This is a genomic window from Fredinandcohnia onubensis (genome assembly GCF_002734215.1).
Taxonomy (GTDB): domain Bacteria; phylum Bacillota; class Bacilli; order Bacillales; family Bacillaceae_L; genus Ferdinandcohnia; species Ferdinandcohnia onubensis.
On the sequence record NZ_NSEB01000010.1, the window covers coordinates 57,672 to 115,342 of the forward strand.

A 57,671-nucleotide genomic window follows, 5' to 3' on the forward strand; every position below is an offset into this window, starting at 1 on the left:
TTCCACATGTATCAAAATTTTCGCAGGAACAAATATGCTGCTAGACCTTATGGTAATTCTTGGCCATATTATGGGCAACCTACTTATCAGCAATTTTACGGAGGAGGGTACCAATCGAATTGGAATCAATACAATCCTCCAACTTATATGCACTATAACATGAATAGTTACCCTGGTTATTCCCCATATGGATATCAGACTCCATATTCAAATCCTTATCCGAACCCTAACTCAATTGGTTCGGGTCAAATGAAAGCAAAAGGGGCGGGGGGCATCCTTAATCAATTTAAGAAAAAGGATGGGTCCTATGATATCAACAAAATGATGGACACAGCAGGGCAAATGGTAGGGGCAGTAAACCAAGTAAATTCGATTGTGAAAGGCTTAACGAAAACGTTTAAAGTGTAGCTCCGAACAAATAAAAGAAAGCTGTCACATATTCAGCTTTCTTTTTACATAGGTTTATTTAGGTTTTTTCTGTTCATTGTACTGCTTTGCCAAAAGCTGTAATGCTTCATTATAGGATAATCCAGAATTTGCATTCAATCGTTTTACTTCTTCGACATTTGTATTCGAATACTGCTTCGTATTAAATCCGTTTGCCATATTATCCACCTTTTCTAAAGCAATTCATATACTTCATTAAGTTGATGAACACGTGTAAAATCTTTTTCGTCCATTGCATAATTAATTTCTTCAGGTAAAACTTTGTTTAGAAATTCGATTTCTTCCTCATCTAAATCTCTTACAAGTGCTTCTTCCGAAGCGTATTGGTTGTTTATGATTTTTGTCAGAATAGCACGGCTTGTCTTATTCTCATCACCATAATTTGAAATTGATTCTATTAAATAGCCTAGCGTTTTATCCACGATTGATCACCATTTCATCATTATTTGAACATTCTCTATTAGGATTCGTTGAAAAAAGAGGTAAATTCCTCTCTATTATCTGATTCAGATTCTTTATAATACGGGTTTTCCTCAGTTGCATTTTTAGGGTCAAGATTCGTTTTAATCACAAGCATCGGTTCATCACTGGCATCTGCAATGATTCGGTCATTTAATTCCTTAAAATCGGGTAAATTTTGGTTGCCTGCCTTTTTGTCCATAATTACACCTCCTAGCCATATCATGCTAATCTTCGAAAGAAAGTATGTAAAAAAGAGCATGTAATTTCACATGCTCTCATCAATAGAGATTTTACGTTTTCTTGGTTTAGGTATCCGAATTTTTAAGACACCATTTATATAAGATGCTTTAATGTGGTTTGTGTGTATGGGGTATGGTAACGAAATGGTCCGGCTGGCTTTGTTGAAAGAATTCTTTTTTACATAATAATGTTTTTTTTCATTGGTTTCTTCCACTTCTTCAACATGGTTAACGGTGATCGTAATATACCTTTCTGAGTACTCGATATCAATTTGTTCTTTTTTGACTCCTGGTAAGTCTGCTGAAACAATTAGCTCTGTGTCTGTTTCATACATATCAATGGGAATAGTTGAGAATGGGAATGGTTTTTCGAAGAATTCGTCTATTGTATCTAATAGTCGTTTGACAGGTTGCTGGGTAAAGAACTCATTCATTGATTTCATAAGTGGACCGAATGCATCATTTTCATCTTTTGGGTTTGGTTTATCTGACCTTTCATCTTTCATTCTTTTTCTCCTCCTTAGACGTATTATCTATTGTCACTATATTCATTTCATATCAAAATGTTTTTATTTTGGCATGAAAAAAGAACTGAGTGCAAATAATCTCAGTTCTTTTAATCATTAAATAAATAGTTCTTCCTCTAGGCTTTCAAAATCAACCATGATGTTCCCTTTTTCATCAACTTCCACTATATCTTTTTTCTTTAATTTCGTTAAAGTTCTACTGACTGTTTCACGAGTGGTTCCGATCATATTCGCTAAATCCTTATTTGTGAATTGGGTTGTAATCATGATTTTGCCATCAGGCATCTTTTGGCCATCTGTATTACAAAGGCGCATGATTAATTTAATGATTTGTTCGTAGGTATTATTTAAAATTTGAGCTTCTAATCGATTTTGAAGGTCTACTATTTTCTCACCCATCACCCTAAACAGCTTGATGCTAACTTGCGGCTGCTGTAATAATACGTTTTCAAAATGAGAAATTGAAATAACGACAGCCTTTGTATTCTCTATTACCAAAGCATAAGCAGGATAGTTTCCTTTTCTGAAAAAACCAACATGTGGAAACATATCTCCATCCTTTTGGACAGTCACAATTTGTTCTTTTCCATTCACATCATTTTTATATATTTTTACTTTTCCTTGGTAAATAAAATAAACATTCTCTAAAGGGTCGTCCTGCATAAAAACATGGGAGCCCTTTTTATACTGACGGTATTGGGCAATGTTCACGATTTCATTTAATTCATTACTTGTTAGTTCTTTAAAAAGTGGTACGGTTTGTAACACCTCAGTTATCTCGATCCGATTCATTTGTATCACTCCAAGCCTCTACTGTTCCTTTAAGTGTACCAAACTACTAGATTACAGGTAAAGCACTAGCAATTTATTTATCGGCTTAAAAGGTCATTGTATTAAAGTATGAAAGGAAAACTAGTACTTATCACTTAAAATGAAAAGAAATTTATACCTAGTGTCATATTTTGATGATTTTTTTTATAGATTTAATGTAGAAATCATATGATTTCAAAAAAATAGTATAGGGGGTCAATTTTTTGAAAAGGAAGCTTTCAGTTGGATTAATATTATTGCTTTCTATCTTTTTAGCTTTATCTGGTTGCTTTAGTGGTGAAACGACGACAAATGAACCAGAAAAGCCATCAACTCCTAGTGAGGAAGGTAAAGAAAACGAACAGGAATCATCGGGACCAAAGATCCTTCGCCTAAATAATAATGAGGAGCCTGGTTCATTGCATCCAGGTACTGCTCAAGGAACTCATGATTCATGGATTCTTGAGCATGCATTTGAAGGGTTGACAAAGAAAACGCCAGAAGGTGAAATTGTAGCCGGTATGGCAGAATCCTGGGAACCAAGTGAAGATGGGTTAACTTGGACTTTCAAACTTAGAAGAGATGCAAAATGGTCAAATGGTGACCCTGTTACTGCTCATGATTTTGAATATGCGTGGAAATATGCTTTAAACCCAGAAACAGCGTCTACATATGCATATCAACTCTATTATTTAGAGGGTGGAGAAGCATATAACTCAGCAGAAGATGGTGCTGATTTAGCGGCGCTTGAAGCTGCAGTTGGTGTAAAAGCAGTTGACGATACGACGTTAGAAGTAAAGCTTGCACAACCAACACCATATTTCTTAGACTTAACCTCGTTCTATACGTATTATCCGATTAATAAAGCTGTTCAGGAAGCAAATCCAAACTGGTACCAGGAAGCAGAATCCTATGTTTCAAATGGTGCATTTAAATTAACAGAGTGGAAGCATAAAGAAAGCATGAAGCTTGCGAAAAACGAAAATTATTATGAAAAAGATAAAATCAATTTAGATGAGGTTCATTTCGTCATTATTGATGATGAAAACACGTCATGGCAAATGTATCAATCAGGCGAATTGGATCTAGTCTACCCACTTCCACAGGATGTAATTGGTCAGTTAAAGGCTGAAAATAATCCTGAATTCGAAATCGGTTCTGACCTTGCTGTATATTATTACAACCTAAATACAGAGAAAAAGCCGTTTACGAATGCAAAGATTAGAAAAGCTTTATCTATGGCGGTTGATCGTGAAACAATTGTTGAGCACGTTGCTCAAGGTGGTCAATCACCTGCATATTCGGTAGTGCCACCAGGAATTCCTGATGTTTCAGGGGATTTCCAAGAGAATACAGGTAAGCTATTTGAAGCAAATATTGAAGAGGCGAAAAAGTTAATGGAAGAGGGGTTAGCTGAAGAAGGGCTAGATAAGTTCCCGGCGGTAATATTAACTTACAACACGTCTGAAGGGCATAAGATGATAGCTGAAGCTGTTCAAGAAATGTGGCGTAAAAATCTTGGTGTAGAGATTACATTAGAGAATGTTGAATTCCAGGTTAAGCTTGACCGTGAAAAAGCAGGAGACTATGAAATTTCTAGAGCGGGTTGGGTTGGTGACTATGTAGACCCAATGACATTTATGGATCTTTGGGTGACAGATGGACCATATAATGACGCAAACTGGAGTAATTCTGAGTATGACAAGTTTGTCAATCTTGCGAAAACAACGATGGATCAAGAAGAACGGATGAAGGCAATGCATGATGCTGAAAAAATCCTAATGGATGAAATGCCGATTATCCCAATTTATTTCTATACAAAGCCATTTACTGTGAAGCCACATGTAACTGGTATCTATACACCAATTAATAGTTATCCTCAGTTCATCTATGCGGATATTAAAAACTAGGTAACAGGTAAAATCGAGGTATGCTAGAAATGTAGCATACCCCGATTTTTCTATAGTAGAAGAAGCTCTACTTAAAACGCTAGCAATCAAGGTTTTAGAGGGGGATAACATGCTTAAGTATATTGGAAAACGAATTGTCCTAGCGGTTGTAACCCTTTGGGTGATTGTCACACTAACTTTTATTCTCATGCACAGTATTCCAGGAAATCCATTTGCCCAAGAGGGAACCATGCCTGAGGCAGTCTATAATAATCTACAAAGCTATTATAATTTGGACAAACCTTTACATGTTCAATATGGTCTTTATTTACTTTCTATTTTGCAGTTTGATTTCGGACCTTCTTATAAATCTTCAACCTTAACAGTGAATGACTTAATCGTGAACGGCTTCCCAGTTTCATTACATTTAGGAACGCAGGCCTTGCTAATTGCGATTCCACTTGGCTTGCTTTTCGGAATCATTGCTGCCCTATATCGGAATAGGTGGCCTGATTACTCCTCTATGATTCTCGCAATCATTGGAATTTCTGTACCAAACTTTATTCTTGCAACCTTTCTCATCAATTATTTGGCGGTTGAATTAAGATGGTTCCCTGTTGCAACCTGGAAATCATGGTCACATACCGTTTTGCCGTCCCTGTCACTTGCGATGATGCCAATGGCCTTTATTGCACGGTTAATGAGGTCAAGCATGCTCGAAGTAATGAGTCAGGACTTTATTTTAACAGCTAAAGCAAAAGGGCTTAAAAAAGGGTCGATCATTTTAAAGCATGCGATTCGAAATGCGATTTTGCCAGTCGTTACAATTGTTGGAATCTTGATTGCCAATATTGTAACTGGAAGTTTTATTATTGAAAAAATATTTGGTATCCCGGGCATGGGAGAAATGTTTGTAACGAGTATTTTTAATCGAGATTACCCTGTTATTCTTGGCTCGACGATTTTTTATTCAGCCATCCTAATTCTTTTCATTCTGATTGTTGACATTGCCTATACGTGGATTGATCCGAGAATTAAGGTAACGGGGGAGAGTAAATGAAAAATCAACCAAATCTAACGGAAGATATGTTTACACCAGTTGAACAGAAATATGCGGAAGCAGAGAAAATCGCAAGGCCCAGTATTTCCTATTGGCGAGATGTTTGGAATCGTCTAAAGGAAAATAAATTAGCGATGATAGGGCTCATAATCATTATCATCATCGGAGTCATGGCCATCATCGGCCCCCATTTAAACGGATATACGTATTATGAGCAGGATTTTACCAAAAAGAACCTACGTCCGAATGCTGAGCATTGGTTCGGAACAGATGCATCTGGACGTGATTTGTTTACACGAGCATGGTATGGCGCGCGAATATCTTTATTTATCGGACTAATGGCTGCTCTAATTGATTTTGTAGCGGGGATTATTTACGGAGGTATCTCAGGTATTCGCGGTGGCAGAGTCGATAATATGATGATGAGAATCGCGGAAGTGCTTTATGCCATTCCCTACCTCCTAATGGTTATTTTAGTCATGATTGTCCTTGAAAGAGGCTTATGGGCAATTATTATTGCAATGTCCATAACGGGTTGGATACCAATGGCAAGGCTGGTCCGTGGGCAGGTGCTTCAACTCAAGGAATATGAATATGTCCAGGCAGCAAATGCGATGGGAGCAAAAACCTCTTGGATATTAAGAAGACATATGATTCCAAATACGATGGGGCCAATATTAGTAAATGTGACATTGACCGTCCCAACTGCAATATTTGCTGAAGCAACACTTAGCTTTTTAGGACTTGGGATTCCTGCTCCGAAGGCTAGTTGGGGTACGATGGCGAATGATGCATTAGGTAGTATTTTAATCGGGAATTTCTATCAATTATTTTTCCCAGCTTTTCTCATCTCACTGACAATGTTCGCGTTTAATGTGTTCGGAGATGGATTAAGAGATGCACTCGATCCAAAATTGCGGAAATAGATTATCTGCATTGATTAGAAGAGGGGGAAAGTAGATGGAAAACATACTAGAAATCAATGATTTGCATGTTTCGTTTGATACAAGTGCAGGGAAAGTAAAGGCAGTTAGAGGAGTTTCATTTTCAGTAGAAAAAGGGGAAGCAATTGCCATTGTTGGTGAATCGGGCTGTGGTAAAAGTGTGACAGCTAAATCAATCATGAAGCTTCTTCCAAGCCCACAAGCAAAAATCGAAAAGGGCTCTATTCTTTTAAATGGAGATAATTTAGTGCGAAAATCAGAAAAAGCAATGGAGAAAATTAGAGGAAATGAAGTAGGGATGATTTTTCAGGATCCTATGACATCGTTAAACCCTACGACTAGGATTGGGGTTCAAATTGCGGAGGGTATCATTCGTCATAGAAAGGTTTCAAAAAAGGAAGCACTTGAGTATGCCGTAAACATGCTTGAGGTGGTGGGCATTCCTCAACCTGAAAAGCGCATTCATCAATATCCACATGAATTTTCAGGTGGGATGAGACAGCGGGTGATGATTGCCATTGCCCTTGCCTGTCAGCCCAAACTTCTAATTGCTGATGAACCTACAACTGCATTGGATGTGACCATACAAGCACAAATTTTAAGGCTAATGAAGAAATTGCAAGAGCAAACCAATACTTCGATTATTTTAATTACCCATGACCTTGGTGTTGTAGCGGAAATGTGCAGTAAGGTCGTTGTGATGTATGCAGGGGAAATTGTTGAAACAGGTAGTGTCGAGGAAATCTTTTCAAATCCGACTCATCCGTATACGAAAGGATTGTTAAAATCAGTACCTCGTCTTGATATGGATAAGCATGAAAAACTATCGACCATAACTGGAACGCCTCCAGATTTACTCGACCCACCAAAGGGCTGCTCATTCTATCCAAGGTGTGAAATGGCAATGAAAGTTTGTGCTGAACATAAACCAGCTTTTGAAGGCGTTAGCCGAACACAGTACAGCTCATGCTGGTTAAATCATCCAATGGCTAAAAATCGTCTAAATCACGTTTAGGGGGGAGGTAAGAAAGTGGTTGAGAAATCAAACGCATTACTTGAAATAAAAAATGTAAAGAAATACTTTTCAATCCACAAGAAGCCGTTAAAGGCAGTTAATGATTTGAATTTAATCATAAATAAAGGGGAAACAGTTGGACTAGTAGGGGAAAGTGGCTGTGGAAAATCAACAGCAGGAAAAACGATTATTCGTTTATTTGAACCAACAGCAGGTGAAGTCCTGTTTGAAGGGAAAAACATTTATCAGTTTAATTCAAGACAAATGAAGGAGTTTCGCAAAGATGTTCAAATTATTTTTCAGGACCCCTATGCATCCTTAAATCCAAGAATGAAAATTGAGGATATTATTGCGGAACCACTTGATATCCACGGTCTTGCTAAAGGTAAAAAAAGAAAAGAACGTGTGAAGGAACTTTTAGAATTGGTAGGTCTTCGTCCAGAGCATGTTAATCGATTTCCCCATGAGTTTAGCGGGGGACAAAGACAGCGAATTGGAATTGCCAGGGCCCTGGCTCTAAATCCCAAATTTATTGTGTGTGATGAACCAATTTCAGCATTAGATGTATCAATTCAGGCGCAAATAGTTAATCTGTTAAAGAGTTTACAGGAAAAAATGGATTTAACCTATTTATTTATTGCCCATGATTTATCTATGGTCAAATATATTTCAGATCGTATTCTTGTGATGTATTTAGGAAATATGGTTGAGTTTACGGATAGTGAGTCGCTTTATGACGAACCACTCCATCCATACACAAAAGCTTTGTTATCCGCTGTGCCAATTCCTGATCCGGTAGTGAAACGTGAACGAATTGTGCTCGAAGGAGAAGTACCCAGTCCATTATCTCCACCATCTGGTTGTGTGTTTCGAACAAGATGTCAATATGCAATGGAAAGATGTTCAACTGAAGTTCCACAGTGGAAGGAAGTTAAGCCATCTCATTTCACAGCCTGTCATCTTTATGATTAATACGTACGTTTTACAAATATAGGTAGAAAGTGGTATAATATTTACTAACTAAGTTAAATTAATAGTAATGCTTATTATAAGGAGTTTCTCAAGGAAGCTTCGCGTTAACAAAAAGCCCTAAAGCCAAAGTTAGCCGTAGTGGCGCTATCCAGTTTATAAGCGCACAAAGAACACTTTTTATAATAAGTTTTTTTATTTTAACAATACTTTGCAATAAGTTTCGTGCCAACCAAAACAAAGGAGATGATTTGAATGGCTTTTGGAAGAAGACCAGTCGAAGAAATTGTTACTGAGGAAACAAAGGTGTGGGAATGCACAGCTGAGGAATGTAATGGATGGGTACGAGATAATTTTAAGAGCACACAAGAGCCAACTTGTCCATTATGTGGAGCTGAGATGGAGACAAATACAAGATTATTACAGGTTGTCAACAACCATAATAAAAGCTTTTTAGCATAAAAATTTTATCTGTTTCCTCCACCAAAAAATAGAAAATAATTTTTTAGTTATAAAATGTTTTTTCTATGGACATAATAATTCATGCATTACCTTGCAACAACTTTAGTTGCATTACATAGGAGGAAACAATAATGGCACAAGGAAAAGTAAAATGGTTTAACAGTGAAAAAGGCTTTGGATTTATCGAAGTTGAAGGTGGAGACGATGTATTCGTACATTTTTCAGCAATCCAAGGTGACGGGTTCAAAACGTTAGAAGAAGGTCAAGATGTTACGTTCGATATCGAAGAAGGTAGCCGTGGACCACAAGCTGCTAATGTTCAAAAAGCATAATGAACCAATTATAAACCGTTCAAAACAGATTCTTTTATAGAATCTGTTTTTTTTGTTGTTAAGAATCCACTAAAATTGAAAAAACCCCTAACTAATGTTAGGGGAGAAAATTAATTTGTAGCGGCTTTAACTGGTTTTGCAGTTTCAGACCCATAAACGGCCTTGCTGCTAACATCTACTCGTTTAATAAACATGGCTAAGATTAAAGCAACTATATTAATACCCAACGCTACTAGGAAGGAATAATTAATTCCTGCAAGTAAAGCTTGTTGACCTATTAGAGCTTGAGTGCTTTCAGTTAATGTGGTTGGATCCACATTAGCTATGAGACTCTCGCCTTCTGATTTGGCCACGCTATTCATTATAGTTACCAATACGGCTGTACCAATTGAACCAGATACTTGTTGTGCTGTATTATTGATAGCTGTTCCATGTGGATAAAAACGTGCAGGCAATTGATTCAATCCATTTGTCATAATCGGCATCATGACCATTGACATTCCAAACATACGAAGAGTGTATGTTGTGATGATATAAGCGTATGAAGAATCAATTTGCAGTTGTGATAATAAATAGGTTGATACTGCTGTAACTACTAACCCACATATGGAAAGAAGACGTGGGCCGAACTTGTCAAATAATTTTCCTGTAATCGGGGACATAATACCCATAACAATTGCTCCGGGTAACATCATTAAACCAGATTCAAATGGAGAAATTCCACGAACACTTTGTACATATGCCGGTGTTAAAATCATTCCAGAGAACATCGCTACCGCGTTTACCATGGAGATGATTGAAGCTAGTGCGAACATTGGATATTTATATGCTCGTAAATCAAGAATGGGTTCATCTATTTTTAGTTGGCGTAAGATAAAGATAATAAGTGCTATCCCACCAATAACTAATGATGTAACAACAAGAGTATCGCTCCATCCGTCACTGCTTGCAGAGCTGAATCCATATAATAAGCCCCCAAAACCAATTGTCGAAAGAATAACCGAAAGATGGTCAATTGTAGCATTTTTGTTTACTTCCATCACATTTTTGGATTTCCAAACTGCAAGTACTAAGCTGATGACTGCAAGAGGTAAAATCATTTCAAACAGTACTCGCCAATCGTAGTGTTCTACAATATATCCTGATAATGTAGGTCCGATTGCAGGTGCAGTTATCATAACCAATCCAAAAACGCCCATTGCCGTACCGCGCTTTTCTACTGGAAAACTAACAAGCATGATGTTCATTAATAATGGTCCCATAACTGAAGATCCTGCTGCTTGAACCATTCGACCAGAAAGTAATACTCCAAAATTTGGTGCAAATGCTGCCATAGCCGTACCAAGTGCAAAAATGATCATTGATGTAATAAATAAGCTACGGTTTGAAAAACGTGTGATTAAATATGCTGAAGCAGGAATTAATACACCGCTAACCAACATATATCCAGTTGCAAGCCATTGTACAGTAGAATAATTTTCGATTTTTAAATCAATCATAATGGATGGTAATGCAACATTTAATAATGAATTATTTAAAAAAGAAACAAACGCCCCAATAAATAATACAGCTAACATTAAATAAGGTGGTTTTTTTTGTTGTAAAGTAGACTCCATTCATCTTCCCCTCGATTCGTTCGTAAAATATTTACTTGATGATTTTATACCATCAGTTCAATTTGTGCAATATATTTATACTTAAGGTATAATATGCTAGTAGTAGTAAATAAAATGTTTACTTGGAATATACAGGAAACGGTTGGAGGATGTATGAATAAACGTAGGAGAAAAGTGGCTGACGTGGCTTTGAAATTATTTGTAGAGAAAGGATTTCAACAAACCTCGATACAAGATATCATTGAACAAGCCAATATTTCAAAAGGTACATTTTATAATTATTTCTCGAATAAAAATGACTGTATTGCAGAAATATTAGAAGGGTTGCGTTACGACGCTAGCCAAATTCGTATGGAATTACAGGTTGGCAAAGATGAAACGGACCGCTTTGTTTTAGTTGAACAAATTTCAATCCTAACCAAATTAAATAGAGAGCGTAACCTTAATACTATTTTTGAGGCGATTTTAAATTCAAATGAAGTAGAACTCAAAAAACTTGTGATGCATCACCGGATTCATGAATTGGAATGGCTAGCTGGCCGATTTGTTGATGTATATGGGGATGAAATAAGGCCATATGCGTTTGAACTTTCGATTCTTTTTTATGGGATGATGCATTATATCTCATTTACAATGAAGATTACGAATAGTACACAACCAATGCACAAGACGGTTGAGGTGCTGTTAACTTATTTGGAGGCAATCATCCCGATTATGGTCAAAAATGGTAGTACTTTGCTTGATTCGTCGTCTCTTCATTTTTTACAAGCGAGAATTGATCGAAAGGTACTAAACCTACAGGAACTTTTGGATTTAGCAAAGAATATAGAGAAGGACGCAACTTTTACAACAGACCAGCGAGATTTATATGATACGATTGTGTCAGAATTACAGCGGGAGCGGATTCGAAAAAGTGTGCTTCAGCCATTGATAAAACCATTTCAATTGTCTTTCGTACAAACGGAAATTGAACATGAAGTAAATACTTTTACAAATTTTCTTTGGTATTACTTAAGGATGCATTAATAAAAAACACAAAGGGGTGTTCGAGATTACAAAAAATAAAATGGGCTGGAATTTTGACAATAGTTATGTACGTTTACCAAAGGATTTGTATTCAAAAACAGATCCTACTCCTGTAAATGAACAAGAACTAGTGATCTTAAACAAGTATTTAGCCGACTTCCTTGGGTTAGATGTAGAGGCTTTGCAGAAAGATGGGGTTGAGGTCTTTGCTGGGAATAAGATTCCCGAGGGGGCTGAACCTATTGCGCAAAGCTATGCTGGTCATCAATTTGGTCATTTTACAATGCTTGGAGATGGCCGTGCTGTGTTGCTCGGTGAACAGATGACTCCAGATGGGAAACGATTTGATATTCAGTTAAAAGGTGCAGGTCGTACACCTTATTCACGCGGTGGTGATGGTCGTGCTGCAATTGGTCCAATGCTTCGTGAATATATTATAAGTGAAGCGATGCATGGATTAGGGATTCCCACTACCCGAAGCTTAGCAGTAGTTACGACAGGAGAACCGGTTTATCGAGAGACAGTTCTACCTGGTGCGATTCTTACACGCGTGGCCTCGAGCCATATTCGTGTTGGTACGTTTCAATTTATTGCAGGACTTGGGAAAATCGAAGAACTCAGATTGTTAGCAGATTATACGATAGAACGACATTATCCTGAGATTAAAGATGAGGAAAACCGGTATCTTGCTTTACTACGCGAGATGATTAATCGCCAAGCTGCTTTGATTTCAAAATGGCAATTGGTCGGTTTTATTCATGGGGTTATGAACACTGATAATATGACGATAAGTGGGGAAAGCATCGATTATGGACCATGTGCATTTATGGATACCTATGATCCAGCCACTGTTTTTAGTTCAATCGACACGGGCGGTCGTTATGCCTATGGTAAACAACCATATATCGGTGGTTGGAATTTAGCCAGATTTGCAGAAAGCTTATTGCCTATATTAGATGAAAATGAAGAAAAGGCACTTCAATTAGCGCAGGATGAAATGTCAAAATACATCGGGATTTATGAAGAAAATTGGTTGAACGGGATGAGAGCAAAGCTTGGCCTGTTCAATGAAGAAGCCGAAGATAAGGGTCTTATTGAAAATCTATTGGAACTGATGAATTCAAACCAACTAGATTACACGAATACATTTGTAGCGTTAACCTTCGATAAACTTGATAGCATTGAGATATGTAACACAGAGAAATTTAAAAGCTGGCAACAAAAGTGGGAGGAAAGACAATCTAGACAAGGTAAATCAGAGGCTGAGATAAAAGAATTAATGAAAACATCGAATCCAGCTGTCATACCACGAAACTACCGTGTTGAAGAAGCGTTGGAAGCAGCTGCAGAAGGTGATTATCATGTCATGGGTAAACTGTTAAAGGCATTAAAAAATCCATTTGCGCACTCCCCGGACCAAGCTGAATACGCAAAACCACCTGAGCAAACAAACAGGCCATATCAAACATTTTGTGGAACTTGATATAAAAAGCACCCCTATTTAGGTGTGCTTTTTTGTATGCTTAAATATACCAGTAGGAATGACTTCAAAAACGAACGTTTATTCTGTACAATAGGAGATAGGAATCCTGAGGTGATTGATTATGAAGTTTCGTAAAAATATCCATGAAATAATCGATATAATAAAAGAACACCCGCAATACGCGAAAAATATTGTACACTGGCATACCATTGAGGCTACATCCGCTAAAACAATGGACATGCCCAGATCCATAGATAATAGATTACGAGAAGCATTGGACAAAAGAGGGATACAGCAGCTATATACCCATCAACATTCTGCCTTTGAAACAACACGAAGAGGTGAAAATTTTGTCGCCGTAACTCCAACAGCATCAGGGAAAACACTTTGCTATAATCTTCCCGTATTACAAACGATTGTTGAAAACGATCAGGCACGTGCACTTTATTTATTTCCTACTAAAGCTTTAGCACAGGATCAAAAAAGCGAATTAAATGAAATCATTGAGGAAATGGGAGTTGCAATTAATAGTTATACATATGATGGTGACACACCGGCAAACATCCGCCAAAAAGTAAGAAAAGCCGGTCATATTGTCATCACAAATCCGGATATGCTACATTCTGCGATTCTCCCACATCACACAAAATGGGTTTCATTATTTGAAAACCTGAAATATGTCGTTATTGATGAACTACATACATACCGTGGAGTTTTCGGAAGCCATGTTGCTAATGTAATCAGACGGTTAAAGAGGATCTGTGAATTTTACGGTAGCAGTCCAATTTTTATGTGTACTTCAGCGACTATTGCCAATCCAAAAGAACTCGCGGAAGATTTGACTGGTACCCAGATGGTGTTAATAGAAAACAATGGTGCCCCAACAGGAAGAAAGCATTTTGTTTTTTACAACCCACCAATTGTCAATAAGCCACTCAATATCCGGAGAAGTGCGACACTTGAGGTACGAAAATTAGCCAGTGAATTCTTACAAAATAAAATACAAACCATTGTTTTTGCGCGAAGTAGGGTGAGGGTAGAAATCATCCTTACGTATTTACAAGAACTTGTAAAACATAAACTCGGACCCAAGGCCATACGTGGTTATCGTGGTGGCTACTTGCCGAAGCAACGGCGTGAAATTGAACAAGGTCTTCGTAATGGAGATATCTACGGAGTAATCAGTACAAATGCGCTCGAATTAGGTGTGGATATTGGACAGCTTCAAGTTTGTATTATGACAGGCTACCCTGGAACAATCGCAAGTGCGTGGCAACAAGCTGGTCGTGCGGGGCGTCGACAAGGAGAAGCCGTGATTTTTATGGTGGCTAGCTCCAATCCACTAGACCAATACATGATTCAAAACCCAGAATACTTTTTTAGTAGAAATCCTGAAACAGCCCGAATTAATCCTAATAATCTTGTTATTTTAATTGACCATATTAAGTGCGCTGCCTATGAATTGCCGTTTAAAGCAGGCGAAACATTCGGTGAACTTGATCTGGAAGATATCCTAGAGTTTTTAACCGAAGAAAGAGTTCTTCATCAGAATGGTGAGAAATGGTATTGGATGAACGATTCATTTCCGGCCCACAATATTAGCCTTCGTTCTGCTTCTCAAGAGAATGTTGTCATTATTGATCAAACGGATATTGCTGCTGTCAAGGTCATTGGTGAAATGGACCGGTTTAGTGCAATGACATTACTTCATGATGAAGCGATTTATTTACATCAAGGTATTCAATATCAAGTTGAAAAGCTGGATTGGGAAGAAAAGAAAGCATTTGTAAGAGAAGTAGATGTTGATTATTTTACAGATGCCAACCTAGCTGTAAGTCTTCGCGTTCTTGAGGTTGATAAGGAACGCTCAGAGGAATCTGTAGAAATCGGCTATGGGGATGTTTCTGTCCAGGCTATGGCGACGATTTTTAAGAAAATAAAATTTGAAACGCATGAAAATATCGGTTCTGGACCTATTCATTTACCCGAAGAGGAACTGCATACGTCTTCAGCTTGGATTAGCTTGAAAAAATCAGAGCTTGAGGGGATAAGTGATCAAAGGATCGAAGAAGGATTAGTTGGTCTCGCCAATGTCTTAAGACATGTTGCCCCATTAATGACCATGTGTGACCCATCAGACTTACATGTTGTTCCTCAGGTGAAAGCTGTTCACAATGAGCAGCCAACAATCTTTTTATATGACAGATATCCAGGCGGAATTGGCTTGAGTGAAAAAGTTTATGAGGTGATGGAAAACCTCCTCAATGAATCTGAAGAATTAATTGGTAGATGTTCTTGTGAATCAGGCTGTCCTTCTTGTATTGGTACGGATGTGCTAAATGAACGAGCAAAAGGTGATGCACTTACATTAATTACAAAGTTAAAACAAGGTTCAAAATATTAAAAGGGGACACCGTTATGTCGATTAAAGGGAAATTAAATCGATTAAAAAATCATATTGTGAAAGAAGAAGAGGTAAAGCAAAAGCCAGTAGAGCCGTCTGTTCATTTGGAGGAAATTCCTTATTTAGATAAGTGGAAAGAGTTTGGAGCGGAACCTTTTTATTTTGATGGTACCTATTGTATGGTTCGTAAAGTAGAGTATCCACTAGATTTTCAGCATGGCTTGTATTCTTTTTCTAAATTAAATGATGTAATTGAGTTGTGGAATAATTCTGTATTGAACCATCCTTTGTCTGCAAAAGGACATCAAGTTTCTGATTTGTTTTTCTTTGACACTGAAACAACGGGATTAGGCGGGGGGACTGGGAACACTATCTTTTTATTAGGACACGCAAGAGTTCAAGAAGATCGCGTTGTTCTCACGCAACACTTTTTACCTAATCCCGGTAGCGAGGTTGCTCTTTACCAAAGTTTTCTTTCAAGTGTTGACTACACAACCCTTGTGACTTATAACGGAAAATCATTCGATTGGCCACAGGTGAAAACAAGGCATACATTAATTCGAGATGCGCTACCTAAACTTCCAGAATTTGGGCATTTCGATTTATACCATGCCGCAAGAAGATTATGGAAGAACAAACTCGATTCTGTAAGACTTTCAAATGTTGAAAAAGAAATTCTAGAAATCCAGCGTGATGGGGACGTACCGGGTTACTTAGCACCGATTCTTTATTTTGATTTTGTCGAAAATCAGGTGCCAGATGGGATTTTTGGCGTGATGCGCCATAATGAAATCGATATTCTATCGCTGCTAACCCTTTATATTCACTTATCAGGTGCTGTTATTCTTGACGAAAAGAATAAATATACGACTGATAAATACGAAATTGCGAGATGGTTAGAGGCACTTGGGGAAACCTCAAAGGCTCAGGAACTATATAAGCAGGTTGTTGATGTGGACTCAGAAAAAGAAATGAAGGCAAAGCTTGCATTAGCGTTTTTATCTAAGAAGGATAAAAAGCATGAGGAAGCAATAAAGTTATTTGGTGAGGTACATGAAAATGGGGCAGACCATGATGCTGTTCTAGCAAGTGTGGAGTTGGCGAAATATTATGAACACTTCACAAAGGACTATAATATCGCATTGGGTATTGCAAAGAGTGGATATGTGAAATGGAAAGAAATCAAGGATCCAGGCAATAAGACAAAAAATGAAAAGATCGAAAGTGAGTTTCAAAAACGACTTGCAAGAATAAGCAGGAAACTTCAAAAAAGTTAGAAAATATTACCCAGGCAAGCGCAAATTTAGTGGTTTTTCGCACTTTGTTTGTCGATTTTATGAAGATTTGTAAACTTCCTTCATTTGTCATTGTAGAACTTTGTAATACCATGTAAAATAGTGTTTTGTGTAAAGGAAATATTATTTTAGATGGAGAGAGAAATGTATGTATAAGAAAATTTTATTTCTGTACTTTTTTGTACTTGTAATAACTGTAATCGTATTAACTGGAATAAAAGAAGGCTCCTATGCCTTTTTCTAAACTTTTACAATAAAATAGGTGTTTAAAAACGAGGATGAAGAGGACCGAGATTTTCAAGGCGGTGCAGCTTTGAGCACCGGAGTGAGGCAACTGCTTGAGATTCTCCTTAGCAGCCTTGTGCTGAGGAATTTTACTTCCTGAAAAAGCTAGTAGACGCAAGCACATATACTAGGTATTCGCACTATATTTTTTATGTCTTACACAGAAAATCGATGCGTCATATTCACCGCATTTTTTAAACTTCTTATAAAAATAGGTGTTTTGATTAGTACATGACTACCTATTCCTTCATAGGCTATTAATGTAAGACAGATGAAGGAAAGGAGATAAATAAAATGTATTGTCCAACAAACGTAATGCAACCTATTGTTCACCCAACTAAATGTTGTGTCCAACATCACTGCTGTAAAACAATTGTTCCACATATTCATCCTTCACATACGCAACATGTAAATCATCATATGTATCAACATATGCATTATTACCCACACACAGAATCTGTTGCGAATGAGGTAACGAATCAACACTTTAATTGTGGACCGAGACCACCAAGACCATTTATGGGAAGATAATTCAATAATAAAACGTAATCTAAAAATGTAACGTATAATAAGACGATCTAACAGGAACTGTCATGGTTCCTGTTTTACATACTTTAAGGAAATTTTATCCGATGTAAAGGAGTGCTGACATGGTAAAGGTTGTTGCAATTACAGGCTATAAACCATTTGAACTTGGAATTTTTGGACAGGATCATCCGGGAATCAAATATATTAAACTAGCCCTTAAGAAGCAACTGATCTCTTTAATTGAAGACGGATTAGAATGGGTCATTATAAGTGGACAACTTGGTGTCGAGCTTTGGGCAGCAGAAATTACATTCGAGCTTCAAGAGGAATATCCTGAACTAAGGCTTGCTGTCATTACTCCATTTCTAGAACAAGAAGAAAAATGGAATGAAACAAACAAAGAATTCTATCAGCTTATTTTGTCCCAAGCCGACTATGTAAACAGCATTACAAATAGAAAATATGATAATCCATCACAATTCCGCTTGAAGAATGCTTTTTTTCTAGATAAAAGCGATGCGTTATTAATTTTCTATGACGAGGAAAAGGATGGAAGTCCTCGTTATATCTATGCAGATGCAAAAAAGAAAGCTGAAAATGAAGACTATCAGCTTATTACAATAAATGCGTATGACCTTCAGGCAATCGTTGAAGAAGAACAATTTGCGAATAATGACTACTAATGGTTACACCATTTAAATTGACAATACACGAATTATTTGAAAAAATAGGTGTAGGAATAATGGGGAAAGTGTATCGAGGTGAATGATATGATATCAGATAAAATAAAACTAAGTGCGACACAAATACTTGAAAAAGAATTTAAAACAGGCATGAAAGGCTATAAACAAGAAGAAGTTGATAAATTTTTAGATGTAATAATTAAGGACTATGAAATGTTTTACCAAGAAATTGAAGAACTTCAACAAGAGAATCTCCGCTTAAAACGTCAGTTAGAGGATTCTTATAAGAAACAGCCACAAGCACAAACAGGAACAACTAATTTTGATATTTTAAAACGGTTATCTAACCTTGAAAAACATGTTTTTGGTAGTAAGTTATACGACTGAGGCCAACACGATGTGGGGCACAAAGACGTTGCCACAGGACGTGGCGTACTTAGTCTTTGTTCCTTAAACAGAATTCAATTGACAACATGAGTGAGGAAAAATTTACCAGTGTGTAATTACTTGCAATCTTAATGTTTTTCCACTATACTATTTTTTACACACATTAATAACGTTCGGGTAATCGCTGCAGGGTAACCTGCAGAGGAAAGTCCATGCTCGCACGGACTGAGATGTCCGTAGTGTTCGTGCCTAGCGAAAAAATAAGCTAGGGTAGCTAAAGTGTTGAACTTTGCTAACGGCAGGGAAAAAACCTAAGTCCATTAGGATATGGTTTGACTACCTTTAAAGTGCCACAGTGACGAAGTCCTGTAAGAAATTACAGGAGTGGAACGAGGTAAACCCCACGAGCGAGAAACCCAAATTATGGTAGGGGCACTTTCTCTTTTGGAAATGAACAAGGAGAAGGACAGGCGTCCTAACGTCTGTAGATAGATGATTACCACCGGAGTACGAGGCACTCGTTTTGCCGACTGAAGTACGAAGGAACAAAACATGGCTTACAGAACGTTATTAATTAAACGATCAATATGAATAAAGAAGTAAAGCTCTTCATAATTGAAGAGCTTTTTGTATGCTTACGTTTTTTTGACGATATTTAATAGCATTTCTTGCTTTACTCTGTGAGTTTCTTTATTCTTTTACTATACATAATGTACATAGTTAGGGTGAACGTAATGGGAAAAGTAACACTTATTGCTACGGCGGCAATGGGAATTGAATCAATTGTTGCCAATGAAGTGCGGGATTTAGGCTATGAATGTACCGTTGAAAACGGCAAAATTACATTCGACGCCGATGAACAAGCCATATGTCGAAGTAATTTATGGCTTAGAACAGCAGACCGTATTAAGCTAAAGGTTGGAGAATTTAAAGCCACAACCTTTGATGAATTATTTGAAAAGACTAAAGCCCTTAATTGGGGGGACATTATTCCAGAAAATGCAGAGTTTCCTGTTATAGGAAAATCAGTAAAGTCAAAGCTCTTTAGTGTCTCTGATTGCCAAAGCATTGTTAAAAAAGCAGTTGTTGACAGTCTTAAAAAGCATTATCGCAAAACATCTGGCTGGTTTGAGGAAACTGGACCATTATTTCGTATTGAGGTCGCTTTACTGAAAGATGTTGCGACTTTAACAATCGATTGTAGTGGAGTCGGACTTCATAAACGCGGTTACCGAGCTGGACAAGGGGAAGCGCCATTAAAAGAAACGCTCGCAGCGACATTAGTCAAGCTAACAAATTGGACACCAGATAAGCCTTTTGTTGATCCATTTTGCGGCTCAGGAACGATTCCGATTGAGGCTGCCTTAATCGGCCAAAACATTGCCCCTGGTTTTAACCGAGATTTTGTATCTGAAGAGTGGGATTGGATTGGAAAAAAGAAATGGGATGAAGCACGACAAGAGGTAGAGGACTTAGCCAAATATGATCAGCCTCTGGATATTAGTGGATTTGATATCGACCATCGAATGATTCAGATTGCTAAGGATAACTCAGATGAGGCTGGTTTTGGTGATATCATCAACTTTAAACAAATGCAGGTTAAGGATTTTACAACAACTAAAGAATACGGTGTGATTGTCGGTAATCCACCATACGGAGAAAGACTTGGTGAAAAGAAAGCTGTTGAAGAAATGTATCGCAGTATGGGAGAAGTACTTCGCACTTATGATACCTGGTCGGTCTATATGTTAACGTCGCATCCAGAGTTTGAGCAATTATATGGTAAGCCTGCTACCAAAAAACGTAAATTGTTTAACGGGTTTATACGCACAGACTATTATCAGTATTGGGGTAAAAGACCACCAAGAAATCAATAAAAATTTTCGTTTTTTTCTAGTAGTTCATGAATAGTTCTATTCCGAAGGACATATACTCTATTGGTGTCTACAAAATTACCAGGAGTGAATGAAAGATGAATTATATAGACTTTAAGAAAATTCAAGATGCGCTGAATGATACATATCGGGCACTTCAGAATGAAGTCGGTGAAGAGATGGATCCACTTAAATCCATTGTCAAAGCAAAAAGCGACCTTCTTCATGCCATGTCTCATTCAACTTCCATTGACGTTGATTATTTACGATATAAGAATGAATAAAGAACTAAAAAATAAAACTCGCTACGGCGGGTTTTTATTTTGTTCATATTGCTAGTTCTTGACGTCATGTACGATTTAAAAATATTGACTTCCCACATTTACTAGTAGATAATTAAAAATTGGCATTACGTTATTCAGCAGAGTGCTTAACTTTTTAAGTGTGAGCTAAAAAGCAAAAGGAGAACCAATTATTTTGGGGGCAAACATTGGCTGAATAAAGTAAAGCCTCCGGCGTATACCACAGATTTTCAAAGGAAAGTTTTCGAGCAAGCTCGAAAAAATCTGGGCGCAAATACGCAAGGCGCATTTGATCTTGTTGGTTTTGGGGGTTTTTACATATGATTGGAGAAGGGTTACCCTTTCAAATTTCCAGAAATGAAAATTTCTTTGATAAATTAAATGAGTGGATTGGCGATGTTTTTTATGACATCCTTCCTGAAAAAGGCTTTGAGCTCCGTGATGAGCAAATTTTTATGGCATTTCAACTAGAGAGGGCGTTTAAGGATAAATCTATTGTGTTTGCAGAAGCCGGCGTAGGCACTGGAAAAACAATTGTTTATCTGTTATACGCTATTTGTTATGCCCGATATACGAGAAAGCCAGCGATTATCTCATGTGCAGATGAGTCCTTAATTGAACAGCTTGTTAAGCCTGAAGGGGATATTGCGAAAATAGCGGACGCATTAGATTTGAATATTGATGTTCGACTTGCAAAAGCACAGGATCAGTATCTATGCATTCGAAAATTAGATCATGCTACTCGTCGGACAAACAATGAAAAAATTGCAAGAATTTATAACGAACTACCGGATTTTGTTCATAATCATACTACCATGCAAGCATTCAATCATTATGGAGACAGAAAAACATACCCTGATCTTGCAGATGAAGAATGGAAAAGTGTTGCATGGGATAGTTTTCAGGACTGCTTTTCTTGCGAGTTAAGACACCGATGTGGGCTTACACTTTCTAGAGAACATTACCGAAAGGCTGTTGATTTAATCGTCTGCTCACATGACTTTTATATGGAGCATGTGTGGACAATGGAAGCTCGAAAAAGAGAAGGCCAGCTTCCGTTTTTACCGGATAGCAGCTGTGTGGTTTTTGATGAGGGCCACTTACTTGAATACTCTGCACAAAAAGCATTGACCTACCGTATCCAAGAATCAACTTTGGAATCACTGTTAACAAGGTTGTTAGGAAATGATATTCGTGAAGAATTTGCACAATTAATTGAGGATACAATCGATCAAAATGAGCAGTTTTACAGAAGTCTCCAGAAAAATAGTCAAGCAGTTGAGGGCTCTGAGCGAATGGATATTGAGCGGACAGTACAATTAGTTGCCACAGCTAAAAAACTGCATCAAATGATTGTTGAGATAGGCAATAACCTTGTTTTTGAGGCAGAAACTTATACAATTGACCAATACGAATTAAATATTGTAGATGAATACTTGGACCAATTGGAATATTCATTAAAGCTTTTCGGTGAAGAAAATGATGCGATTACGTGGGTTGAGGCAGACAGTGAGAGTTACACGCTTGTCATAATGCCCCAAGCAGTTGAAACCATCTTAGCTGAGAACGTATTTTCGAAACAAGTTCCATTTATCTTTTCTTCTGCAACATTATCTGAAAACAAATCTTTTGACTATATTGCTAACAGTCTGGGAATCAATAACTATCAATCATTTTCGGTGGAATCACCATTTGACTACGACACTCAGATGAAAATCCAAATACCTATGTTCAATACTAACGAGGATGTTTTCCAATCGAAACTGGATTTTGCTTGGAATGAAATCGAAAAATCAGATGGTAGGGCTTTGCTCTTATTTAATTCAAAGGAAGAGCTCCAGAGATTTAAAGAGAGATGTAAGACTGAAAAATATGAGTTTCTTTTTGAAGGAGATCAAGAAATCAGTGGGTTGGTTTCTAGGTTCCAAAATAGTGAACAAAGTATCCTTTGCTCAGTTTCCTTATGGGAAGGTCTCGACATCCCAGGTCCTTCGTTATCCAATGTCATCATTTGGTCATTACCATTTCCACCAAATGATCCGGTTTTTCAGGCAAAACGAAACGGAACAGAACATTCCTTTGAGCAAGTTGATTTACCATATATGCTTCTAAGATTAAGACAAGGAATTGGTCGACTCATTCGGTCAAGTGAAGATACAGGTACGGTTAGTATTTTTGTTGATGACAAAGTTTCTAACGAGGTTTTAAATAAAGTAAAAAATGTACTGCCAACAGAAACCAATTAATGGGGGGACTAATGATGTCAGAGCAACTAACACAAACTGAACGAGCGTTTCTTGAATTAGTAAAGAAAATGACAAGCTATAATGAAGCAATTGGAGTTATGTATTGGGACTTGCGAACTGGAGCTCCTAAAAAAGGAGTAGAACAGCGCTCAGAAGTTATTGGAATGCTGTCTTCTGAAGTATTTGCGATATCTACTTCCGTCGAAATGGAAACCTATTTAAAAGAATTAACGAGTCCTGAAGCTCAGCAACAACTTAGTGAAATCACAAAAAAAGTAGTTGAGGAATGTCAAAAGGATTTTGAACGTAACAAAAAAATTCCTGCAGATGAATTTCGTGAGTTTGTGATTCTTCAATCAAAAGCTGAATCTGTGTGGGAGGATGCAAAAGAAAAATCTGATTTTGAATTGTTCCGCCCCTATTTGGAAAAGCTTGTCGATTTCACGAAGAAATTTATTAACTACTGGGGCTATGAAGGGAACAAGTATAACACGTTACTAGATATGTACGAGCCAGGTGTTACAGTTGAGGTAGTTGATCAAGTGTTTGCTCAATTACGTAATAAAATCGTACCACTTGTAAAAGCAGTAACAGAATCACAAAACAAACCAGAAACTTCATTTTTATTTAATGAATTTCCTAAGGAAAAACAGCGTGCATTAAGTTTAGAGATTCTAAGAAAAATGGGGTATGACTTTGAAGCAGGACGTCTTGATGAAACTGTTCACCCATTTGCTACTGGCTTAAATCCAGGGGACGTACGTGTTACAACAAATTATGTTGAAAATGACTTTAGAACTGCGGTTTTTGGAACGATCCATGAAGGTGGACATGCTCTCTATGAGCAAAACATTTCTGCAGAATTAGTTGGAACGAACCTTGCACAAGGAACTTCAATGGGGATACATGAATCTCAATCACTTTTTTATGAAAATATACTCGGTCGCAGCCTGTCATTTTGGAAAAATAATTTTGACCTATTAAAAGAATATGCAAGTGGTCAATTTGATGGGGTATCAGTAGAAGACTATTATCGAGCAATAAATGAATCAAAACCATCATTCATTCGAATTGAAGCAGATGAATTAACATATCCATTGCATATCATGGTGCGTTATGAAATTGAAAAAGGTTTGTTTAATGATGAGATTGAAGTAAAAGACCTACCAGAAATATGGAATGCTAAGTATGAAGAGTATCTAGGTATTCGTCCAGAAAATGATGCAAAAGGAGTCCTACAGGATGTCCATTGGGCAGGCGGTAGCTTTGGATATTTCCCTTCCTACGCGCTTGGATATATGTATGCGGCTCAATTCAAGAATGCAATGGTAAAGGACATTCCTAACTTTGATGAGTTGCTTGAAGAGGGGAACTTACTCCCAATAAAAGAATGGCTAACTGAACATATTCATAAGCATGGAAAAATGAAAAAGCCTTTAGAAATCATCAAAGATGTAACAGGTGAGGGGTTAAATGCGAACTATTTAATCCAATATTTAGAAACTAAATATAGTGCTATTTATAAGTTATAAAAAAGAAAGCTACGCAATCCAGACATTGCGTAGCTTTTATGATTCTATAGTAAATGTTTAAATGGTTTTGCCCCTGGTGGTGCGTTTTGAATCATATCGACAAACGGAATTGTATAAGCAATTAAGATTAATACTGCTAGTACACCGACCCAAAGCTTCCAGTTTTCTAGAATCATAGGTGTTTTTTCTGCTTCTTCAGAAACTTCCCCTACAGGGAACTCTGTTTCACCTTTTGGAGCAAAGAAGGCAAGATTAACAAAAATGACTAGAACTAAGATGATCCCAATAAATAGAATAGAGCCGCCAATCGCTTGGGCAATTTGATAAGGTATCCAATCCATTGCTTGTGCTGAATCTCCGTATGTTGAGAAAGCAGAACGTCTTGGTGCTCCTAATAAGCCCGCAAAGTGCATGGAAGTTGACATAAACGTCATACCAATTGTCCATACGATTGTTTGAATAATGGCAAGTTTATTCATCGCTTTTGTCATGACCCGACCTGTTAAATGCGGGATTAACCAGTATGCGATACCAAAGAATGTTAGTAAAACAGTTGTTGCTACGGTTAAGTGAAAGTGTCCGGTTACCCAAATTGTATTATGAATAACTTGGTTCATTTGGTGACTTGCATTGATAATTCCGCCCGCACCTGCTGGAATAAAGAATAACATACCAATGAATGGTGCGAAGAAACGAGCATCTCCCCATGGAAGCTTTTTAAACCAGCCGAACAGGCCTGTCGCTCCCTTTGATCTTCCGTATGACTCGAAAGATGCAAACAATGAGAATGCCGTCATTAAAGATGGAATGACAACCATAAATGTCAAAACAACTTGTAAATATTTCCAGTTTGGATCAATACCTGGTTCAGTTAACTGATGGTGGAATCCTACTGGAATTGAGAATAACAAGAACAAAATAAATGATAATCTCGCAAGGGCATCTGAGAAGATCTTTGCTCCGATTACCTTTGGAATCACAACATACCATGCCATGTATGCAGGTAATAACCAGAAATACACAAGTGGGTGACCAAAATACCAGAATAAGGTTCGGCTGATGAGAACATCAATTGTTTCAACCCAACCAAAAGACCATGGAATAAATTGAATAAGAACCGATGCAGCTACACCCAGTGTTGCAACTAACCATAAAATCATTGTCATTATAGCCATGAAACTTAACAAAGGTGTTACTTGACCAGGGTTTGCTTTCTTCCACTTACCAAAATGAGTGAACATTGCAAAGCCACTGATCCAGCTACCAACCACAACTAGTGCTAACCCAATATAAAAGAACGGGTGTGCTTGTAGAGGTGCGTAAAACGTATAAAGAACAGATGCTTCACCTAAAAGAATGGTAGTTGCTGTAGAAGCAGTTCCAATTGTCATTGTCCAGAAACCAATCCAACCCGTTAAACGAATTTTCGGTGAAAGGGTTCCTGCTGTTTTACTTAAACTTGCAAATAAAAATCCTATGATAAAAAATGTAGTAAGTACAAGTCCCAATAATACTCCGTGAACGGTTAATAGTTGATAGTAACCGATTCCAGCTGGTAATGTAAATTTCCCTGAACGAACTAGAGTTTGGAGTAAACCTGCAGTTCCTCCAAGGAGTAAAGCAGCGAAGGCAACATAAAAGTGTGCCATTGCTAATTTTCCATCGTTTCTGTCTACTTTAAAATTTGAATTTGTCATTATTCGGTCACCTCAACTTTTGCCATCATTAAGTGGTGTCCAGCTCCACAATATTCATTACATAATACTAAAAATTCGCCTGTTTTAGAAAATGTTTGAGTATAAGTGCTAACATATCCAGGTTCAACCATCATATTGACATTCGTACCGGCAATCGAAAATCCGTGAACAACGTCTTTTGTTGCTACGTTAATTGTTACCTCAGCGTCCTTTGGAATTTGGATCGTACTTGGTGTATACGCAAAGGCTTCTGCAACAAGGTTTAATTCATATTTGTTATCCTCAATATGAACAAGTCCAGGATTATCAAATGGTGCTGTTTCAGCAACCTTTTCTGGATCAATTGTTTTAATACTACTTGCTGGCTGGTGACCCATCGCAAATGCGCCAACACCAACAACTGCTAGAAATACGAACAGTATTCCGATACCAAAAGTGAGCCATATTTTTTCAAATTTATGCAGATGCATGGCTTTTTCCCCTTTCAAATTTTCACATTCTTTTTCTGTTTGTTTTCTCATAAAATATTACAAGCCATTTTTTATAAATCTGCCTCGTAATTTTCGATAGTGATAACTTTTACAATCTGTCTAAGAACAAGAAATAGACACCAAGCCAAGATAAAATTAAGAAAAGTCCAAGTAAAAATACAGATGCTAATGTTCCTTTTAAGGAAGTTCTTTCATCTTCAATTTTTGTCTTGTGGTTTGTTTTTGTAAGCTGTGTCTTTGCCATTCCTCACGACCCCCTTCAAGCGTAAATTCAAAGGTTTTTACATAATTATCATACAAAACAATTTGCTAAAAACTAGTCGGTTTTGACTATTTCACAAATTGTTCATTCCTAATCTAATCACTATATTAATAGTGAAAACTTAATAAAACAGTGATTTTTATCACATTTGGAAAAGAAAACATTTGACTAATTTGTGACATACGTTATAACAGCAATTCAAACTTCAACATAAGATAATAAAAAAGGGAGTGGTGTGTAAATGATTAGGTATTATTGTTCTAGATGTCATACGCTCTTGTTAAATAATAAAGAAAGATGTTTTAAATGTGGGAATGGTACAATTAGTCAAATTGATATTAATGTACAAAAGAACGATCAAAAGTCCCCTTAATCACTATTTTTTTATAGTGATTTTTTGTGAATATGAAAGTAAAAGGTTTATTAGAATAGAAAAAATAAAATGTTACAGTTCGAAAACAATATTATTTTTATTCACACACAACCTATATCTGCCATACTCTAATGTAGGCGAATGTCTACAAGGAGGTATGTAGTTTATATGGCAAAAGTAAAAAATTATTATGCAGGTACAAATTCAAGTGTAGGTTTTTACTCGTTTTATGATGAGGCATTAAAAGGGCTAGAAACTCTCTATATTTTAAAAGGGGGACCCGGAACAGGGAAGTCCACCTTCATGAGGAAAATCGGTCTTGTGTTTATGGAGAAAGGCTTCGATCTCGAATACTTACACTGTTCTTCAGATAATCACTCTATAGATGGAATCATTATTCCTGAACGAAAATTAGGATTTGTAGACGGAACGTCACCACATGTGATCGAGCCTAAATACCCTGGAGTCGTTGAAAAGGTGATTGACCTCGGTCAATACCGCAATGATCAATACTTAGCTCAATTTAAGGATGAAATCATCGAACTAACAGATGATATTTCAAAAAACTTTGAAGATGCGTATAAAACCTTTGCGGAAGCTAAGAAGGTCCATTTAAAGCGCGAGGATATTTATGTTTCATCCATGAGCTTTAAAAAGGCAGATGCTGTCCTTCAAAACTTGATCGGTGAAATATTTAGTAAACCATTTACAGCCGAGCAACATCCAACAAAAAGAAGGCGTTTCTTTGGAGCGGCTACTCCGAAGGGTGCAGTTAATTTCATTGATAATATTACAGAAGATTATGATAAACGCTATATTATAAAGGGTAGACCAGGAAGTGGAAAGTCGACTTTGATGAAGAAGGTCGCCAAGCATGCTGAACAGCAGGGATTATCAGTTGAATATTTCCATTGTGCCTTTGACCCGAAAAGCATAGATATGATCATCATACCAAAGTTGGGTGTCTCGATTGTAGATGGAACGGCACCACATGTTGTCGACCCATTCCGTGAGGGTGATGAAATCGTAGATATGTTTGCTTTATGCATGGACCCAAAAATCGAAAACACGTTTAAAAAAGAAATTGAAGAGCTTAACCTAGAATACAAGAATAAAATGGCAATTGGTACGAATTATTTAAGCGAAGCAAAAAGACTTCATGACAAACTTGAAGATTACTATAAAGCTGCCATGGACTTTAATGCAATCGACAAAAAGCGAGAAGAAATCGTAAAGACATTACTGTAAGGGTGTTAGTTAAAAAAGGTTGAAAAGGACCGCGTCGGCGAAGGCGCCACGTCCTGTGGCGACGCCGACACTAGCACATCCTGTGCGTCGAAAGTTCAAGGCGGTGCAGCTTTGAGTACCGGAACGAGGCAACTTCTTGAGTAATCCTCCTAGCAGCCTTGCGCTGAGGAATTTGACTTCGTGAATAGACTAGTAGACGCAAGCGCATGTCCTTGTTATTCACCATTTTTCTCGGAGTGAAGTTTGCAGAAATTCGATGTGTCATTTTCGGCCGGAAACCAAAATTTTACTAGTGAATGTTTAAAACGTTTGAGTTATACTATAAATGCACAACAACAAAACAACTCCTTTGAAACGTGAGCTTTCCCGTGTTGGGAAGGCTTTTTTTGTGCCCTTTTTTAATTGTTTGCATACTAATTTTAAAACTGGAAAAAGTAACCTTAAGAGATTGCCTTTAAAGTGAGGGGGGCTCCCATGCCTAAAATCATTTCAGTTGGTATTTGCAATCCACCACATAAGATTAATCAATCCAAAACAACTGAATTTATCAAGGACTTATTTCAAGAACATTTTCCAGACATTGACCGTCTCATCCGAGTATTCGCTAATAGTGAAATCGAGGAACGCTATTTCAGCGAATCATTAGAGTGGTATAGCAAAGACCATAGCTTTGAAGAAAAAAATAATACATATATTGAAAAAGCAATTTCATTTGGAGTGAAATCCATTCAGAACTGCTTAAATAATACCAACCTGCTTAAAAAAAAGATCACGCCGAAAGAAATTGATGCCATCATTTTTATATCGAGCTCTGGAATTTCTACGCCAAGTATTGAAGCAAGGATCATGAATCAAATGGATTTCGGAACACATACAAAGCGGATTCCAATCTGGGGACTTGGTTGTGCGGGAGGGGCATCTGGATTGGCGAGGGCATTTGATTACTGTAAAGCATACCCTAATGCAAAGGTGCTTGTAGTTGCAGTTGAGCTTTGTAGCTTAACTTTTCAAAAAAATGACTTTACTAAGAGCAATTTAATAGGCACTTCGTTATTTGCGGATGGAACAGCCTGTGCGTGTATTGTGGGAGATGAAGTAGAGTATCAGGAATGTTCAGTATCGGATGTTTTACCCGAATTTGTTTCAGCGCAATCGACCTTAATGGCAGATTCAGAGGACGTTATGGGCTGGGATATAAGAAATACAGGTCTCCACGTCATCTTTTCAAAGGATATCCCTAGTATCGTGAAATCGTGGTTAAAAGGAAATGTAGATGAATATTTACATGCAAATCAGCTGGATATGAACAAAATAAAGCATTTTATCGCACATCCAGGTGGAAAAAAGGTATTGGACGCATATGAGGTAGCGCTTGAAATTCCACGCTCGATGACAGAAATCGCTAGAGAAGTTTTACGAAAACAGGGGAATATGTCATCTGTAACGGTGCTTTATGTTCTGAAGGAATTTATGGAAAAGGAGCTAGGTAATGAGGGCGACTATGGGCTTGTTACAGCCTTAGGACCTGGGTTTAGCTCAGAGTTAGTCCTTTTACAATGGAGGAAATAGGATGATATTTTGGATATTTATTACGTTGGTAATTGCCCAAAGATTAATTGAAATGCGAATTGCAAAAAGAAATGAAAAGTGGATTTTGACTCAAGGTGGCTACGAGGTAGGGCATGGGCATTACAAATACATTGTACTCATGCATATCGTGTTTTTTATTTCGCTCATGGTTGAAGTTGTCTATTTTAGCAAAGAGTTATCAATATTTTATCCTGTTCTTTTTTTCTTATTTGCGTTAACACAGTTAGGGAGATTGTGGGCACTTCAATCATTGGGGATGTTCTGGAATACGAAAATTATGATCCTCCCGACAAAACAAGTGCAGGCAAAAGGTCCATATAAATATCTAAAGCACCCTAATTACCTTGTTGTAGCCTTAGAGTTAATCCTAATCCCGTTGTTATTCCAGGCGTATTTAACGGCTATAATTTTCACCTTATTGAACCTGTTGGTAATGGCTGTTCGGATTCCAATCGAAGAACGAGCTTTAGCGGTTCATGTTGAATATCAAAATATAGGCTTGGTGAGTAATCGATTCATTCCAAATAGAATGAAAACGTTAAAAAAAGATTGAAAAGAGCGAAAACTGCTGATACACTATTTGTAGATGAAAATAATTATCACTATCAGTTGAAAGCTGGTGATTAGATTGCTAACTTTATTTATAACTCTAACAATTGGAATATACAGTTTTATCATGTATCACGTCCTACATAATGTTCTAAACTCAAAACAAAACAAGAAAAAACATCATAATGCCATCCATGTAACCAGGTAAATACTTGGTTTTTTTTTATGAAAAATTTGATTCCTAATATTCTGCTTTGTCAAAAGCATAGGTGTAGAGTAAAATACATATATATTGAATTTTTATGCAATGTATAATAAGGGGATTAGACATGATACAAACAGATCAAATTAAACACATCACAAAGGGAGATTTAGAAAAAAGACTATCTTATCTGTATGACATTTTTGAAAAAAACAATGATAAAGAAAGTAGCTCAAAAATCATTCAGTTGCTAAAAAAACTATATAATTCTGAATATATGATTGGTTTTTCTGGCCACTTCTCAGCGGGAAAGTCGAGCATGATTAATGAACTCATAGGGGAGAGTCTTCTGCCATCAAGCCCGATTCCAACAAGTGCAAATTTAGTAAAAGTAAAGTCAGGACGAGAATACGCACGTGTCTATTACCGTGATGGAAAAATCATTGAATACCCAGCACCCTATGATTATGATGTAATCAAATCATATGCAAAAGACGGGGAAGCAATTGAGTCCATTGAAATAAGTCATGATCATATGAAACTCCCTGAGCAAGTAATCGTGATGGATACGCCAGGGATTGATTCTACTGATGATGCCCATCGTGTATCAACTGAATCGGCTCTCCATTTAGCAGATTTGCTGTTTTATGTGATGGACTACAACCATGTCCTTTCAGAGCTGAATTTTCAATTTACAAAGGAACTTACGGATCGAAACAAGACGGTTTATTTAATTGTAAACCAAGTTGATAAACATAAAGAATCAGAGCTTAGTTTTGCTTCCTTTAAACAAGGTGTCGAAGAGGCGTTTCAGAATTGGAATGTAGCCTATTCAGATATTTTTTTCACGACATTAAAGGAACCCAATCACGAGCATAATCAGTTTAAGCAGGTCCAGCAGTTGCTCCATGATAAAATTGCTAACAAGGAACAACTTTTATTAGAGGGTGTATTCCATTCTGCAAAACAAATTGTTTTAGAGCATATTGCATTTCTAGATGATAAAAATGCTGTAGAGCTCGAAGATACAAAAGAAAAGCTCCGGTCATTATCAGAAGCTGAGCGGGAGACAATTCCAACTCAAATAGAAAAATTGAACAATCAATTAACTAGCTTCTCAAAAAACAGGGAAAAAATCGAAGTGGAATTTATGGATGAAATTGACACGATTTTATCAAATGCAATTCTGATGCCGTTCCAGACTCGTGATTTAGCGAAAAATTTTGTTGAATGTGTGCAGCCTGATTTTAAGGTTGGATTGTTATTCTCCAAAAACAAAACAGAAAAGGAACGCGAAGACCGAAAGCAAGCTTTTCTAGCAGATGTGAAAGAAAGAATGTCCACTCAATTGGAATGGCATTTAAAGGACTTTGTCGGGAAATTTGCAGGAAACTTACGTCTTTCGAAACAACCGACTGGAAACGAGCTTGCAACGGACTTGAGTGCGAAGGAGTTACAAGATTTAGTTAAGCCTGGTGCGGGTGTTACTGGGGAATACATTTTAACTTATACAGATGATGTAGGAAATTATATTAAGAGAAAATATAAACAAAAAGCAGTAACGTTATTAAATGACATTCTTGAGCAGGTTAAGTCAAGTACTGTAAAAGAAGAGCAAGGGATAAAAGCGGAGTTAGATAAATATGAAGTTTATCAAGAAGCGTTTGCCACTTTGAAGAAATGTGAGTCGAAACGAACTGAGATACGTTCGAAGCTTGACGACATCATGAATGGAAAATCTGAAATAAATCGTACGGAATCAGCTGAAAACCTACTTTCTAGATTTGCAGAAAATGTTGAGATTTCTTCCACTGAAGAAATACTGAAGGATTTGAAGAATCAAGAGGCGGCCACTCCGAAATCTGAAGAAAAACCAACACAACAGCATAAAGAAAAAATAGGAACATCTGAGCAAGCGATCGATCATTTAGAAAAAGCGCATGACTTGATTAAGCCGATTACAGGTCTTTCTACGCTTGCTAAAGATATTCGGGAAAAAGCTCATCGCTTAAAACATAAACATTTTACTGTTGCATTATTTGGAGCGTTTAGTGCAGGGAAGTCTTCTTTTGCTAATGCATTAATGGGGAAACATGCACTACCAGTTTCACCAAACCCAACAACAGCAACAATTAATAAAATTACATTTCCAACTGATGAACATCAACATGGAACAGTACTTGTAAAGATAAAATCAACAAAACAATTATTAGACGATATCAACCACTCATTACACATTTTTGGTGAAAAAGCGGGCAGTCTTGATGCCAGTATAGAAATCATAAAGTCGAAGATTAGCAATATCGAAAAAATCGAAGCGAAAGAAAAGCCTCATTTTTCATTCTTAAAAGCAGTGTTGGCAGGGTTTGAGAGCATCGCTTCAGATTTAGATCACGTTTTAACAACTGATATGGATGGTTTTAATGAGTATGTCGCGAAGGAAGAAAAGGCATGTTTTGTAGAATGGATTGAGCTTTATTATGATTGTCCATTAACTAAGCAAGGGATTACATTGGTAGATACGCCAGGAGCAGATTCAATTAATGCTCGCCATACAGGGGTTGCTTTTGAATATATTAAAAATGCCGATGCCATTCTATTTGTAACGTATTATAATCATGCTTTCTCAAAAGCAGACCGTGAGTTTTTAATTCAACTTGGCCGTGTTAAAGACACCTTCAGTATGGATAAGATGTTCTTCATCATTAATGCGGCAGATTTGGCAAACTCAACTGAAGAGTTATCAGATGTAAAAGATTATGTCGAGTCACAGCTTGTAAGCTATGGAATTCGTTTTCCTCGACTCTATACTGTATCAAGCCGTGCTGCCTTACTTGAGAAACTTAACGAAGACAGTCAGAAGGATCGTGGAATCCTTGCGACTTCTGGTATAGAACGTTTTGAAGCTGATTTCCATTCATTTGTTATTGATGAGTTGACAGAAGTAGCAGTTAATGAAGGATACGTTGATATTCAGCGTGCTGCGTCAATCATTAACTCGTATATTCAATCTGCAAAGGAAGATAAGGATATAAAGCGTGCTAAACTTCAAGATGCTAAAGACCAGCATGAGAAAATGGAGTCTGTTATTGAAACTGTTGATCAACAGGAAGCGTTTGGAGTGGTTGAGCAAGAAATTAAGGAGCTTAGTTACTACATTAAGCAAAGGGTATTCCTTCGAATATCAGATATGTTTAAGGAAGCATTTAACCCATCATCACTAAGAGATGATGGCCGAGATTTGAAAAAAGCGTTACAATCATGTTTAGCTGAATTTTTAGAGTCAGTCGGCTTTGATTTAGCCCAAGAATTGCGCGCCACTTCATTGCGGATCGAAACATTTATTTCAAAGCGACTACATGGACAAATCGGAACTTTTAATGAGCAAATTAAGTCGATCAATTCAAATATGAGTATTTCAGAGTCCATTGAACTAGATTTTGAAACGATTGAATTTAAGAATGGGCTTGAGCAGGAAGAGCATACACGATACAAAAAGGCACTAGCTCTGTTCAAAAATCCTAAATCATTTTTCGAAAAAAATGAGAAAAAACAAATGCAGGATGAATTAGAAATATTGCTAGATGCACCAGTTAGCTCATATCTTGAAGAAAACCAATCATACCTTGTTAATTTCTACAAACAGGAATTTAATAAAGGGCTACAAGCACTTCAAAAAGATGCATTGGAAGAAATCCATGAGTATTTCGATGGTGTAACCAAAATTCTATCTGAGGATATCGATATCGACAACCTAGAGCAGGTACACGAAAAGCTAAGCGGATACTATATGGAGCATATGGGGTGAATTGATTTTGACTGATTCGAAATCAAAGTATCATGCATGTGCCACTTGTGTTCATTTCGTAGCAGAACGAAAAGGTGGCAAGATGATCTACAGTTGTGCACGTTTAGGCTATGATACAAAGCCAGCTTACAAATTCAATTGTTGGACGCCTAAACCCCATATTGTTAAACTAATGAAGACTGAAACAACGGAGGAGAAATAATGACAAACGTCCATGAAGCAATCACAAAACATTCAAAATCACAGCACGAAATTGTAAAAACATTCGTGGGACTTGAGCAACAAAGAGAACTATTTATTGATGAGGCAGTTTCTTTAGCCAAACAAAACAAAGAATTCACCGTTGATAAAATCAATAAAGTGACAAACGAAATGAACAAACTTGCGAAAAAAGGAATTGTTCCATTAAGAAAGCTTGTAACAGTTGAAATGGTGAAAGAGTACGCATTCCGCAAATAAATAATACATGCATGTTGGGTTAATACTAACTACAATCTCTCATAAAGGAGACATGCATGTGAAAAACGAAAAACAATCTGTTTCGAAAAAGGAGAAAAAGCAAGAAGGAAAAGGGACTACCCCCTATCATTTTGCTTCCTATGCAGAAATTGAAGCAGAAAAAATGAAGAGTAAATAAATGTGAGCCCTCTTGTGTAAGAGGGCCTTTTTGTGCGCTTGGAAGGAAGATACAAACAAATGCACAGTAGATATATGTTATAATTCTATTTATGAAGATTTTGCCGAAGGGGAGGATATGCTGATGAAAAATCAGATTATGTTAATAGATGGGATGGCATTATTGTTTCGCTCTTTTTATGCAACGGCAATGAGTGGATATTTTATGGTGAATAGTAAAGGTGTTCCAACAAATGGGATTCACGGATTTATAAAACATATGATGACTGCTGTCAATAAGTACAAGCCTTCACATGTCATTTGCTGTTGGGATATGGGGAGCTCTACATTTCGTACAGAAATGTATGATGGTTATAAAGCAAATCGTGGCGCACCACCAGAAGAGTTAATTCCACAATTTGATTTAGTTAAGGATGTAGTTGAATCCTTTGATATCCCGAATGTTGGACTTTCTGGATATGAGGCAGATGACTGTATTGGTACGCTTGCAAAACTATATAGCCAAGACTCTGATGTGATCATTCTGACTGGTGACCAAGACATTTTGCAATTGCTTGATGAAAGTATTACGGTTCTAATTATGAAAAAAGGAATCGGTAATTACGCAGAGTATACGAGTGAAAGCTTTCTTGAAGAAAAAGGAATTACTCCTCAGCAAATGGTAGACCTAAAAGCGTTAATGGGTGATACAAGTGACAATTATCCAGGTGTTAGAGGGATCGGTGAGAAAACAGCACTTAAACTACTCCAACAGTTCGGGTCAATTGAAGGTATTCTTGAAAATGTAGAAAACCTAACAAAAGGACAAAAGACTAAAATCAAAGAAGATTTAGACATGCTACATTTATCACGGAAATTGGCGCGAATTCATTGCGAAGTTCCGATTAATTGCTCACTTGATGATGCATTAATCCAAATTAACCGTGAAAAAGTGCACGAAAAGTTCTCAGAGCTTGAATTTAAAGGTTTGGATCAATTTATTAGTTAAGGGAGTACTCAATTTGAGTGCTCTTTTTTGATTATTTTGGAGAGGTTAAGATTAAAAATGTTGCTTATGGCTGTTAATTTGCGTTTATGGCCAATAAATAAATTTTATAGCTGATAAATCAGAAATATGGCTATTATGAAAATCTTTTGGCTGATAGCCTATCCGGCTCGTCAGTACCAACAAGGGATGCCCCGCGATCACAACCAATCACAGGGCATCTCACAAAAAAACTTATCTTTTTGTATTTGATTTCTTTGCTCTGTTCTCAAGCTCACTTTTTGGTTCCGTTGAAAATTCTGTATCTTCATTATGTCCTTGTGGGTTTACGCCTTTTGGAGCTTTCCCGCGGTTGTTTCCTTTTTGTGCCATGATTATGTCACCTCCATTTCGTATTATTTCCATCCTAATTTGGAATATGTCTTGAATAGAAAATGAGGTGATACATGAAACTAACCATGAGGTGAGAATCGTGAACAAAGGAATCTATACTGCGCTACTTACAATTGGGCTTGCTCAATTTTTAAAAATCCCAATTAAAAAAGCCAAAACAGGAAAATGGGATTGGGGCACTTTTTTTGAAACGGGTGGGATGCCAAGCTCACACTCAGCTGGTGTTTCCTCACTCGCTACTTTTATTGCGTTAAGAAGAGGTGTTCCCACGATAGATTTTGCACTATCCACCGTATTCGGTTTAATCGTTATGTATGATGCACAAGGGATCCGTCGCCAATCAGGGGAACTCACCATTAAGGTGAACGAGCTTGATGAAGAAATAGAGCGATTAGCAGGACAAAAGGACCATCACTACCATGATAACAAGGAACAGAGATTAAAAGAAAGACTTGGCCATCAGCCAGAAGAAGTACTTGGTGGAGCAATATTTGGAATGATTGCAGGTACAATAGCCCATTTTTTAACAAAAAAATCGTAGTATTTCGACAAAAAGTGCGATATTATTAGGGTAGAATTTTTTGTTGGGGTTGGGGTCTATTGTTTAAATTAGAAAATAAAGTAAATGAATATTTACAATTCTTGGCGCAAAAGGGTTTTAATTTTGGAGAGGACGCAGTTGGCTTCATTACATTTGGTCAGCAATATACCAATGCAACAGACGAAATTGTCAATGTTGCAATTGAAATCACTTTAAAGGCCCAAAAGGAATTTGATGGAAGCTTCTTCATATCTTTATTAGAGATGCTGAAGGAAAATCAAATACAAAGTCGAAAACAAGCGTATCGTTTTGTAGAAGAACGAAATATAATGGCATAAAACCCTTAGACAAGTTAGTCCAAGGGTTTCTTCAAGCTTCATTTTTTCGAATGGCTTGTCTTGCTAATTCATCAGCCACTTTATTTTGTGTGCTTGGGATCCATTTAAGAAAAAAGAGGTCAAGTTCATTGGAAAGCTGCAATGCTTTTTCAAGCAAAGGAGCGAATTTTTTATTTTTGACGTATTCCTTTGCTATCGCTCGGTCAACCAGTTGTGAATCCGTTCGAAACGATACGACTCTGTAGTCATTCTTGATGCAAATTTCAAGACCTTTTAGAAGAGCATAGTATTCAGCTTCGTGGTTCGTCATAATCCCAAGAGGAATCGAATGTTTTTCCACGACACCATTTCCTTTAATAAAAACCCCAGCACCAGAAGGACCAGGGTCACCAGCGCTTGCACCATCTATATACACTTCGATCATCTAATGCCTCCAAAATATACTAAATAATGCCTATTTTATCATTAATCATGTAAAGTTGTGAAGATAATAAGAAAAGGATGTCTGCTCATAGACATCCTTTTCCTTCCCGTTGGTTATGCATTTTTATGAAATCTTCTAGCCATATAGATAAATGGTGTATCGATTAAAGCAACCAACCATTTAATAAAGTATGTCGTTATGAAAATTTCAATCCATACGTCAAACGGATATGCGCCTAAGAATGCAACACTGGTAAAGATTAATGTATCAAGTAGTTGGCTAATCATTGTGCTTCCATTATTCCGTATCCATAGCTGGTTATCCTTAGGAAAGCGTGCTTTAATTTTCGAATAAATAATCACGTCTGAATACTGACTAATCAAAAACGCAAGTAGGCTTCCTAAGGCAATTCGTGGAAGAAGTCCAAAAATTGTTTCCAATGAGCCCTGAGCAAAGTCCACCTCATGAGGTTTAAACGCAAGAACAAACTGCATGATTATAATCATTGAAAGCAGTGTGAAAAAGCCAAGCCAAACACCTTTTTTCGCTTCCTCTTTTCCATACTTTTCATTCAGAATATCAGTGATTAAGAAGGTTGTTCCATACATAATATTTCCGAGGGTAGCGGTTAATCCAAATAGCTCAACCGTTTTTACTACCTGAAGATTTGCTATAACCGTTGAAAAACCAATCCAAACAAATAACCCGGATTTTCCGAAGATGCGGTAAATCGTTAAGACTAAAATAAAATTGACAATTGCAAAAACGAACCAAAGAATTTCGTTATACATACTATTACCTCCTGTAGTTTTGATAACGCGGGAGTTTACGAACCGCGAAAGGACCTCATTTAATTGTCAAAGGTTAATTATAGTACGATATGAATAAAAGTGGAAGTGCATAACCTAATGGAAAAAGTGTATAATGAGTAAAAAATTAGGAAAAATGAAGATACGTTCCACTAGAGAGGATGAGCATGATGAAACTTAAGCTGGAATGGACTTATAAAACGCCAAAAAACCAAGTGATCACCTTAATGTCGGATGAAGTATCTGTGGAAGAGGCATTGCTCTTAGCAGATGACTTTGAACGAACTGGACGCACAAAGGACCTCGTATTTTATGATGAGCGTCATACAAAATGGACAAAAAAAGAAATCATTAAATTGCTTAAAGTAGTCGAAACTGAACCTCAGGATATTATTGCTTATTTTGATGGTGGGTTTGATATACAATCAGGTAAGGCCGGCTTAGGTGTTGCTATATACTATTCCCAAAATAAAAAGCCTTATCGGGTTAGAGTAAATGAAGTATTTGAAGAAATGGAATCAAATAACGAGGCAGAATACGCAGCATTCTGGTTGCTTTTAAATACCCTAGAGGAAATAGGTGTAAAGCATGCAACTGTCACATTTAAAGGTGATTCCCATGTTGTATTAAAACAATTGTCAGGGGAGTGGCCGTGTTTTGAGGAGAACCTGAATAGGTGGCTGGATAGGATAGAGGAGAGAATTAAAAAGTTAGGGATTCATCCAATCTATGATCCGATTGGCAGGAAACAGAACGCAGAAGCAGATAGACTAGCTACTCAGGCGCTCGAAGGAACAAATGTTTCCAGTAAAATTGAAATAAAAGGGTAAGTAATTAAGCCTACTCATCATACTCATAAAGTAGGTGAATTTGATGAGGATGGATCGTTGCTCGTTCGAGTGGGTGAACCGATGAAAATAGGAGATGATTTTTTTCATGAAACGCAAGGAACTCATTTTGGAAGTTGGTGAAATACTTGACACCTATTGCCAAGATTGTTTTGTAAAAGAATATTTTCGCAAAGAACATGGCAAACGCTATGCCCAAAACTTTTGTATTAAAAATTGCACCGTTGGTCAAAAGCTGAAAGAGTATGGAGAGAAACTATCTTAATATATGTAAAAAGGGCTCTTTTTGAGTAGAAAGAGCCCAAAGAAAAGGCTGATAAAAAAATCAGCCTTGGTTTCACATTGTTAAGTTAAAATGTAAGAATTATAGCTTTACAACGTTCGCAGCTTGAGGTCCACGATTTCCTTCAACAACTTCGAAAGAAACTTCTTGGCCTTCTTCTAAAGATTTGTAACCATCACCTTGGATAGCTGTGAAGTGTACGAATACATCGTCTCCGCCTTCAACTTCGATGAAGCCAAATCCTTTTTCATTGTTAAACCATTTTACTTTACCGTTTTGCATTATGCTTTTCCTCCTAAACCTTCGGCACAACCGTGCATCGTAAAAATTTTTATCAATTAGCTACGTATTTATGTATCTTTAAAAATAATAATATTGTAAAAAAAATACTAAACTACAGCTAAATGATGATTTTAATATACAACCTAAATCGTGTTAAGTCAAGGGAATAAAGGGTTTTTTACGTATTATTGGAAAATAATTGTGACAAAGAAGAGGATAAATGTAAAAATAGTAAAATATTTTCGTATATTCGAATAATTATTGAAGAAATTCCATTATTTGATATAATAATAGAAACAGAAGTTTGAGGTGTCCAATACGATTATCGATTCATCTTTCAAAAAAACATAAAATTGAAAGCATTTTATCAATACTGTTGGTTGGAGGCTACTATTATGTATAGACACAATTACAATGGGAAAGAAATCATCATCAGGTTTACCTCAAATTCGAGAAGCACCAATGTCAACAAGGATTATCTGTATAAAAAAATAGTATCCATATGTGAAAGTATAATGACTGCAGACCATGAAACTCCATTCATTGTTGAGGATGAGCAAGGGCGCCTAGCCGTTGGCACGGTGCAGCATGGAGATTTAACTGTCATCTCTATCCATCATATTGTCGAACATTCGCATATGTATCTCCAAAGAAATGAAGTTAAAAAACCATCTTGAATGGTTTTTTAACTTTTATTATCTCTCCTATCTGTCTCTCTCATTCTCCCACCAAAATCTGTATTTCTATGAATCATAAAGTTTTGATAAAATAATCTTAGTAGTGTAATTGAAAAGAGGAATAAGATGAAGGTTATTATCGCGGAAAAACCAGACCAAGCGATGAAGCTTGCGGCTCCATTTAGGAGTAAAAAATCTCAAGGGTTTATTGAGGTTTCGCCCGATCCATTATTTCCGAAGGGTGCTTACTTTACATGGGCAGTTGGCCATATTTGTGAGTTGCTTCCCCCCGAAGAATATAATCCTGCCTGGAAAAAGTGGCGGATCGAAACACTCCCCCTCATTCCCGACCATTTCTCATATCGGGTCATGAAATCAAAATGGAAACAGTTTACCATTATAAAAAATCTCCTTCGTAAACCAGAGATAACAGAAATCATTCATGCAGGTGATGCTGGTCGTGAGGGAGAACTAATCATCCGTAATATTATTGAAATGGCCAAGGTAAGTAAGCCGTTAAAACGATTATGGATTTCATCTTTAACGGAAAAAGCAGTGAAGGATGGTTTTCAAAATCTATTAATGGAGGAGGATACTAGAAACCTATACTTTGAAGCGAAGGCACGGGCCTGTGCCGATTGGATTGTTGGGATGAATGCGTCTAGAGTCTACACATTACTACTTAAGCAAAAAGGAGTATCTGATGTATTTTCAGCAGGAAGAGTTCAAACACCGACTTTGGCCTTGATTGTAAAACGTGAAAAAGAAATTGCGAATTTCAAATCTGAGCCATTTTGGGAGGTTTTCGCCAACTTCCAAATAAATGGTAAACAGTATGAAGGGAAATGGATGAAGGATAATGAATCGCGGCTTTCTTCACAAGACATGGCGGAAAGGATCGCGGCATTTTGTCAGGATAAGCCTGCGGAAATTGCTGAAGTGGAAACGGAGAAGAAAGAATATCAGCCACCTTTACTATTTAATTTGTCGAGTCTTCAAGCAACGGCAAACAAAGCATTTAAATTCTCACCAAAAAAGACATTGGATGTCGCACAAAGCCTATATACGAAGGGAATTATTTCCTATCCCCGTTCGGATTCAAGCTATATAACAAAAGGGGAAGCACAGACAATCCCAGAAGTTTTTTCAAAGCTTGAAAAACTGGAAGACTATAAGGCTTATTTTCCAACACCTAATGTGTCGATTATGAATAATTCTCGTTACGTCAATGAGAAAAAAGTGACTGATCACTATGCAATTATTCCAACTGAGCAGGTTCCACATCCTGCAAAGCTATCTGGTGATGAGAAGAAGATTTATGATCTAATCGTAAAACGCTTGATAGCCGCGCACTACAAGCCTGCTATTTTTAACTATACAACCGTAAAAACATTAGTAGATAAGCGCGCTGAATTTGTAACAAAGGGCAAGGTAAAGCTTCAGGAAGGGTGGAGAAAAGTGCTCTTCGAGGAGAATTCAAAGGATGAGGATGTAATCCTGCCCGCCCTTGAAAAGGGGGAAGCTGGAGTTGTCGAAAACAGTTACACAAAAGAGGGAAAAACACAGCCACCGAAACGCTACACTGAAGGACAGTTGATTACCTTAATGAAGACGGCAGGTAAGCATATTGACAATGATGAGCTAGAGAAAATACTTGCCAAAACGGAAGGACTTGGCACCGAAGCAACACGCGCAGGTATTATCACAATGTTAAAACAACGGAACTATATAAACGTCGAGAAAAACCAAGTATTTGCAACAGAAAAAGGGATTCTATTAATCGATGTGATTGGTGAAAAAATCCTTGCATCTCCTGAAATGACAGCGAAATGGGAACAGCGTCTTCATGAAATAGGACAAGGTAAAGCTTCACCAGCCTCATTTATGATTCAGACGAAAAAGCTTTCCCAAAAAATTGTGGATGATGCTAAGGTACAAAGTGATACTTGGGATTTTTCAAGTATCAATATTGAAAATGTTAGTTCTCAAAAAAGCTCTTATAATAAAAAAGAAATCGGTACAGTCGTAGGAACCTGTAAAAAATGTGGTGGAGAGGTCATCAATAAAGGCAAATTTTATGGTTGTGCAAACTATAAAACAAAAGGCTGCCAATTCACAATTTCAGGGAAGATCTTAGGAAAAACAATCACAAAAACAAATGTTCAAAAGTTACTTTCAGCAAATAAGACAAACTTAATAAAAGGCTTCAAAAAAGAAAGTAAAATGTTTGATGCATACCTTAAATGGAATGACCAAACAGGGAAAATAGAATTTGAATTTCCGGCAAAAGTACTAAATAATAATTAAAATGTAAGAGAAAAGACGAAATGTCTTTTCTCTCTTTTTAAAATTTTCAAAAAACTACATTGAACCAAATAAGACCAGGTTGTATAATTGATAAAGAACGACTGATACGTACACGTACTAAGAGAATGGATGGATTGACTTGTTATTTGTAACGGAGATGCCGATAGAGGCAAGAGAAAAACTTTTATTTGCTGGACTTAAGTTGTTTACAGAACTGGGGTATCAAAAGACATCTGTGCTTGAAATTGTCGAAATGGCGAGAGTTTCAAAGACAACCTTCTATCAGCATTTTAAAAGTAAGGAAGATATCATGGTTGCCTTGTTTGAACAGCTCGGCAACGAAATGTCTGAGGAAGTTAAACTAGCAATCTCACTAGAAGAAAGCATGTCATACAAAGCGTTTGCTGGGATCAATCGGTATATCCAAATTTGTTTTGAAAATAAAAATGTTGCTCAAATATTATTGGTTGAATCAGTTGGAGTGTCGCGTAATGTTGAATTGGTACGCCAAAGGTCTCACCAAGTGTTTGCATCTATTATTCTGCAAACAGTACAGACAGAGTTACCCAAAACTGTTTCAAAGACGGAAATGCGAATCGTGGCTCAAGCAATGGTTGGTGCAATTAATGAAGTTATTATGCAAAACTTTTTTAACAATGAAGACGAGACATTTGATTTTGAGGGAATCTCTAGATTATTAAACCGAATCGTTATTTCAGCCTTTGTGAATCTTGGAATGCAGGAATAATCTTTTTTTGTATGAAGAATACGACTTCGTACTCATTGTTTTGTAAATATATTTAATAATTGGGAGGATGCTTACATGACAAATGGTATCGAGAGTTACACGTTATCTGAAATGATGCAAAGAATTGAAGAAGTGATTAACCATAACCCAGGACCAATTGAAGGCTTTAATGTTATCTATCAATTCAACATTACAGGAGATGAAGAAGCAAGTTATCAACTTCAGCTTGCGGATGGTCAGGCAAAGATATTAGAGGCTTCTGAAGGTGCAAATTGTACATTAATTCTTTCACTTGCAAACTTTAGGCAGTTTTTAATTGGAAAGCTAGGTGGAACTGCTGCTTTTATGACAGGGAAATTAAAAATGAAAGGTGATATTGGAAAAGCAATTAAATTAGAAGGACTATTACGCGAATATAATCTAAAAGAACATCTATAAGATAGAGAGGTGATCAGGATGGCCGATTTCAAATGGCATAAAGAAGCTGAAAAGCAATGGGATGGTCGTGCTGACTTTTGGAGAAAGCAAAGCCAAGAAATGTGGAATTCCGGAAGCCGATCCACTATTATTCCGTATTTTTTAAAGCACTTAGAGGATAAAGCTCATATTTTGGATGCAGGCTGTGGTGACGGTTATGGCTCATTTTTACTTTCTGAGCGTGGGTTTCAAGTAGTTGGCGTTGACATTTCAGCTGAAATGATTGAAAAAGCCAATCAAAGGAGTCAATCAGAAAACCTTTCATTTACACAAGGCGATTTGACAGGTCTTCCTTTTGAGGATGAAACTTTTTCAGGTATCATGGCGATTAACTCAATTGAGTGGACTGAGATACCGCTCCAAGCCGTCAATGAAATCAGGCGTGTGACGAAACCAGGAGGTATCTTTTGTGTTGGGTTATTAGGTCCTACGGCAGGACCAAGGCAACATGCATATCGACGCTTGTATGGGGAGACCGTCATCCAAAATACGATGATGCCCTGGGAATTTGAGCAATTGGTATCGGAAAATGGCTGGCGAGTAGTTGATGGTCAGCCTGTTTATAAGGATGCTGTGAAAGTAGAAGCAACGAAGGGATTACCCAAAGAACTAAAACAAGCATTATCGTTTATGTGGGTGTTTATTTTAAAAAAGGAGTAAGAAAAAAAGGTATCTCGAACCCGAGATACCTTCTATCATTCCCAGTCATATGGAGTTTCTTGATAAACATAATAATTGAGCCAATTTGCAAACAATAGATAAGAGTGTGATCTCCAGCTGTGAACCGGTGAATTGGCCGGGTCATTGTTTGGAAAATAATTAGCAGGAATAATGACCTTTCCTTTAGCGAGGTCCCGTTCATATTCCTCTTTTAACGTATTAACATCATATTCAGGGTGGCCAGTAAGAAAAATTTGCTTTCCGTCGTTTGAAGCTACTAGGCACACACCTGCATCATCTGAAAAAGATAAAAGTGTTAATTCTTCAGTATTTTTAATTTCCTCAAGTTTTACCTCAGTAAACCGGGAATGCGGTACAAAATACAAATCATCAAAGCCGCGAACCAAATTCACATCCTTATTGACCAAATGGTGGTGAAACACACCCGTACATTTTTCAGGTAGAGGGTATTTTTTAACTCCATAATGATAATAAAGTCCGGCTTGTGCACCCCAGCAAATATGTAATGTGGAGGTTACGTTGGTTTTTGTCCAATCCATAATTTCTTTTAGCTCTTGCCAATAGTTCACATCCTCAAATGAAAGATGCTCAATCGGTGCACCTGTAATGATCATTCCATCAAACCTTCTGTGCTTAATGGCAGAAAAGGAAGTGTAAAATTTATCAAGATGATTCTTTCCCGTGTTTTTTGCGACATGCGTTTCTGGGAATAGTAGTGTAATATTCAGCTGCAATGGGGAGTTTCCAAGTAGTCTTAGGAGCTGAGTTTCAGTTCGTTCTTTTTCTGGCATAATGTTTAAGATTACTATATTAAGTGGACGAATGTCCTGACTATAGGCGCGATCTTCATCCATTACAAATATATTTTCAGATTCTAATACTTCTTTTGCCGGTAAATCATGAGGTATATTAATTGGCAATCCTATCATCTCCTAGTTTCTTATAATTGAAATTTTACAACAATTCACACAAGAATATCAAATAAAAAATCTTTACTTGTTTTATGTGGTGAAGGAAGGGAATAAATAGAAGTTTCACTTTATACCTATGTGTCAAATAAGGTAAGATAAAGAGGTAAAGGAAGTTTGTTTATTAAAAAAGTCTTGGGGGTATTGTGCATGGGTTTATCAACAAAGTATAAGTCTGATATTGAAATTGCTCAAGAGGCTGAGTTAAAGCCAATCAAGGAGATTGCAGACCAGTTAGATTTACTTGAAGAAGAACTAGAACCCTATGGTCATTACAAAGCAAAAATTTCCTTAGACGTGTTGAAGCGTCTTGAACAAAAAGAAGACGGTAAAGTCATCCTTGTAACGTCCATTAATCCTACGCCGGCAGGGGAAGGAAAATCTACAGTTACTGTGGGTCTTGGACAAGGACTTGCTAAGCTTGGAAAAAGTGCAATGGTTGCGATGAGAGAACCATCCCTAGGACCAACTATGGGAATCAAAGGTGGTGCAACGGGTGGTGGATATTCACAGGTGATCCCAATGGAGGACATAAATCTGCATTTTACAGGAGATTTTCATGCGATAACAACAGCAAATAACACACTATCAGCATTACTTGACAATCATATCCATCAAGGAAATGAACTTCAAATTGATGTCAGACGTGTCACATGGAAGCGGGTTGTTGATTTAAATGACCGTGCGCTACGAAATGTTGTAGTTGGGTTGGGAGGACCGACTCAAGGTGTACCTCGTGAGGACGGTTTTGATATTACCGTAGCATCAGAAATTATGGCGATTTTCTGTCTTGCAACCGACATACAGGATTTGAAGAGAAGACTATCAAAAATAGTAGTAGCTTATAATATACATAAACAACCGGTTACAGCAGCAGACCTAGGAGCAGAGGGCGCGCTTACTCTTTTATTAAAGGATGCTCTTAAACCGAATTTAGTTCAAACACTTGAACACACACCAGCTCTTATTCACGGTGGACCTTTTGCTAATATCGCTCATGGCTGTAATAGTGTAATTGCCACAAAAATGGCAGCAAAATTAGCTGATTATGTGTTAACAGAGGGTGGTTTTGGTGCGGATCTTGGAGCCGAGAAATTCCTCGACATTAAAGCAAGATATGCAGATATTAAGCCAGAAGCGGTTGTCATTGTTGCAACTAACCGAGCTTTAAAAATGCATGGTGGCGTTAAAAAGGAAAATTTAACTGAAGAGAATGTGGAAGCTTTAGCGAAAGGTTTAGAGAACCTTCAAAAACATATTGAAACCATTCAAGCATTCGGACTGCCATTTGTAGTGGCGATTAACCGATTTGTTACAGATACAGAAAAAGAAGTTGAAAAAATTGAATCTTGGTGTGCGGAACATTCTTATCCTGTTGCTCTTACAGAAGTATGGGAAAAAGGCGGCGAAGGTGGAGGGGAGCTTGCTAAGAAGGTACTCGAGACAATTGAAAATAGTGAGAATCACTATGCACCTATTTACGAATTATCAGCCACTATTGAAGAGAAAGTAAGGGCAATTGCTAAAACTGTTTATGGTGCAAAAGATGTTGAGTTCTCGAGTAAAGCGAAAAAACAAATGATTGATTTTGAAAAATTCGGGTGGAGCAATCTTCCAGTTTGTATGGCAAAAACTCAATACTCACTCTCAGATGATCCAACATTGCTCGGAAGACCAACGGATTTTACAATTACAATACGTGAGTTCCGTCCATCTATCGGCGCTGGATTCATCGTAGCTCTAACGGGTGATGTCATGACGATGCCCGGGCTACCGAAAAAGCCATCGGCACTAAATATGGATGTGACTGAAGAAGGAAAAGCTGTAGGATTATTTTAGACAGTGATAGGGGGATCTCCCCCTTTTTACCAAAAAGGAAGGTATATTTTATGTTTGATCCAACCGTATTTGATAACTTAAAGGTTGTAATCGAGGGAGCTCTTTATGATTTAGATCTAGAAGGACAGCTCTTAATAACAGATCGTCAGGATCAAGTGGAAATGGCGAAAATGGGTAGGCAATATCGCATTACCTTTAAGGATAAAACTATTGATGAAATTCAAGCCTATATTAACTTGAAAGTTGACCTTGATAATCTTGTTACTGAACTACGAAGCCTTGATGAGAATAAACCAGGGTGTTATCTGGAAATAGGGTTTATTTTTAAACTCAAATCCCTGGATGTATGCTCAAGTATTGAACGAGTATTAACCACCATCTGGGGTGACGAAAGGGAAATCCAACAGGAAATTTCTTTTCAATATGGTACGAGAAATCAATATACGAACAATAGTAAAATTACTTTTCATCGATTAATACAAGAAGATCATATTGATGATTTACTTGAAATGGTTGACTATATCATTGAGACGATTCATCAACTACATACCGCTACAACTTAGGGGCAATCTCGCCTCTTTTTTTTACGACTAAAGGATTAAATTTTCTGATAATTTAGTGTTTTTTATGATATAGTAAGAGCATATATAGTAATATAGTGATAATGGTTATTTGTTAAGGGGGCGATTTTATGGGGAAAATTGCATGGGTTACAGATAGTACAGGATTTTTAGATGAGGAACTTTTGAACCATGAGGATATTTATGTGATTCCAATGACAGTCTTTTTTGATGAGGAAGAATATCTTGATGGAGTTACAATTACACCTGCACAATTTTTTGAACGATTGAAAACGGCAAAGACCATCCCAAAAACATCACAGCCTTCCATTGGAAGCTTTGTAGAATTATATAATAGTCTCGAAGAAAAATATGATGAGATTATCTCGTTGCATATCTCGGAAAAATTAAGTGGAACCGTTTCGTCAGCAAGACAAGCTGCAGAATTAGTGGATATTCCAGTAACAGTCATTGATTCAAAAATCCTTACCTATCCGATGACAAAATTAATGAAGGAAGGGATGAAGCTTCTACAGGATGGTGGGGCAGTATCAGACGTTGAAAAACATATCGTTGATTTAGCTGAGAGATTTGAAACCTACGTTATTATCGGCAGTTTAGAGCAATTGCACCGAAGTGGACGAATGAACACGGCCCAATATTTCCTTGGGAGCATGCTTCAAATAAAGCCAGTCATCCAAATAAACGATGGTGCGCTTTCAGTAAAAGAAAAAGTACGCTCTGAAAATAAAGCAACAAGTAAAATACTAGGTTATCTGAAGGATGCCATCGCGAAAAATCATGTGGAAGAGGTCTATATTTTATATGGCTTGGACGATTCTAAGACTAAGGAATGGGAGCAACTTATTCGAGAATTTACACCAGACCATATTACGATTAATGCGTACCCTCTTGGTGTTGCGATTGGGGTACATGCTGGTGAAAATACAATTGGGCTTAGTTGGATGAATAAATAGTCTATTTAACTAGGATGTATTGTATTTCGTTATGAGATAGGGGGGCAATAGCTGCGATATTGTACCCAATGCTTAAAAATTGGGAGATTGTTTCCGCACAATTTGGATTTGGCGGTTCAGTGGGAGCATGAAGGCTCTTATGAAGTTGTAAAAATTGATTTGTAGTGGGATTACACGTAATCAATACAACATGACGTCCATACCATGCAGTTCCAATTTCCCGATTTAACCCTTTTGGATTAAACATATATTTTTACCACCTTTCACTTTGCCAGAGTTTACTCTGGCTTTTTATAGTTTATGCATGTGTTTTGTAGTGCGCGACAGTTTAGTTGGAGCTAGAATATGATACAATGGTTACGATATTGATGGTAGTGGAGGATACGATGGAGCAGCAAAAAATAATTGAAGCAACAACTACTTTTGTGAAAAATATTTTGCAACATGATAGCAGTGGTCATGACTGGTGGCATATAGAACGCGTTAGAAAAGCAGCGTTGCAAATTGGTGAAAAAGAAAATGCCAATTTATTTGTCGTAGAAATGGCAGCATTGTTACATGACGTGGCAGACGAGAAATTAAATAAATCAGAAGAGGAAGGCCTCATGAAAGTACGGAACTGGCTTTCATCTTTACAAATAACGGAATCTGAACAAGAGGAAGTCATTGAAATCATCTCAACAATGTCCTTTAAGGGCGGCAGTCGACCACCTATGAAAACAATTGAAGGACAGGTCGTTCAAGATGCTGATCGTTTAGATGCAATTGGTGCAATCGGTATTGCAAGAACCTTTGCTTATGCGGGGGCACACGGTGATTTAATCTATGACCCAGAGCTTCCTTTTCGTGAAAGCATGACAAAGGAAGAGTACCGAAATGGTAAATCAACGGCAGTCAATCATTTTTATGAAAAATTATTAAAGTTAAAAGACACACTTAATACAAATGCAGCAAAAAAAGCAGCCCAGGAACGTCATGATTTCATGACATCGTTTCTTGATCAATTTTATAAAGAATGGAATGGACAGTTATGAGGCTTTTAACGGTTGAAGGTTTAGCAAAAAGCTATGCCGAAAAAACATTGTTTGAGGATATCTCATTCAGCATTACAGATAATGAGCGAATCGGTATAATCGGTGTGAATGGAACTGGAAAATCGACGTTATTAAAAATCATTGCCGGTGTAGAAGAAGCGGACCGCGGTGAGATTACTCATTCAAAGGGATATACAATTAGCTATTTACCGCAACAACCTGAATTTAACGAAGGGAATACGGTTCTTGACCAAGTATTCCAAGGCAGTACACCACTCCTCCGATTATTAAAGGAATATGAGGAAGCGATGATTCAGATTGAAAAAGATTCGATGAACACAGTGAATCAGGAGAAATTATATGACCTGCAACAAAAAATGGATGCCGCAAATGCGTGGGAGGCAAACTCGAACGCAAAAGCGGTGTTATCAAAGCTTGGAATTAACGACTTTTCTCAGGACGTGATGAAACTGTCAGGTGGCCAGAAGAAGCGCGTGGCATTGGCCCAAAGCTTAATTGAAGTTCCGGACCTATTGATTTTGGATGAGCCTACCAACCATTTAGATTACGATACAATTAAGTGGCTGGAAGACTACCTTGCAAAATACAATGGAGCACTACTAGTTGTCACGCATGATCGTTATTTCTTAGACCGTGTTACGAACCGAATCATTGAGCTTGATGAAGGACAGCTTTACACTTATACCGGAAACTATAGTAGCTTCTTAGAGGCAAAAGCACTTCGAATGGAACAGGAGCAAGCATCTGAACTTAAGCGACAAAACCTATATCGACGTGAACTTGCTTGGATTCGTCGTGGTGCTAAAGCGAGAACGACAAAGCAAAAAGCACGGATTCAACGTTTTGAGGAAATTGAGAATGCAAAGAAGACAGTAAATACGGATTCGCTTGATATTTCAGTTGGTGGTAGTCGACTAGGTAAAAAAGTAATAGAATTGAAAAATGTTTCAAAGAGTTTTGGTGGAACGAAGATTCTAGAGGATGTAAATTTACTTGTAAAACCAGGTGACCGAATCGGAATTGTTGGACGTAATGGAAGCGGGAAATCCACATTATTAAATATCATTGCAGGTCAAGTTCCTGTAGATACGGGCGAAATCGAGATTGGACAAACAGTCAAGCTCAGCTATTATACTCAGGAAAGCATAGATATGGACCTTAACAAACGAATGATTGAGTATATTAAAGAAACGGCGGAAATGATTCATACCCTTGATGGTAAAATGATATCAGCAGCGCAAATGCTAGAGCGGTTTTTATTCCCAATGCATACCCATGGTACACCGATTCGCAAGCTTTCTGGTGGGGAACGAAGACGTTTGTATTTGTTGAAGATTATCATGGGTGAGCCGAATGTGTTGTTACTGGATGAGCCTACGAATGATTTGGATACCCATACGTTAACAGTATTAGAGGATTATTTAGAGGACTTCCCTGGTGTTGTAATTACTGTTTCACATGACCGATACTTCTTAGATAAAGTGACAGACCAATTGTTAATTTTTGAAGAGGGGCACAAAATTTCAACTTATTTTGGAGATTACACAGATTACCTCGAGAAAAATTCAGTTGAGGCTGCGAAGTCGGTACAAAAAGAAAAAATCGAAAAAATACCTGCACAAGAGGCGCCGAAACCAAAGAAAAAGAAGCTTTCCTACAAGGATCAGCTTGAATGGGATGAGATTGAGGGGAAAATTGAAGCCCAAGAGGAGAAGGTTGCAGCTCTTGTTAAAGAAATTGAAGCAGCCGGAAGTGATTATCAAAAGGCACAGCAGGCAATGGATGATCATGCGAAGGAATCAGAAGTACTAGACCACTTACTTGAAAGATGGGCAGAACTATCTGAACTTGTGAATGACTAAAAAAGGCTCGGCTTAAGTATTGCGGTTATTGTAGAGAAATATTGTAAATAGCATAAGAATTAACAGACCTTTTAATACAGTAAAAAGTATCACTATTTTCGTTTATATAATTATGGTTTTAAAATTAGTCGTCTTTGGAATCAACATTACCTTTTTTTGGATTTTACGAATGACTTCATTGAGCAATCTAGATAAAAGCATACGCATTTCTCTTTTGCGTATGCTTTTATTGCTTTATTATTTAAAAACGATACACAAATGGATATTTATTACATTTTATATATCTTTCGAAACTAATTCTACCATTTATTGGGTTTTGTGAATGAATTCATACTGCCAATCTATATAAAAGCATACGTATATCCATTTTACGTATGCTTTTATCACATTTTTACTTAAAAATAATACACAAATGGGTATTTATTACATTTTTAATATATTTCGAAATTTTTTCTACCATTTATTGGATTTTACGAATGAATTCATACTGCCAATCTATATAAAAGCATACGTATATCCATTTTACGTATGCTTTTATTGCTTTATTACTTAAAAATAATACATAAATGGATATTTATTACATTTTTAATATATTTCGAAAATGTTTCTACCATTTATTGGATTTTACGGATGATTTCATACTGCCATTCTATATAAAAGCATACGCATTTCTTTTTTACTTATGTTTTTATCTGTTCTTAACTTAAAAATAATACAAAAATACAACACTTTTTACATTTTTGAAAATTAAAGTCAAAAAAGCTCGAGGTCTGGAAAAATACCCTCTAGCCTTTTTATGAGTTATTACCTTGTAATTTATTAAACTAATTCTTATATTATTTAACCCCTGATTTTGGATTTTTACCACGTTTTTCGAACTATTTAGGCTTAATGCCGGGCCTTTATAATCTTTTCGCGCCTAAATATCGTGATTGCCAGTAGTTGATCGTCATATCATCAACACTCACACCGTCAGTGGAATCAGCATGGATAAATTTATTGTCGCCAAGATAAATACCAGCATGGGATGGACCTGGTTTATAGGTTTGGAAAAAGACCAAGTCCCCAACACTTGGTGCCGATACGCTCGCACCTTGATTCCATATTCCAGAAACAGTTCGTGGGACGTTAACTCCTTTTTCCGCAAACACATATTGTAAAAAACCACTACAATCAAATCCACTTGGTGACGTTCCACCCCAGACATAAGGAACCCCCATGTAATTCATCGCGATCGATATCACACTACCATCAACAGGTGGAGTTTCCATCGGTTCAACTGTGCTTTTAACTGTTTCGGTAGTTGAATTTGACTGTGTCCGAGCTGTAACCACTTTTACTTTTTTTATGGTTAGCCCCCTGACATTTTTGTTTTTCATAATGTGATCAATGGTTTCGTCTGTGGCAAGCCCATTTTCTTCTAGGTTGAACTTCTTTTGATATGCCTTCACACTTGCCTCTGTGACGGATTCAAACTTCCCATCTATTAAACCACTATAATAGTTTAATTTGTTTAATTTGGATTGTAGCTGTTTGACCTCTGCCCCCTCGTCACCAACAGAGTAGAAAGGGGGCTTTGGCTGTATGATGACTTCATTTAATTTCTCTAATGTTGTTTCACCAGCAATTCCGTCCATCTTCAAATCATATAATTCTTGGAATCTCTTTACAGCTTCTTGAGTAGTTTCTCCATAGTGACCATCGATTGTTTCATAATAAAAATTTAACTTATGTAATTCGAATTGAAGAAAACGGACTGGGTATCCTGTATGACCATAGCGTAATTCCTGTTTTGTATCGAATTGATAGTTTTTGTCTAGTAATGGATCCAAATTCTGCTTTTCAGTTGCATCAGCTGCAAGTGGGGCGCCGAAGAAAAATCCAGCAGCTAAAGATGTCACGACAATGGCTTCGCGTGTTCCATAGCGTTTTTTCATTGAAGACCTCCTTGGTGTTTGCGAAAGCAAAATAGTATAGTTTTCGAAAGGTTTGTTGTAGAGAAAGGCTATGGATTTGATGGAGTACTCTAACTCATCAAAAAAATGTATACCTGTTTCCAATCCTTAGTACAACAAAAGCGAAAACAACTCTTAATGAACACACATTTATGATATTGAGTTAAATAAGCCATTATGACAAAAGTTCGGATAATTAGTACTTAAGCGCTAAAATAAGACAAGGACTAATCGGTGAAGTATAAGTTTTCAAAATGGATATATGGTTATTTCGTGTGCTACAATTACGATAGTATACTTAGTAGGAGAAGGAGCGGTAGATGTGAAAATTAAATCAATTGAACCAACACCTAGTCCGAATACAATGAAAATTATTTTAGACGAGGAACTACCAAAGGGGAAAAGCAATAATTATAAGAAAGAAAACATAGATCAAGCACCACCACTTATTAAAGAAATCTTGGCAATTGAAGGTATTAAAGGAGTCTACCACGTAGCAGATTTCCTAGCGGTTGAACGAAATGCGAGGTATGATTGGCAGGAACTACTACCAAAGGTTCGAAAGGTTTTTGGGGAAGTTGTCACAGAAGGCGAAAACGAAGCTCCAAAGCTGGATGAGCATTTTGGAGAAGTAAAGGTTTTTGTTCAAATGTACAAAGGTCTTCCGATGCAGGTTAAGCTTCATGACGGTGAACAGGAATTCCGATTTGGATTACCTGATGTGTTTCGGAAAGCATTGCTGCGTGCACAAGAGGTTTCAGGTAATGTTGTGCTAGAAAGAGAATGGAAGGAACAAGGTGTTCGATACGGCAATCATGACGAAATAGGGAAAGAAGTTGTCGATGAACTATCTGCTGCTTATTCCAAAGAAAGACTTGACCGCCTTGTTAAACAAATTTCAGAGCAAACTTCTGCTCCAACTGTCCAAAAAAGGCAATCCTATAAAGTTACTTTGGAGATGTTGGATGACCCTGAATGGACAAAACGCTATGCAAGTCTGGAACAAATGGATCCAGAAGAGGAGGATATTCCTGTCCTTGCTAAAGCATTGAAAGATGAAAAGCCTTCTATTCGTCGTTTAGCGACTGTGTATTTAGGCATGATTGAAAAGCCTTCAGTGTTACCTTATTTGTATGTGGCTTTAAAGGATAAGTCAGTTACTGTTAGAAGAACAGCAGGTGATTGTTTGTCAGATATCGGTGACCCTGCTGCAATAGAAGCTATGTGCGAGGCATTGAAGGATCCGAGTAAGCTTGTAAGATGGCGCGCAGCGATGTTTTTATTCGAGGTTGGAGACGAGTCTGCATTAGATGCTCTAAAAGCAGTTGAAAACGATCCGGAATTCGAAGTGAAAATGCAAATCAAATTAGCCATCGAACGAATTGAAGGTGGAGAAGAGGCAAAAGGCTCTGTATGGAAGCAAATGACTGAAAGCCGTAATAACTAATCGGAGTTTCATCCGCTTTTTATCAAACATTGTGGGGGTTTATCTCCAGAATATAAAAAACATTGGTATAGATTGGATGTTTGAAAATTGATTTTGCTTGGTCATCTATAGTATGCTAAGTTTATCGAATTTGAATTGGGAGGGATTTTTATGTCAATGGCATATGATGAATATATGAAGCAAATTGTGAAGCCGATGCGTCAAGAACTTGTTGTTGCAGGCTTTGAAGAGCTTCAAACAGAAGAAGAAGTAGAAAACTTCATGGAAAAAACAGAAGGTACCACACTAGTGGTCGTAAATTCTGTATGTGGTTGTGCTGCTGGACTTGCAAGACCTGCTGTCACTCAAGCAGTTCTTAATAACGAGAAGAAACCTGATCAACTTGTAACTGTATTTGCAGGTCAGGATAAAGACGCAACAGCAAAGATGAGAGAGTATTTCGAAGGCATCGAGCCATCATCTCCATCAATGGCTTTATTAAAAGGTAAGGAAGTTGTTCACTTCATTCCAAGACATGAAATTGAATCAAATTCAATGGAAGCAATCATGGAAAACATAACTTCCGCATTAAATAAGCATTGCTAAAATAGGAATTCAAAAGGATGTCACTACGACATCCTTTTTTGTTCAAATAGGTGATTATATGATTGTAACGACAGCAGGGAGAACAGATGATGAAATGGTTGAGTTGGCTAAAAATACTGCACTGGAACTCAATGTTACTTTTATCGAAAGAAAAAAGCGTTCTATCGCAAAGTTACAAGAACAAACTAACGAAGATGTTCTTGTTGTAGGAAAAAATCGGATTGAAATCTATCCTTTACATGGTGAAGAGCCACTTTTCTTCCATCCCAACTCTGCCATGTTTCGAATGAAAAGAATAATGAATGGTGAACATGATCCCTTTATTCAAGCTTCTGGTCTTACCCAAGGTAACTCAATTTTAGACTGTACTTTAGGCTTGGGGTCGGATAGCATTGTAGCGAGTTTCGTTGTGGGTGAGACAGGAAAAGTAACCTCCCTAGAAGGAAACAAGTATCTGTATTATCTTTTAAAGGGTGGGTTAAAGAGCTGGGATACCGGAAATTCGATAATGAACGAAGCGATGTCTCGGATTGATGTGATGTACGATACTTATGAAAGCTTTTTAACTAGCTGTCCCCCGAATAGCTTTGATATTGTGTATTTTGACCCAATGTTTGAGGAGACAATTGAAGAATCAGAAGGGATAAGGGGTCTCCGTAATTTTGCAATTTACTCCACATTAAGTCCTGAAGCAATTGAAGCAGCAAAGCGAGTGGCTAAGAAAAAAGTAGTGCTAAAAGATCATTGGAAAAGTAAACAATTTGAGAAATACGGTTTTACCGTTTATAAACGAAAAACTGCAAAATTCCATTTTGGAGTGATTGAGGTTTAAAGAGGAGTTACGGCCCGTTAATGCAGGATATTTTGCCACACCTTTGGATACTTTAAATAACGTACGGAGGTGATGAACATGGCAAAACGTAAAAAGGACCCTTCAACAATCGGATTAGGTTCTGC

At 37.2% G+C, this 57,671-nt stretch carries 60 protein-coding genes and 1 other RNA gene (1 of these 61 only partly in view); 45 read left to right on the forward strand and 16 right to left on the reverse strand.

Annotated elements, in window-relative coordinates; translation table 11 throughout:
• The first annotated feature begins 6 nt into the window (after positions 1-6).
• Entirely contained in the window at positions 7-408 is a 402-nt protein-coding gene (locus CKK03_RS11700; protein WP_099362763.1) for a YppG family protein, read from the forward strand.
• 54 nt (positions 409-462) lie between these two features.
• Here CKK03_RS11700 and CKK03_RS23705 read toward each other — a convergent pair whose 3' ends face one another.
• The 5 genes from CKK03_RS23705 to CKK03_RS11720 form a co-directional block, all read right to left on the reverse strand.
• Positions 463-606, reverse strand: a complete 144-nt coding sequence (locus CKK03_RS23705; protein ID WP_180271234.1) for a hypothetical protein — start codon at positions 604-606, stop codon at positions 463-465.
• A 14-nt stretch (positions 607-620) separates the two neighbouring features.
• Entirely contained in the window at positions 621-869 is a 249-nt protein-coding gene (locus CKK03_RS11705; RefSeq protein ID WP_099362764.1) for a sporulation protein, read from the reverse strand.
• A 38-nt stretch (positions 870-907) separates the two neighbouring features.
• Complete coding sequence (locus tag CKK03_RS11710) at positions 908-1,108, reverse strand: hypothetical protein (protein WP_099362765.1); 201 nt, start codon at positions 1,106-1,108, stop codon at positions 908-910.
• Positions 1,109-1,174: 66 nt separating this feature from the next.
• Positions 1,175-1,654 carry an Hsp20/alpha crystallin family protein gene (locus CKK03_RS11715; protein WP_099362766.1) on the reverse strand — a complete coding sequence of 160 codons (480 nt, stop codon included), beginning with the start codon at positions 1,652-1,654 and terminating at the stop codon, positions 1,175-1,177.
• Between the two features lie 117 nt (positions 1,655-1,771).
• Positions 1,772-2,467 (reverse strand): Crp/Fnr family transcriptional regulator, encoded by a 696-nt coding sequence (locus tag CKK03_RS11720; protein WP_099362767.1) that lies wholly within the window; start codon positions 2,465-2,467, stop codon positions 1,772-1,774.
• Between the two features lie 242 nt (positions 2,468-2,709).
• Between CKK03_RS11720 and CKK03_RS11725 the strand changes: the two genes are divergently transcribed.
• From CKK03_RS11725 to CKK03_RS11755, 7 genes are all read left to right on the forward strand, one after another.
• Positions 2,710-4,395, forward strand: coding sequence for a peptide ABC transporter substrate-binding protein (locus CKK03_RS11725; RefSeq protein WP_099362768.1), 1,686 nt, complete (start codon positions 2,710-2,712; stop codon positions 4,393-4,395).
• A 109-nt stretch (positions 4,396-4,504) separates the two neighbouring features.
• Positions 4,505-5,434: an ABC transporter permease gene (locus CKK03_RS11730; RefSeq protein WP_099362769.1), complete on the forward strand. Its 930-nt coding sequence runs from the start codon at positions 4,505-4,507 to the stop codon at positions 5,432-5,434.
• Complete coding sequence (locus CKK03_RS11735; RefSeq protein ID WP_099362770.1) at positions 5,431-6,360, forward strand: ABC transporter permease; 930 nt, start codon at positions 5,431-5,433, stop codon at positions 6,358-6,360. Before CKK03_RS11730 ends, CKK03_RS11735 begins: the two co-directional genes overlap by 4 nt.
• Positions 6,361-6,394: 34 nt before the next feature.
• The gene (locus CKK03_RS11740) at positions 6,395-7,393 is read left to right on the forward strand and encodes an ABC transporter ATP-binding protein (RefSeq protein ID WP_099362771.1); all 999 of its coding nucleotides are present in this window, start codon (positions 6,395-6,397) and stop codon (positions 7,391-7,393) included.
• Positions 7,394-7,408: 15 nt separating this feature from the next.
• Entirely contained in the window at positions 7,409-8,365 is a 957-nt protein-coding gene (locus tag CKK03_RS11745; RefSeq protein ID WP_099362772.1) for an ABC transporter ATP-binding protein, read from the forward strand.
• A 252-nt stretch (positions 8,366-8,617) separates the two neighbouring features.
• The gene (locus CKK03_RS11750) at positions 8,618-8,824 is read left to right on the forward strand and encodes a cold-shock protein (RefSeq protein WP_099351639.1); all 207 of its coding nucleotides are present in this window, start codon (positions 8,618-8,620) and stop codon (positions 8,822-8,824) included.
• 131 nt (positions 8,825-8,955) lie between these two features.
• Positions 8,956-9,156 carry a cold-shock protein gene (locus tag CKK03_RS11755; RefSeq protein ID WP_099351638.1) on the forward strand — a complete coding sequence of 67 codons (201 nt, stop codon included), beginning with the start codon at positions 8,956-8,958 and terminating at the stop codon, positions 9,154-9,156.
• A gap of 110 nt (positions 9,157-9,266) precedes the next feature.
• Here the strand turns inward: CKK03_RS11755 and CKK03_RS11760 are convergent, their stop codons facing one another.
• Positions 9,267-10,772: an MDR family MFS transporter gene (locus CKK03_RS11760; protein ID WP_099362773.1), complete on the reverse strand. Its 1,506-nt coding sequence runs from the start codon at positions 10,770-10,772 to the stop codon at positions 9,267-9,269.
• A 153-nt stretch (positions 10,773-10,925) separates the two neighbouring features.
• Between CKK03_RS11760 and CKK03_RS11765 the strand changes: the two genes are divergently transcribed.
• From CKK03_RS11765 to CKK03_RS11820, 12 genes are all read left to right on the forward strand, one after another.
• Positions 10,926-11,798 carry a TetR/AcrR family transcriptional regulator gene (locus CKK03_RS11765; RefSeq protein ID WP_099362774.1) on the forward strand — a complete coding sequence of 291 codons (873 nt, stop codon included), beginning with the start codon at positions 10,926-10,928 and terminating at the stop codon, positions 11,796-11,798.
• Positions 11,799-11,838: 40 nt separating this feature from the next.
• Positions 11,839-13,281 (forward strand): protein adenylyltransferase SelO, encoded by a 1,443-nt coding sequence (locus tag CKK03_RS11770; protein WP_099362775.1) that lies wholly within the window; start codon positions 11,839-11,841, stop codon positions 13,279-13,281.
• A 121-nt stretch (positions 13,282-13,402) separates the two neighbouring features.
• Positions 13,403-15,685 (forward strand): DEAD/DEAH box helicase, encoded by a 2,283-nt coding sequence (locus CKK03_RS11775; protein ID WP_099362776.1) that lies wholly within the window; start codon positions 13,403-13,405, stop codon positions 15,683-15,685.
• Positions 15,686-15,699: 14 nt separating this feature from the next.
• Positions 15,700-16,962 carry a ribonuclease H-like domain-containing protein gene (locus CKK03_RS11780; protein ID WP_099362777.1) on the forward strand — a complete coding sequence of 421 codons (1,263 nt, stop codon included), beginning with the start codon at positions 15,700-15,702 and terminating at the stop codon, positions 16,960-16,962.
• Between the two features lie 597 nt (positions 16,963-17,559).
• Positions 17,560-17,796, forward strand: coding sequence for a spore coat protein (locus CKK03_RS11785; protein ID WP_099362778.1), 237 nt, complete (start codon positions 17,560-17,562; stop codon positions 17,794-17,796).
• Between the two features lie 119 nt (positions 17,797-17,915).
• Positions 17,916-18,476 (forward strand): SLOG family protein, encoded by a 561-nt coding sequence (locus tag CKK03_RS11790; protein ID WP_099362779.1) that lies wholly within the window; start codon positions 17,916-17,918, stop codon positions 18,474-18,476.
• An 87-nt stretch (positions 18,477-18,563) separates the two neighbouring features.
• Positions 18,564-18,863 (forward strand): cell division regulator GpsB, encoded by a 300-nt coding sequence (gpsB, locus tag CKK03_RS11795; protein WP_099351630.1) that lies wholly within the window; start codon positions 18,564-18,566, stop codon positions 18,861-18,863.
• A gap of 169 nt (positions 18,864-19,032) precedes the next feature.
• Positions 19,033-19,428, forward strand: an RNA gene (gene rnpB / locus CKK03_RS11800) — RNase P RNA component class B.
• A gap of 169 nt (positions 19,429-19,597) precedes the next feature.
• On the forward strand, positions 19,598-20,740 hold the full coding sequence (locus CKK03_RS11805) for a THUMP domain-containing class I SAM-dependent RNA methyltransferase (RefSeq protein ID WP_099362780.1): 1,143 nt from the start codon (positions 19,598-19,600) through the stop codon (positions 20,738-20,740).
• 95 nt (positions 20,741-20,835) lie between these two features.
• The gene (locus CKK03_RS11810) at positions 20,836-21,021 is read left to right on the forward strand and encodes a hypothetical protein (protein ID WP_099362781.1); all 186 of its coding nucleotides are present in this window, start codon (positions 20,836-20,838) and stop codon (positions 21,019-21,021) included.
• A gap of 338 nt (positions 21,022-21,359) precedes the next feature.
• Positions 21,360-23,285 (forward strand): ATP-dependent DNA helicase, encoded by a 1,926-nt coding sequence (locus CKK03_RS11815; protein WP_099362782.1) that lies wholly within the window; start codon positions 21,360-21,362, stop codon positions 23,283-23,285.
• A 14-nt stretch (positions 23,286-23,299) separates the two neighbouring features.
• Positions 23,300-24,817, forward strand: a complete 1,518-nt coding sequence (locus CKK03_RS11820) for a carboxypeptidase M32 (protein ID WP_099362783.1) — start codon at positions 23,300-23,302, stop codon at positions 24,815-24,817.
• A 44-nt stretch (positions 24,818-24,861) separates the two neighbouring features.
• Here the strand turns inward: CKK03_RS11820 and CKK03_RS11825 are convergent, their stop codons facing one another.
• The 3 genes from CKK03_RS11825 to CKK03_RS11835 all read right to left on the reverse strand — a co-directional run bounded on the left by CKK03_RS11825 (position 24,862) and on the right by CKK03_RS11835 (position 27,249).
• Positions 24,862-26,514 carry a b(o/a)3-type cytochrome-c oxidase subunit 1 gene (locus CKK03_RS11825; RefSeq protein WP_099362784.1) on the reverse strand — a complete coding sequence of 551 codons (1,653 nt, stop codon included), beginning with the start codon at positions 26,512-26,514 and terminating at the stop codon, positions 24,862-24,864.
• Complete coding sequence (locus CKK03_RS11830) at positions 26,514-26,984, reverse strand: cytochrome c oxidase subunit II (RefSeq protein ID WP_099362785.1); 471 nt, start codon at positions 26,982-26,984, stop codon at positions 26,514-26,516. Before CKK03_RS11830 ends, CKK03_RS11825 begins: the two co-directional genes overlap by 1 nt.
• 109 nt (positions 26,985-27,093) lie before the next feature.
• Complete coding sequence (locus CKK03_RS11835) at positions 27,094-27,249, reverse strand: cytochrome c oxidase subunit 2A (protein ID WP_099362786.1); 156 nt, start codon at positions 27,247-27,249, stop codon at positions 27,094-27,096.
• Positions 27,250-27,808: 559 nt separating this feature from the next.
• Here CKK03_RS11835 and CKK03_RS11840 point away from each other — a divergent pair.
• From CKK03_RS11840 to CKK03_RS11870, 7 genes are all read left to right on the forward strand, one after another.
• On the forward strand, positions 27,809-28,888 hold the full coding sequence (locus CKK03_RS11840) for a PRK06851 family protein (protein ID WP_099362787.1): 1,080 nt from the start codon (positions 27,809-27,811) through the stop codon (positions 28,886-28,888).
• A gap of 474 nt (positions 28,889-29,362) precedes the next feature.
• Complete coding sequence (locus CKK03_RS11845) at positions 29,363-30,457, forward strand: type III polyketide synthase (protein ID WP_099362788.1); 1,095 nt, start codon at positions 29,363-29,365, stop codon at positions 30,455-30,457.
• 1 nt (position 30,458) lies between these two features.
• A complete protein-coding gene (locus tag CKK03_RS11850; protein ID WP_099362789.1) occupies positions 30,459-31,031 on the forward strand; it encodes an isoprenylcysteine carboxyl methyltransferase family protein in 573 nt (190 codons plus the stop codon).
• Between the two features lie 325 nt (positions 31,032-31,356).
• Positions 31,357-35,037 (forward strand): dynamin family protein, encoded by a 3,681-nt coding sequence (locus CKK03_RS11855; RefSeq protein ID WP_180271235.1) that lies wholly within the window; start codon positions 31,357-31,359, stop codon positions 35,035-35,037.
• Between the two features lie 7 nt (positions 35,038-35,044).
• The gene (locus tag CKK03_RS11860) at positions 35,045-35,239 is read left to right on the forward strand and encodes a hypothetical protein (protein WP_099362791.1); all 195 of its coding nucleotides are present in this window, start codon (positions 35,045-35,047) and stop codon (positions 35,237-35,239) included.
• Positions 35,239-35,496: a YpbS family protein gene (locus CKK03_RS11865; RefSeq protein ID WP_099362792.1), complete on the forward strand. Its 258-nt coding sequence runs from the start codon at positions 35,239-35,241 to the stop codon at positions 35,494-35,496. The genes CKK03_RS11860 and CKK03_RS11865 overlap by 1 nt, the downstream gene beginning before the upstream one ends.
• 301 nt (positions 35,497-35,797) lie before the next feature.
• Positions 35,798-36,661 (forward strand): 5'-3' exonuclease, encoded by an 864-nt coding sequence (locus CKK03_RS11870; protein ID WP_099362793.1) that lies wholly within the window; start codon positions 35,798-35,800, stop codon positions 36,659-36,661.
• 231 nt (positions 36,662-36,892) lie between these two features.
• Here CKK03_RS11870 and sspL read toward each other — a convergent pair whose 3' ends face one another.
• Complete coding sequence (gene sspL / locus CKK03_RS11875; protein WP_099362794.1) at positions 36,893-37,030, reverse strand: small, acid-soluble spore protein L; 138 nt, start codon at positions 37,028-37,030, stop codon at positions 36,893-36,895.
• A 100-nt stretch (positions 37,031-37,130) separates the two neighbouring features.
• On the opposite strand from sspL, the gene CKK03_RS11880 reads away from it, so the two are divergent.
• Together CKK03_RS11880 and CKK03_RS11885 are read left to right on the forward strand one after the other, a co-directional pair.
• The gene (locus CKK03_RS11880; protein ID WP_099362795.1) at positions 37,131-37,592 is read left to right on the forward strand and encodes a divergent PAP2 family protein; all 462 of its coding nucleotides are present in this window, start codon (positions 37,131-37,133) and stop codon (positions 37,590-37,592) included.
• Positions 37,593-37,651: 59 nt separating this feature from the next.
• Positions 37,652-37,930, forward strand: a complete 279-nt coding sequence (locus CKK03_RS11885) for a DUF6123 family protein (RefSeq protein ID WP_099362796.1) — start codon at positions 37,652-37,654, stop codon at positions 37,928-37,930.
• 31 nt (positions 37,931-37,961) lie between these two features.
• Here the strand turns inward: CKK03_RS11885 and CKK03_RS11890 are convergent, their stop codons facing one another.
• Both CKK03_RS11890 and CKK03_RS11895 read right to left on the reverse strand, forming a co-directional pair.
• Positions 37,962-38,354, reverse strand: a complete 393-nt coding sequence (locus tag CKK03_RS11890; RefSeq protein ID WP_099362797.1) for a reverse transcriptase-like protein — start codon at positions 38,352-38,354, stop codon at positions 37,962-37,964.
• A 113-nt stretch (positions 38,355-38,467) separates the two neighbouring features.
• Positions 38,468-39,145 carry a queuosine precursor transporter gene (locus CKK03_RS11895; protein ID WP_099362798.1) on the reverse strand — a complete coding sequence of 226 codons (678 nt, stop codon included), beginning with the start codon at positions 39,143-39,145 and terminating at the stop codon, positions 38,468-38,470.
• A gap of 188 nt (positions 39,146-39,333) precedes the next feature.
• Between CKK03_RS11895 and CKK03_RS11900 the strand changes: the two genes are divergently transcribed.
• A complete protein-coding gene (locus CKK03_RS11900) occupies positions 39,334-39,993 on the forward strand; it encodes a ribonuclease H family protein (protein ID WP_099362799.1) in 660 nt (219 codons plus the stop codon).
• 106 nt (positions 39,994-40,099) lie between these two features.
• Positions 40,100-40,276, forward strand: a complete 177-nt coding sequence (locus CKK03_RS11905; protein WP_099351609.1) for a zinc-finger domain-containing protein — start codon at positions 40,100-40,102, stop codon at positions 40,274-40,276.
• A 99-nt stretch (positions 40,277-40,375) separates the two neighbouring features.
• Here the strand turns inward: CKK03_RS11905 and cspD are convergent, their stop codons facing one another.
• On the reverse strand, positions 40,376-40,576 hold the full coding sequence (gene cspD / locus CKK03_RS11910) for a cold-shock protein CspD (RefSeq protein ID WP_099351608.1): 201 nt from the start codon (positions 40,574-40,576) through the stop codon (positions 40,376-40,378).
• Between the two features lie 395 nt (positions 40,577-40,971).
• On the opposite strand from cspD, the gene CKK03_RS11915 reads away from it, so the two are divergent.
• From CKK03_RS11915 to CKK03_RS11935, 5 genes are all read left to right on the forward strand, one after another.
• Complete coding sequence (locus CKK03_RS11915) at positions 40,972-41,253, forward strand: hypothetical protein (RefSeq protein WP_099362800.1); 282 nt, start codon at positions 40,972-40,974, stop codon at positions 41,251-41,253.
• Positions 41,254-41,379: 126 nt separating this feature from the next.
• Positions 41,380-43,560: a DNA topoisomerase III gene (locus CKK03_RS11920; protein WP_099362801.1), complete on the forward strand. Its 2,181-nt coding sequence runs from the start codon at positions 41,380-41,382 to the stop codon at positions 43,558-43,560.
• Between the two features lie 139 nt (positions 43,561-43,699).
• On the forward strand, positions 43,700-44,308 hold the full coding sequence (locus CKK03_RS11925) for a TetR/AcrR family transcriptional regulator (protein WP_099362802.1): 609 nt from the start codon (positions 43,700-43,702) through the stop codon (positions 44,306-44,308).
• A 75-nt stretch (positions 44,309-44,383) separates the two neighbouring features.
• Positions 44,384-44,746 (forward strand): SCP2 sterol-binding domain-containing protein, encoded by a 363-nt coding sequence (locus CKK03_RS11930; RefSeq protein WP_099362803.1) that lies wholly within the window; start codon positions 44,384-44,386, stop codon positions 44,744-44,746.
• 18 nt (positions 44,747-44,764) lie between these two features.
• Positions 44,765-45,445 carry a class I SAM-dependent methyltransferase gene (locus tag CKK03_RS11935; RefSeq protein ID WP_099362804.1) on the forward strand — a complete coding sequence of 227 codons (681 nt, stop codon included), beginning with the start codon at positions 44,765-44,767 and terminating at the stop codon, positions 45,443-45,445.
• Positions 45,446-45,480: 35 nt separating this feature from the next.
• Here CKK03_RS11935 and metA read toward each other — a convergent pair whose 3' ends face one another.
• Positions 45,481-46,386: a homoserine O-acetyltransferase MetA gene (metA, locus tag CKK03_RS11940; protein WP_099362805.1), complete on the reverse strand. Its 906-nt coding sequence runs from the start codon at positions 46,384-46,386 to the stop codon at positions 45,481-45,483.
• A gap of 198 nt (positions 46,387-46,584) precedes the next feature.
• On the opposite strand from metA, the gene CKK03_RS11945 reads away from it, so the two are divergent.
• The 3 genes from CKK03_RS11945 (at position 46,585) to CKK03_RS11955 (ending at position 49,810) form a co-directional block, all read left to right on the forward strand.
• Complete coding sequence (locus CKK03_RS11945; RefSeq protein ID WP_099362806.1) at positions 46,585-48,273, forward strand: formate--tetrahydrofolate ligase; 1,689 nt, start codon at positions 46,585-46,587, stop codon at positions 48,271-48,273.
• A gap of 50 nt (positions 48,274-48,323) precedes the next feature.
• Positions 48,324-48,836 carry a hypothetical protein gene (locus CKK03_RS11950; RefSeq protein ID WP_099362807.1) on the forward strand — a complete coding sequence of 171 codons (513 nt, stop codon included), beginning with the start codon at positions 48,324-48,326 and terminating at the stop codon, positions 48,834-48,836.
• 128 nt (positions 48,837-48,964) lie between these two features.
• Positions 48,965-49,810, forward strand: a complete 846-nt coding sequence (locus CKK03_RS11955; protein WP_099362808.1) for a DegV family protein — start codon at positions 48,965-48,967, stop codon at positions 49,808-49,810.
• A gap of 1 nt (position 49,811) precedes the next feature.
• Here the strand turns inward: CKK03_RS11955 and CKK03_RS11960 are convergent, their stop codons facing one another.
• Positions 49,812-50,057, reverse strand: coding sequence for a hypothetical protein (locus CKK03_RS11960; protein ID WP_099362809.1), 246 nt, complete (start codon positions 50,055-50,057; stop codon positions 49,812-49,814).
• 139 nt (positions 50,058-50,196) lie between these two features.
• On the opposite strand from CKK03_RS11960, the gene CKK03_RS11965 reads away from it, so the two are divergent.
• Both CKK03_RS11965 and CKK03_RS11970 read left to right on the forward strand, forming a co-directional pair.
• Positions 50,197-50,844: an HD domain-containing protein gene (locus CKK03_RS11965; protein ID WP_099362810.1), complete on the forward strand. Its 648-nt coding sequence runs from the start codon at positions 50,197-50,199 to the stop codon at positions 50,842-50,844.
• Complete coding sequence (locus tag CKK03_RS11970; RefSeq protein WP_099362811.1) at positions 50,841-52,727, forward strand: ABC-F family ATP-binding cassette domain-containing protein; 1,887 nt, start codon at positions 50,841-50,843, stop codon at positions 52,725-52,727. The genes CKK03_RS11965 and CKK03_RS11970 overlap by 4 nt, the downstream gene beginning before the upstream one ends.
• A 902-nt stretch (positions 52,728-53,629) precedes the next feature.
• Here the strand turns inward: CKK03_RS11970 and CKK03_RS11975 are convergent.
• Entirely contained in the window at positions 53,630-54,664 is a 1,035-nt protein-coding gene (locus CKK03_RS11975) for a C40 family peptidase (RefSeq protein WP_099362812.1), read from the reverse strand.
• A gap of 340 nt (positions 54,665-55,004) precedes the next feature.
• On the opposite strand from CKK03_RS11975, the gene CKK03_RS11980 reads away from it, so the two are divergent.
• The 4 genes from CKK03_RS11980 to CKK03_RS11995 all read left to right on the forward strand — a co-directional run.
• Complete coding sequence (locus tag CKK03_RS11980; protein WP_099362813.1) at positions 55,005-56,129, forward strand: conserved virulence factor C family protein; 1,125 nt, start codon at positions 55,005-55,007, stop codon at positions 56,127-56,129.
• Between the two features lie 150 nt (positions 56,130-56,279).
• Entirely contained in the window at positions 56,280-56,714 is a 435-nt protein-coding gene (locus CKK03_RS11985; RefSeq protein ID WP_099351593.1) for a BrxA/BrxB family bacilliredoxin, read from the forward strand.
• Positions 56,715-56,772: 58 nt separating this feature from the next.
• Positions 56,773-57,546, forward strand: coding sequence for a class I SAM-dependent methyltransferase (locus CKK03_RS11990; protein WP_099362814.1), 774 nt, complete (start codon positions 56,773-56,775; stop codon positions 57,544-57,546).
• A 78-nt stretch (positions 57,547-57,624) separates the two neighbouring features.
• Positions 57,625-57,671: the start of a YuzL family protein gene (locus CKK03_RS11995; RefSeq protein WP_099362815.1), read on the forward strand. 85 nt of this gene lie beyond the right edge of the window; the window shows 47 of its 132 coding nt (coding positions 1-47); its start codon is at positions 57,625-57,627; its stop codon lies beyond the right edge, outside the window.

What these genes read in the sequence shown, in the direction of transcription:
- CKK03_RS11735 (WP_099362770.1), top strand. Translation starts at nt 5,431, where the DNA reads ATGAAAAATCAACCAAATCTAACGGAAGATATGTTTACACCAGTTGAA.
- CKK03_RS11970 (WP_099362811.1), top strand. Translation starts at nt 50,841, where the DNA reads ATGAGGCTTTTAACGGTTGAAGGTTTAGCAAAAAGCTATGCCGAAAAA.
- CKK03_RS11710 (WP_099362765.1), bottom strand. Translation starts at nt 1,108, where the DNA reads ATGGACAAAAAGGCAGGCAACCAAAATTTACCCGATTTTAAGGAATTA.
- CKK03_RS11700 (WP_099362763.1), top strand. Translation starts at nt 7, where the DNA reads ATGTATCAAAATTTTCGCAGGAACAAATATGCTGCTAGACCTTATGGT.
- CKK03_RS11945 (WP_099362806.1), top strand. Translation starts at nt 46,585, where the DNA reads ATGGGTTTATCAACAAAGTATAAGTCTGATATTGAAATTGCTCAAGAG.
- CKK03_RS11810 (WP_099362781.1), top strand. Translation starts at nt 20,836, where the DNA reads ATGAATTATATAGACTTTAAGAAAATTCAAGATGCGCTGAATGATACA.
- gpsB (WP_099351630.1), top strand. Translation starts at nt 18,564, where the DNA reads ATGATATCAGATAAAATAAAACTAAGTGCGACACAAATACTTGAAAAA.
- CKK03_RS11805 (WP_099362780.1), top strand. Translation starts at nt 19,598, where the DNA reads ATGGGAAAAGTAACACTTATTGCTACGGCGGCAATGGGAATTGAATCA.
- CKK03_RS11985 (WP_099351593.1), top strand. Translation starts at nt 56,280, where the DNA reads ATGTCAATGGCATATGATGAATATATGAAGCAAATTGTGAAGCCGATG.
- CKK03_RS11930 (WP_099362803.1), top strand. Translation starts at nt 44,384, where the DNA reads ATGACAAATGGTATCGAGAGTTACACGTTATCTGAAATGATGCAAAGA.
- CKK03_RS11825 (WP_099362784.1), bottom strand. Translation starts at nt 26,514, where the DNA reads ATGACAAATTCAAATTTTAAAGTAGACAGAAACGATGGAAAATTAGCA.
- CKK03_RS11855 (WP_180271235.1), top strand. Translation starts at nt 31,357, where the DNA reads ATGATACAAACAGATCAAATTAAACACATCACAAAGGGAGATTTAGAA.
- CKK03_RS11895 (WP_099362798.1), bottom strand. Translation starts at nt 39,145, where the DNA reads ATGTATAACGAAATTCTTTGGTTCGTTTTTGCAATTGTCAATTTTATT.
- CKK03_RS23705 (WP_180271234.1), bottom strand. Translation starts at nt 606, where the DNA reads ATGGCAAACGGATTTAATACGAAGCAGTATTCGAATACAAATGTCGAA.
- CKK03_RS11850 (WP_099362789.1), top strand. Translation starts at nt 30,459, where the DNA reads ATGATATTTTGGATATTTATTACGTTGGTAATTGCCCAAAGATTAATT.
- CKK03_RS11780 (WP_099362777.1), top strand. Translation starts at nt 15,700, where the DNA reads ATGTCGATTAAAGGGAAATTAAATCGATTAAAAAATCATATTGTGAAA.
- CKK03_RS11740 (WP_099362771.1), top strand. Translation starts at nt 6,395, where the DNA reads ATGGAAAACATACTAGAAATCAATGATTTGCATGTTTCGTTTGATACA.
- CKK03_RS11775 (WP_099362776.1), top strand. Translation starts at nt 13,403, where the DNA reads ATGAAGTTTCGTAAAAATATCCATGAAATAATCGATATAATAAAAGAA.
- CKK03_RS11955 (WP_099362808.1), top strand. Translation starts at nt 48,965, where the DNA reads ATGGGGAAAATTGCATGGGTTACAGATAGTACAGGATTTTTAGATGAG.
- CKK03_RS11920 (WP_099362801.1), top strand. Translation starts at nt 41,380, where the DNA reads ATGAAGGTTATTATCGCGGAAAAACCAGACCAAGCGATGAAGCTTGCG.
- CKK03_RS11790 (WP_099362779.1), top strand. Translation starts at nt 17,916, where the DNA reads ATGGTAAAGGTTGTTGCAATTACAGGCTATAAACCATTTGAACTTGGA.
- CKK03_RS11770 (WP_099362775.1), top strand. Translation starts at nt 11,839, where the DNA reads ATGGGCTGGAATTTTGACAATAGTTATGTACGTTTACCAAAGGATTTG.
- CKK03_RS11915 (WP_099362800.1), top strand. Translation starts at nt 40,972, where the DNA reads ATGTATAGACACAATTACAATGGGAAAGAAATCATCATCAGGTTTACC.
- CKK03_RS11765 (WP_099362774.1), top strand. Translation starts at nt 10,926, where the DNA reads ATGAATAAACGTAGGAGAAAAGTGGCTGACGTGGCTTTGAAATTATTT.
- CKK03_RS11990 (WP_099362814.1), top strand. Translation starts at nt 56,773, where the DNA reads ATGATTGTAACGACAGCAGGGAGAACAGATGATGAAATGGTTGAGTTG.
- CKK03_RS11905 (WP_099351609.1), top strand. Translation starts at nt 40,100, where the DNA reads ATGAAACGCAAGGAACTCATTTTGGAAGTTGGTGAAATACTTGACACC.
- CKK03_RS11755 (WP_099351638.1), top strand. Translation starts at nt 8,956, where the DNA reads ATGGCACAAGGAAAAGTAAAATGGTTTAACAGTGAAAAAGGCTTTGGA.
- CKK03_RS11960 (WP_099362809.1), bottom strand. Translation starts at nt 50,057, where the DNA reads ATGTTTAATCCAAAAGGGTTAAATCGGGAAATTGGAACTGCATGGTAT.
- cspD (WP_099351608.1), bottom strand. Translation starts at nt 40,576, where the DNA reads ATGCAAAACGGTAAAGTAAAATGGTTTAACAATGAAAAAGGATTTGGC.
- CKK03_RS11965 (WP_099362810.1), top strand. Translation starts at nt 50,197, where the DNA reads ATGGAGCAGCAAAAAATAATTGAAGCAACAACTACTTTTGTGAAAAAT.
- CKK03_RS11935 (WP_099362804.1), top strand. Translation starts at nt 44,765, where the DNA reads ATGGCCGATTTCAAATGGCATAAAGAAGCTGAAAAGCAATGGGATGGT.
- CKK03_RS11870 (WP_099362793.1), top strand. Translation starts at nt 35,798, where the DNA reads ATGAAAAATCAGATTATGTTAATAGATGGGATGGCATTATTGTTTCGC.
- CKK03_RS11830 (WP_099362785.1), bottom strand. Translation starts at nt 26,984, where the DNA reads ATGCATCTGCATAAATTTGAAAAAATATGGCTCACTTTTGGTATCGGA.
- CKK03_RS11760 (WP_099362773.1), bottom strand. Translation starts at nt 10,772, where the DNA reads ATGGAGTCTACTTTACAACAAAAAAAACCACCTTATTTAATGTTAGCT.
- CKK03_RS11975 (WP_099362812.1), bottom strand. Translation starts at nt 54,664, where the DNA reads ATGAAAAAACGCTATGGAACACGCGAAGCCATTGTCGTGACATCTTTA.
- CKK03_RS11820 (WP_099362783.1), top strand. Translation starts at nt 23,300, where the DNA reads ATGTCAGAGCAACTAACACAAACTGAACGAGCGTTTCTTGAATTAGTA.
- CKK03_RS11785 (WP_099362778.1), top strand. Translation starts at nt 17,560, where the DNA reads ATGTATTGTCCAACAAACGTAATGCAACCTATTGTTCACCCAACTAAA.
- CKK03_RS11815 (WP_099362782.1), top strand. Translation starts at nt 21,360, where the DNA reads ATGATTGGAGAAGGGTTACCCTTTCAAATTTCCAGAAATGAAAATTTC.
- CKK03_RS11730 (WP_099362769.1), top strand. Translation starts at nt 4,505, where the DNA reads ATGCTTAAGTATATTGGAAAACGAATTGTCCTAGCGGTTGTAACCCTT.
- sspL (WP_099362794.1), bottom strand. Translation starts at nt 37,030, where the DNA reads ATGGCACAAAAAGGAAACAACCGCGGGAAAGCTCCAAAAGGCGTAAAC.
- CKK03_RS11900 (WP_099362799.1), top strand. Translation starts at nt 39,334, where the DNA reads ATGAAACTTAAGCTGGAATGGACTTATAAAACGCCAAAAAACCAAGTG.
- CKK03_RS11950 (WP_099362807.1), top strand. Translation starts at nt 48,324, where the DNA reads ATGTTTGATCCAACCGTATTTGATAACTTAAAGGTTGTAATCGAGGGA.
- CKK03_RS11845 (WP_099362788.1), top strand. Translation starts at nt 29,363, where the DNA reads ATGCCTAAAATCATTTCAGTTGGTATTTGCAATCCACCACATAAGATT.
- CKK03_RS11720 (WP_099362767.1), bottom strand. Translation starts at nt 2,467, where the DNA reads ATGAATCGGATCGAGATAACTGAGGTGTTACAAACCGTACCACTTTTT.
- CKK03_RS11840 (WP_099362787.1), top strand. Translation starts at nt 27,809, where the DNA reads ATGGCAAAAGTAAAAAATTATTATGCAGGTACAAATTCAAGTGTAGGT.
- CKK03_RS11750 (WP_099351639.1), top strand. Translation starts at nt 8,618, where the DNA reads ATGGCTTTTGGAAGAAGACCAGTCGAAGAAATTGTTACTGAGGAAACA.
- CKK03_RS11865 (WP_099362792.1), top strand. Translation starts at nt 35,239, where the DNA reads ATGACAAACGTCCATGAAGCAATCACAAAACATTCAAAATCACAGCAC.
- CKK03_RS11835 (WP_099362786.1), bottom strand. Translation starts at nt 27,249, where the DNA reads ATGGCAAAGACACAGCTTACAAAAACAAACCACAAGACAAAAATTGAA.
- CKK03_RS11715 (WP_099362766.1), bottom strand. Translation starts at nt 1,654, where the DNA reads ATGAAAGATGAAAGGTCAGATAAACCAAACCCAAAAGATGAAAATGAT.
- CKK03_RS11890 (WP_099362797.1), bottom strand. Translation starts at nt 38,354, where the DNA reads ATGATCGAAGTGTATATAGATGGTGCAAGCGCTGGTGACCCTGGTCCT.